Genomic DNA, 46916 nt, shown 5'->3' with positions numbered 1-46916 from the left:
GGTGTGTTACAACCCAGAACACCACACGACCCCCCACCCCCCGCCCAGGGTGAGGGTGGGATATGTGGGTTGGGGGGGGGCCCCCCCGGGGGGGGGGGGGCGCCCCTCTGCGTTGTCGGTCCCCCGCTGTACGATCACGCTCTTCGGACTCGCATTCGACATTCGTCCGAACTTCTGATCCCGAGGGGGGACTTCAGTGGGTACGCCCATGCCTGGAGCCGGTCGGCACAGACGCCGGACACGTTTCGCCCTGCCCGTCGCCGCGGCCGGTATCGCCGCCGCCGTGACCGCCGCGGTGCTGACGACGTCCGCCGGCGCGGCCACCGCGCTGCCGACTCCGACCGCGAAGCCCGTCGTCAGCCAGCCGTCGCTCGCCACGCTGAAGAAGCGCATCGCGGGCGCCGAGGCCAGTGACGACACTGCCGGCCGGACGACCAAGAAGTCGTCCCGCAGCGCGAGCACCACCGCCACGACCGCCAGCCCGAAGATCATCGGCGGCACGACCACCACCATCAGCACCGCGCCGTACATGGCGCAGCTCTGGTACTACGACGACAAGGGCACCACCGACGAGAGCGACGACCTCGGCTTCTTCTGCGGCGGCTCGGTCGTCTCGCCGACGAAGATCCTGACGGCCGCGCACTGCACCAAGGACGAGCACGGCAAGGCCTACAACTGGGCCAAGTACGGCGTCGTCGTCACGAGCGCCACCGTGCTGCCGACCACCGACGCGGACAACAACACCGACCTGCACGGCGGCCAGGCCACCGCGGTCCTGCGCCAGTGGACCCACCCGTCGTACAACACGGCGACGATCGACAACGACGTGGCGGTCCTCACCCTGGCGGCCCCCGTCAAGGCGACCCCGATCCGCCTGACGACGAACACCGACACGACGTCGTACACGGGCACGGCCGCCAAGACCGCCAAGGTCTACGGCTGGGGCCGTACCAGCTCCTCGTCGGAGGACATCTCCGAGACGCTGAAGACGGCCACGCTGCCGATCCAGTCGGACGCCACCTGCACGGGCGCCTACGGGAGCCTGTACATCAAGGGGCACAACGTCTGCGCGGGCGAGCCCGCCACCGGCAGTGACACCACCACGACGGCCATCTGCAACGGCGACTCCGGCGGCCCGCTGGTCGTCGCCGGCCGGATCGTCGGTGTCGTCTCCTGGAGCGCCGACGACGGCGACGCCACCACGGTCAACGACTGTGTCGTCGAAGGCACCTACGGTGTCTTCGCCAAGGTCAGCGCGTACGTCGGCGCGGCCTACGCGCAGATCGACGACGGCAACCTCAGCTACACCGACAACAAGGCCGACATCTACGCCCGCAAGTCCTCCACCAAGGTGGGCTACGAGCTGGACTCCAAGGGCACCTCGCTGGCCACCCGCCAGTCCCTGGGCGACTGGAGCGGCGTCAACCAGGTCCGCTCCGCCGACCTGAACCGGGACGGCTTCCAGGACTGGATCTACCGGACCACCGACGGCGCGGTCTACTGGGACCACTTCGTGCTCAACAGCGCGCGCGACGACGGCAGTTGGGCCAGCACGAAGATCTTCGCCAACTGGAAGACCCGCACCCGGATCATCGCCCCCGGCGATGTCACCGGCGACTACCTGCCCGACCTGATCTCGGTCGACAGCTCCGGTGTCCTGTGGATCTACCCGGGCAAGGGCAACGGCACCTTCAGCTCGCCCTCGCGGGTCGGCGGCGGCTGGAGCCAGTACAACGCGCTGGTCGGCCACGGCGACTTCAACGGTGACGGCAAGGCCGACCTGATCGCCCGCAACAAGAGCACCGGCGCCGTCTACCTGTACAAGGGCGCCGGCAAGTCCGGCACGGGCGCCTTCGCTGCCCGCGTCAAGGTGCGCAGCTGGCCCAGCTACAACGCGTTCGACGCGGTCGGCGACTTCACCGGCGACGGCAAGGCGGACCTCCTGATCCGCAACGCCAGCGGTTCGCTGTACGTCTACCCGGGAACCGGCAAGGCGACGAGCGAGATCTTCGGCACAGCGAAGTCACTGGGCACCGGTTTCCAGCAGTACGACATCTTCGGGTGAAACAGCAGGTGAGCGCGGTCTGACCCGCTCGCGCGACTACGCAGAGTGCCCATCGCCGTACGCGATGGGCACTCTGTGTTGTGCAACCCTTTGTCGAGTTTCCCCGTCTGACCAGGCGGACGAAAATGGAGCGGTACTGACCGCGCCTGACCCTGAAAGCAGGGGGTAACCGACCGGACGAGAGACCGAGGAGCCCATGTCCGCCGAGAGCACGCCGGAGCCCGGTATACCGGGCAAGGACGGCAACAGCGGCCCGCGCCACCGCGCCGGAGGCCGCAAGCAGAAGAACCGCAGTCCCCGCCACAGGGCCCTGATGATCACGGCCTGGGTCGCCGGAGGCGTCCTGGTGCTGGGCGGTACCGGCGCCGGCTACGTGTACTTCAAGCTCAACGGCAACATCAAGAGCGTCGACATCAACCAGGCCCTCGGCACCGACCGGCCGGTCAAGGTCGACAACGGCTCCGAGAACATCCTCGTCCTGGGCTCCGACTCCCGCTCCGGCACCAACAAGAAGCTGGGCGGCGGCACCGACGACGGCAGCGCCCGCTCCGACACCGCGATGATCATCCACGTCTACAAGGGCCACAAGAGGGCCAGTGTGGTGTCCATCCCGCGCGACACCCTCGTAGACCGGCCCGCGTGCACCGACACCAAGGGCGTCATGCACGACGCGGCCTCCGGCGTGATGTTCAACGAGGCGTACTCGACCGGCGGCGCCGCCTGCACGGTGAAGACCGTCGAGTCCATCTCCGGTCTGCGCATGGACCACTACCTCGAGGTCGACTTCGCGGGCTTCGAGAAGCTCATCAACGAGCTCGGCGGGGTCCAGATAACGACCACCAAGGACATCAAGGACTCGCAGAGCCACCTGAACCTCAAGGCCGGCAAGCACACGCTCAACGGCTCGCAGGCCCTCGGCCTCGTCCGCACCCGGCACGGCGTCGGCGACGGCTCCGACCTCGGGCGTATCCAGCTCCAGCAGGCGTTCATCAAGGCCCTGGTCAACCAGGTCAAGCACGTCGGCCTCCTGACCAGCCCGACCAAGCTCTTTGACCTCGCCAACACCGCCACCCAGGCCGTCACCACCGACTCCGACCTCGGCTCCGTGAACTCCCTCACGTCCTTCGCCAACGGCCTCAAGGGCATCAGCTCCGCCAACATGAACATGGTCACGATGCCGGTCGAGTACGACCCGGCCAATCCCAACCGCGTGATCATCGAGAAGTCGAAGGCCCAGCTGGTCTGGACGGCCCTGAAGAACGACCAGCCGATACCGGCGGCGGCGTCCAAGGGCACGGCGACGGGCGAGGCCAAGGGCGTCGTGACAAGTTCCTAGGGCGCAACCGCCCAGGGGCGCGGGGCTGTGTCGACAGGCGGTCCGCCGCGGCGCGCGCCCAGCCCCCGCGCACCCGCAGGGAATAGATCACCTGGGCCCCCGGTTTGGGAGGTTGGCTCCAGTCCTGGCAGACTGGACAGTCGGCCCCGGTTCACGCCCCGCAAACCCGCGGAGCGACCCGGTGCCCTCCCGAACCTAGGAGACACCTTGAAGCGCGAGATCCACCCCGAGTACGTCGAGACCCAGGTCAGCTGCACCTGTGGCGCGTCGTTCACCACCCGCAGCACGATCACGAGCGGCAACATCCGCGCCGAGGTCTGCTCCGAGTGCCACCCGTTCTACACGGGCAAGCAGAAGATCCTCGACACCGGTGGCCGCGTGGCCCGCTTCGAGGCCCGCTTCGGCAAGGCTGGCGCCGGCTCCAAGAAGTAGCGAGCTTCAATTTCGCCGGTCCACGGCCACGCCCCTGTTACAGGCGTGCCGGGACCGGCGTTTTTGGTCGCCCGCCTTCCCTTTCTTCACCGCATTTCAGGAGCCCAAGATGTTCGAGGCTGTCGAGGACCTCATCGGCGAGCACGCCGACCTTGAGAAGAAGCTCGCCGACCCGTCGGTCCACGCCGACCAGGCCAACGCGCGCAAGCTGAACAAGCGCTACGCCGAGCTCACCCCGATCGTCGCCACGTACCGCTCCTGGAAGCAGACCGGCGACGACATCGAGACCGCGCGTGAACTCGGCGCCGACGATCCGGAGTTCGCGGCCGAGGTCAAGGAGCTGGAGAAGCAGCGGGACGAGATCACGGAGAAGCTGCGGCTGCTGCTGGTGCCGCGCGACCCCAACGACGACAAGGACGTGATCCTCGAGGTCAAGGCGGGCGCGGGCGGCGACGAGTCGGCCCTGTTCGCCGGTGACCTGCTGCGCATGTACCTGCGGTACGCGGAGCGCGTCGGCTGGAAGACCGAGATCATCGACGCCACCGAGTCCGAGCTGGGCGGCTACAAGGACGTCCAGGTCGCCGTGAAGACCAAGGGCGGCAACGGCGCGACCGAGCCCGGCCAGGGCGTCTGGGCCCGGCTGAAGTACGAGGGCGGGGTGCACCGCGTGCAGCGGGTGCCCGCGACCGAGTCCGCGGGCCGTATCCACACCTCCGCGGCCGGTGTCCTCGTCACCCCCGAGGCGGAGGAGGTCGACGTCGAGATCAACCCGAACGACCTCCGCATCGACGTGTACCGCTCCTCCGGTCCCGGCGGCCAGTCCGTCAACACGACCGACTCCGCGGTGCGCATCACCCACATTCCCACCGGAGTCGTCGCGTCCTGCCAGAACGAGAAGAGCCAGCTGCAGAACAAGGAGCAGGCGATGCGTATCCTGCGCTCCAGGCTGCTCGCCGCGGCACAGGAGGAGGCGGAGAAGAATGCCGCCGACGCCCGCCGCAGCCAGGTCCGCACGGTCGACCGCTCCGAGAAGATCCGTACGTACAACTTCCCGGAGAACCGCATCTCCGACCACCGCGTCGGCTTCAAGGCGTACAACCTGGACCAGGTCCTGGACGGCGACCTCGACGCGATGATCCAGGCTTGCGTCGACGCGGACTCGGCCGCCAAGCTCGCGGCGGCGTAACACGAGGGCGTAACACGGCGGTACGCACGGCACGTTCGGCACGGACGAGTACGACACGGAGGACTTGCGTGAACCTGCTGCTAGCAGAGGTGGCCCAGGCCACCCAGCGGCTGGCCGACGCCGGCGTGCCCTCGCCGCGCAACGACGCGGAGGAGCTCGCCGCGTTCGTGCACGGTGTGAAGCGGGGCGAGCTGCACTCCGTGAAGGACGTGGACTTCGACGCCCGCTACTGGGAGACCATCGCCCGGCGCGAACAGCGGGAGCCGCTCCAGCACATCACCGGCCGCGCCTTCTTCCGCTACCTGGAACTCCAGGTCGGGCCAGGGGTGTTCGTGCCCCGCCCCGAGACGGAGTCGGTGGTCGGCTGGGCCATAGACGCGGTCCGCGCGATGGATGTCGTGGAGCCGCTGATCGTGGACCTCTGCACCGGATCCGGCGCCATCGCGCTCGCCCTCGCGCAGGAGGTCCCGCGCTCCCGGGTGCACGCCGTGGAGCTGTCCGAGGACGCCCTCCAGTGGACCCGCAAGAACATGGAGGGGTCCAGGGTCGACCTGCGGCAGGGCAACGCCCTGGACGCCTTCCCCGACCTCGACGGCCATGTCGACCTGGTCATCTCCAACCCGCCGTACATCCCGCTCACGGAGTGGGAGTACGTCGCTCCCGAGGCCCGGGACTACGACCCCGAACTCGCCCTGTTCTCAGGGGAGGACGGGCTCGACCTGATCCGCGGCATCGAACGCACCGCACACCGGCTCCTCCGCCCCGGCGGTGTCGTCGTCATCGAGCACGCCGACACCCAGGGCGGCCAGGTGCCGTGGATCTTCACCGAGGAACGTGGCTGGGCCGACGCGGCCGACCACCCCGACCTCAACAACCGCCCGCGCTTCGCGACCGCCCGCAGGGCGACGCCGTGACCGGCGCCCCGACTTTCGACCCGCAGCAGTACGTGTACGAGGAGGCCCGCTAGACATGGCACGGCGATACGACACCAATGACGCGACCGACCGCACGACGGGTCTGCGCGAGGCCGCGTCCGCCGTCCGCCGGGGCGAACTCGTGGTCCTGCCGACCGACACGGTCTACGGCATCGGGGCCGACGCGTTCACCTCGGAGGCCGTCGCCGATCTCCTGGACGCCAAGGGCCGGGGCCGCAACATGCCCACGCCCGTCCTCATCGGCTCCCCGAACACCCTGCACGGCCTCGTCACGGACTTCTCCGAGCTGGCCTGGGAACTCGTCGACGCGTTCTGGCCGGGCGCCCTCACGCTGGTCGCCAAGCACCAGCCGTCCCTGCAGTGGGACCTGGGGGACACCCGGGGCACGGTCGCCGTCCGCATGCCGCTGCACCCCGTCGCCATCGAGCTGCTGACGGAGGTCGGCCCGATGGCCGTCTCCTCCGCGAACCTCACCGGCCACCCCGCGCCGGAGGACTGTGACGCCGCCCAGGAGATGCTCGGCGACTCCGTCTCCGTGTACCTCGACGGAGGTCCGACCCCCGGCAACGTGCCGTCCTCGATCGTCGACGTCACGCGCGAGGTGCCCCTGCTGCTGCGCGCGGGCGCGATCTCGGCGGAGGAGCTGCGCAAGGTCGTACCCGACCTCGAGGTGGCGAATTGACAGCCCCTGACGCGGGGCGTGGCATAGGCAACGGGGAAGTGACGGGGACCTTCGGGCTTCCCATGGACAGCTTCCGCATCCTCCACGTCAGCACCGGCAACGTGTGCCGCTCGCCGATCACCGAGCGGCTGACCCGTCATGCCCTGGCGGACCGGCTCGGCGACCCGCTGTGGGGCGGGCTCATCGTGGAGAGCGCCGGCACCTGGGGCCATGAGGGCGCGCCCATGGAGACCAACGCGGCGACCGTCCTCACCGACTTCGGCGCGGACCCCTCCGGCTTCACCGGCCGCGAGCTGCTCGACGACCACGTGATCCGCGCCGACCTGGTGCTGACCGCCACGAGGGACCACCGCCAGCAGGTCATCTCCATGGGCCACTCGGCGGGCCTGCGCACCTTCACCCTCAAGGAGTTCACCCGCCTGGTGAAGGCGATCGACCCGGCCACCCTCCCACCCCTGGAGGACGGCATGGTGGCCCGCGCCCGCGCCCTGGTCCGCGCGGCAGCGGCCCTCCGAGGCTGGCTCCTGGCCCCCACAGCAGAAGCCGACGAGGTCTTCGACCCCTACGGCGCCCCCCTCCCGTTCTTCCGCTCCATCGGCGACGAGATAAACCAGGCGATCGATCCGGTGGTGACGGCGTTGACGGGTGTGCCCGCGCGGACGTGATCCGGCGAGAGCGGGGTCGGTGAGGGCCGCTGCGGAGCGGTTGATCCGGTGGGCCGAGTCGGTGACGTCCGCCGTGGAGCGGCCGGTGTGGCTGAGCCAGGCGATCGATCCGGTGGTGACGGCGTTGACGGGGGTTCCCGCGCGGACGTGACTTCAACGGGTGTGACGTTCACGGGTGTGCCCGCGAAGACCTGACAACGGCCGCGCGTCCCACCCGTCCCGGGCCTACATTGGACGTACGTCACCGTCGACGCCCCGGAGTCCACCATGTCGGTCACCCCTGTCCTTGAGGCCGATGTCCTGCGTCGGCAGGATCCCGAGCTGGCCGAGATCCTGCTCGGGGAGCTGACCCGGCAGTCGACGACGCTTCAGCTGGTCGCGGCCGAGAACTTCAGCTCGCCCGCCGTGCTGGCCGCGCTCGGCTCCCCGCTGGCCAACAAGTACGCCGAGGGCTACCCCGGCGCCCGTCACCATGGCGGCTGCGAGATCGTCGACGTCGCCGAGCGTGTCGCCGTGGACCGCGCGAAGGCCCTGTTCGGCGCCGAGCACGCCAACGTGCAGTCCCACTCCGGCTCTTCGGCCGTGCTGGCCGCGTACGCCGCGCTGCTGCGGCCCGGTGACACCGTCCTCGCGCTGGGGCTCCCGTACGGCGGTCATCTCACGCACGGGTCGCCCGCGAACTTCTCCGGGCGGTGGTTCGACTTCGTGGGGTACGGGGTGGACGCCGAGACCGGGCTCATCGACTACGACCAGGTGCGCACCCTCGCCCGTACGCACCGGCCCAAGGCGATCGTGTGCGGTTCCATCGCCTACCCGAGGCACATCGACTACGCATTCTTCCGCGAGGTGGCCGACGAGGTCGGCGCCTATCTCATCGCCGACGCCGCCCACCCCATCGGCCTCGTCGCCGGGGGAGCGGCGCCGAACCCGGTGCCGTACGCCGATGTCGTCTGCGCCACCACGCACAAGGTGCTGCGCGGGCCGCGCGGCGGGATGCTGCTGTGCGGGAGCGAGCTGGCCGAACGGGTGGACCGGGCCGTTTTTCCGTTCACCCAGGGCGGCGCGCAGATGAACACCATCGCGGCGAAGGCCGTCGCGTTCGGCGAGGCGGCGACGCCGGCCTTCACGGCGTACGCCCATCAGGTGGTCGCCAACGCCCGGGTGCTCGCGGCGGGGCTGGCGGCGGAGGGGCTGGTCGTCACCACGGGCGGCACCGACACCCATCTGATCACCGTCGACCCGATGCCGCTGGGCATCGACGGGCGCGTCGCCCGCAGTCAACTCGCCGCCGCCGGGATGGTGTTGGACTGCTGCGCGCTGCCGCACGGCGACACCCGCGGCCTCCGGCTCGGCACGGCGGCGATGACCACGCAGGGCATGGGGGAGGGCGAGATGGCGGGCATCGCGGCGCTGATCGCGGGTGTGCTGCGCGGACGGGTCGACGCCAGACGGGCCCGTGACGAAGTGCGGGATCTTGTGGGTGGATTCCCGCCGTATCCGGGCTGAACGGGGGTACCCGGACCCTGGCACACAGCCACACGTGCAACCATCTTCGCTACCCGGAAGTCCCCAACCATATGCGTCCCTCGCTAGGGTGTGGGGCTGTGATGGCCAGCGAGACCTGTGGGGAAGCCTGTGCGTGAATACCTGCTGACGCTCTGCGTGACGGCCGCGGTGACGTATCTGCTGACCGGGCCGGTGCGGAAGTTCGCGATCGTGGCCGGGGCGATGCCGGAGATCAGGGCCCGTGACGTGCACCGGGAACCGACTCCGCGGCTCGGCGGTATCGCCATGTTCTTCGGCCTGTGCGCCGGCCTGCTGGTCGCCGACCACCTGACCAACCTCAGCGAGGTCTTCCAGAACTCGAACGAGCCGCGGGCCCTGCTCTCCGGCGCCGCCCTGATCTGGCTGATCGGTGTCCTGGACGACAAGTTCGAGATCGACGCCCTGATCAAGCTGGGCGGCCAGATGATCGCCGCCGGCGTGATGGTCATGCAGGGTCTGACGATCCTGTGGCTGCCCATCCCGGGCGTCGGCAACGTGGCGCTGACCCAGTGGCAGGGCACCCTGCTCACGGTCGCCCTGGTCGTCATCACCATCAACGCGGTCAACTTCGTCGACGGCCTCGACGGCCTCGCCTCCGGCATGGTCTGCATCGCCGCCGCCGCGTTCTTCCTGTACGCGTACCGCATCTGGTACTCGTACGGCATCGAGGCCGCCGCCCCGGCCACGCTCTTCTCGGCGATCCTGATGGGCATGTGCATCGGCTTCCTGCCGCACAACATGCACCCCGCGCGGATCTTCATGGGCGACTCCGGCTCGATGCTGATCGGCCTGGTGCTGTCCGCGGGTGCGATCTCCATCACGGGACAGGTCGACCCGGACGCGCTGCAGCTGTTCCTGCACTCGGAGAAGGCGGCCGTGCACTCGACGGTGCCGGTCTACATCCCGCTGCTGCTGCCGCTGACGATCATCGCGGTGCCGGCCGCCGACCTGGTGCTGGCGATCGTCCGCCGCACCTGGCGGGGCCAGTCGCCATTTGCCGCGGACCGCGGCCATCTGCACCACCGGCTCCTGGAGATCGGCCACTCGCACAGCCGGGCCGTGCTGATCATGTACTTCTGGTCGGCGCTGATCGCCTTCGGCGCGCTCGGCTACTCGGTCAACTCGGCCTCCATGTGGATCGTCCTCGGGATCGTCTTCCTGAGCGCGATCGGTCTGGTGCTGCTCCTGCTGCCGCGCTTCACCCCGCGTGCGCCGCGTTGGGCCGAGCACCTGGTGCCGCCGCGTTATCGCCGTCGCAGGGCGGCAGTTGAGCCCGTCGTGGTGCTGGCGGAGGAGGACCGCGATCCGCGTCCGCCGGTTGTCGCCGGAGTGTCAGGAGTCAACGGGGCGACCGCTGTCGGCCCCCGTTCGCGCCTCCTGGACGGACGTAAAGCCGAGTCCTCGCGCTGACGCCAAGGTAAGAATCTGACTAAAGCGTTGCCATCTCGTGGGCAGACAAAGCATCCCCATACCAGACAAGTTGGCCGCTATTTTGCACAGACGCGCACTGTCACTCTCATGTGTGACAGCAAGCACACCTTCTAGGTAAAGACCGCATCAAATAGTTTGTGATACGGTTCACGAGAACCCGGGACAGAGCCGAAGGACCCTAGTGCGACGGTCCATTGGCGTGAGGTTCTCTCTCATCCCGGGACTACGCTCGTCCATGACGACACGCCCCCCTTAGCAAGCGGAGTTGCCGCCATGCCGTCCAATGACGCCCGGATTCTCCTTCAGGCCGCTGTGCCCACAGCTGCCGTCGGCGCGATTGCCGCCGTCGTCAGTGGTGTGGTCGCCGGTGGTGAAGGGGCTATCGGGGCAGCCGTTGGGACGCTGATCGTGATCCTCTTCATGGGAATCGGGCTCTACGTTCTGCAGCGCACTGCCAAATCGCTTCCGCACCTGTTCCAGGCGATGGGCCTCATGCTCTTCGCGGCGCAGATCCTGCTGCTGTTCATCTTCCTCGCCGCGTTCAAGCACACCACGCTGTTCAATCCCAAGGCCTTCGCGTTCACGCTGCTCGCCGGAACCATCGTCTGGACCGCCGCGCAGACCCGTGCCCACATGAAGGCCAAAATCCTCTACGTCGAGCCCGAGAAGTCGGGGCACTCGTCGTGAGAGGTAGGGCCGGGATAAGAGCACGTAAGCGACCCTGCTATCGTCCGGTGCCAACTGCGGCATCGCGGGCGCGGGCATCTGAGCTGACGCCTGCTCAATCGCGAGGCTCGATGCCCCACTGCCGCCCCCACATCCGTTACACCAGTCCAGTGCCGAACCGCGGCTGCGCGCCGCGCCGACACAACGAGGTTGCCGTACCTATGCGCCACGCTGAAGGAGCCCGCGGTGAGTGCTGACCCGACGCAGGTGCTCGCCTTCGAGACCGACTGCCACATCTTCGACGGCTGTGGCTTCCCGGCTCCCGGCCTGCACTCGTTCCTGTTCAAGCCCCTTCTGGGGGACGGCGACAGCAACGTGTACTTCAACAAGCCGATGCTGCTGGCGCTGATCGGCTCGGTCATCGTTGTCGGCTTCTTCTGGGCCGCCTTCCGCAAGCCGAAGGTCGTCCCCGGCAAGCTGCAGATGGTCGCCGAGACCGGCTACGACTTCATCCGCCGCGGTGTCGTCTACGAGACCATCGGAAAGAAGGAAGGCGAGAAGTACGTACCGCTGGTCGTCTCGCTCTTCTTCTTCATCTGGATGATGAACCTCTGGTCGATCGTCCCGGTCGCCCAGTTCCCGGTGACCTCGATCATCGCGTACCCGATCGTCCTCGCGGCGATCGTCTACATCACCTGGGTCTCGCTGACGTTCAAGCGGCACGGATTCGTCGGCGCCTTCAAGAACTTCTCCGGTTACGACAAGTCGCTCGGCGCGGTCCTCCCGCTGGCGATGGGCATCGAGCTCCTCTCGAACCTGATCGTCCGGCCGTTCACGCACGCCGTGCGACTCTTCGCGAACATGTTCGCGGGCCACACCCTGCTGCTGCTCTTCACGATCGCCAGCTGGTACCTGCTCAACGGCATCGGGATCGCCTACGCGGGTGTCTCGTTCGTCATGGTCATCGTGATGACGGCCTTCGAGCTCTTCATCCAGGCCCTGCAGGCGTACGTCTTCGTGCTGCTGACCTGCACCTTCATCCAGGGCGCGCTCGCCGAGCACCACTGAGCACCCCCCTCCAGAACCCCCTTAGCGTCCGGTGGCCAACCCCCGCCGGTCCGTACAGATAAGGAAGAATCAGCATGGCTGCCACTGAGACCCTCGCTGCCGTCTCCGGTTCGCTCGGCTCCATCGGCTACGGCCTCGCCGCCATCGGTCCCGGCGTCGGCGTCGGCATCATCTTCGGCAACGGCACCCAGGCTCTTGCCCGTCAGCCCGAAGCTGCCGGCCTGATCCGCGCCAACCAGATCCTCGGCTTCGCCTTCTGTGAGGCCCTTGCCCTCATCGGCCTGGTCATGCCGTTCGTCTACGGCACCTGATCTGTCGATCAGCAACAGCCCACTAGACGAAAGGCACTGACATGAGCCAGCTGCTCATTCTGGCGGCCGAGAAGGAGAACCCTCTCGTCCCGCCGATCCCCGAGCTCGTCATCGGCCTGATCGCCTTCGTCATCGTCTTCGGCTTCCTCGCCAAGAAGCTCCTCCCGAACATCAACAAGGTTCTGGACGAGCGGCGCGAGGCCATCGAGGGCGGTATCGAGAAGGCCGAGGCCGCCCAGACCGAGGCCCAGAGCGTGCTTGAGCAGTACAAGGCTCAGCTCGCCGAGGCCCGGCACGAGGCCGCGCGTCTGCGCCAGGAGGCACAGGAGCAGGGCGCCACGCTCATCGCCGAGATGCGCGCGGAAGGCCAGCGGCAGCGCGAGGAGATCGTCGCCGCCGGTCACACGCAGATCGAGGCAGACCGCAAGGCCGCTTCGCAGGCGCTGCGCCAGGACGTCGGCAAGCTCGCCACCGACCTGGCCGGCAAGCTCGTCGGCGAGTCCCTCGAGGACCACGCCCGGCAGAGCCGCGTCATCGACCGCTTCCTCGACGAGCTCGAAGAGAAGGCCGAGGCCGCGCGATGAACGGAGCGAGCCGCGAGGCCCTGGCGGCCGCACGCGAGCGTCTCGACGCGCTCACGGACTCCACGTCCGTGAACGCGGCGCAGCTCGCCGACGAACTGGCCGCCGTCACCGCGCTGCTCGGCCGTGAGGTGTCGTTGCGTCGGGTCCTCACCGACCCGGCGCAGGACGGCGAGGCCAAGGCCCAGCTTGCCGAGCGCCTGCTCGGCGGTCAGGTCGGCGGCTCCGCCCTCGACCTGGTGTCCGGCATGGTGCGCTCCCGCTGGTCGCAGTCCCGCGACCTGGTGGACGCGCTGGAGGAGCTGGCGGCCACCGCCGACCTCACTGCCGCCCAGCAGTCGGGCCAGCTCGACGACGTCGAGGACGAACTGTTCCGGTTCGGCCGGATCGTCGCCTCGGACACCGGGCTGCGTGCCGCGCTGACCAACCGCGCGGCGGGCACCGCGGCCAAGAGCGAGCTGCTGAGCAGCCTGCTCGGCGGCCGGGCCAAGCCCGCCACCGAACGACTGGTGACGCGCCTTGTGACCGCGCCCCGGGGACGTAGCCTGGAAGCGGGACTCGAGTCCCTGTCCAAGCTCGCCGCCGACCGCCGCAGTCGCCTGGTCGCGGTCGTCACCACGGCGGTCCCGCTGAGCGACCCGCAGAAGCAGCGCCTGGGCGCCGCCCTCGCGAAGCTCTACGGCCGTCACATGCACCTGAACATCGACGTGGACCCCGAGGTCCTCGGCGGTATCCGGGTGCAGGTCGGCGACGAGATCATCAACGGCTCCATCGCGGACCGCCTCGATGACGCCACCCGCCGTATGGCGAGCTAGCAGCACCACAACAAAGACGTAGTAAGGCGGCCCGAGTTGGGCCGTGCAGAGGATTCACCTCGTTCAGGGGGGAGTCCCCCCATCCCCCCAAGTGAAACTTCGGGCCCAACAAGGAGAGCAGGGAACCCAGATGGCGGAGCTCACGATCCGGCCGGAGGAGATCCGGGACGCGCTGGAGAACTTCGTCCAGTCGTACAAGCCGGACGCGGCCTCGCGCGAGGAGGTCGGTACGGTCACCCTTGCCGGCGACGGCATCGCGAAGGTCGAGGGCCTGCCCTCGGCCATGGCCAACGAACTGCTGAAGTTCGAGGACGGCACCCTCGGTCTCGCGCTCAACCTCGAAGAGCGTGAGATCGGTACCGTCATCCTCGGTGAGTTCAGCGGTGTCGAGGAGGGCCAGCCGGTCACCCGTACCGGAGAGGTCCTGTCCGTCGCCGTCGGCGAGGGCTACCTCGGCCGTGTCGTCGACCCGCTCGGCAACCCGATCGACGGCCTCGGCGAGATCGAGACCAGCGGTCGCCGCGCCCTCGAGCTGCAGGCCCCGGGCGTCATGGTCCGCAAGTCGGTGCACGAGCCGATGGAGACCGGCTACAAGGCCGTCGACGCGATGACCCCGATCGGCCGTGGCCAGCGTCAGCTGATCATCGGCGACCGCCAGACCGGCAAGACCGCCCTGGCCGTCGACACGATCATCAACCAGCGCGACAACTGGCGCTCGGGCGACGTGAACAAGCAGGTCCGCTGCATCTACGTCGCCATCGGTCAGAAGGGCTCCACCATCGCCTCCGTGCGTGGTGCGCTCGAAGAGGCCGGCGCCCTGGAGTACACGACCATCGTCGCCGCCCCGGCGTCCGACCCGGCCGGCTTCAAGTACCTGGCGCCGTACACCGGTTCGGCCATCGGCCAGCACTGGATGTACGACGGCAAGCACGTCCTCATCATCTTCGACGACCTCTCCAAGCAGGCCGACGCCTACCGCGCCGTCTCCCTGCTGCTGCGCCGTCCGCCGGGCCGCGAGGCCTACCCGGGTGACGTCTTCTACCTGCACTCCCGTCTGCTGGAGCGCTGCGCGAAGCTCTCCGACGAGATGGGCAAGGGCTCGATGACCGGTCTGCCGATCGTCGAGACCAAGGCCAACGACGTCTCGGCGTTCATCCCGACCAACGTCATCTCCATCACCGACGGCCAGTGCTTCCTGGAGTCGGACCTCTTCAACGCCGGTCAGCGCCCCGCGCTGAACGTCGGTATCTCCGTCTCCCGAGTCGGCGGTTCCGCGCAGCACAAGGCGATGAAGCAGGTCTCCGGCCGACTGCGCCTCGACCTCGCCCAGTACCGCGAGCTGGAGGCGTTCGCCGCCTTCGGTTCCGACCTGGACGCCGCGTCGAAGGCCCAGCTGGAGCGCGGTCAGCGTCTGGTCGAGCTGCTCAAGCAGCCGCAGTACCAGCCGATGCCCACCGAGGACCAGGTCGTCTCCGTGTGGTCCGCGACCACCGGCAAGATGGACGACGTACCGGTCGAGGACATCCGCCGCTTCGAGAAGGAGCTCCTGGAGTACCTGCACCGCAAGGAGCAGGGCCTCATGACCTCCATCAAGGAGGGCGGCAAGATGTCGGACGACACCCTCACCGCCGCCGCGGACGCGATCACCGAGTTCAAGAAGCAGTTCGAGACCTCGGACGGCAAGCTCCTCGGCGAGGACGCCCCGGCCGCGGCCAAGTGACGTAAGGAAGGGACCTGACTCATGGGAGCCCAGCTCCGGGTCTACAAGCGTCGCATCCGATCCGTCACCGCGACCAAGAAGATCACCAAGGCGATGGAGATGATCGCCGCCTCGCGTGTCGTCAAGGCGCACCGCAAGGTGCAGGCCTCGACGCCGTACGCGAAGGAACTGACGCGCGCGGTCACGGCGGTCGGCACGGGTTCGAACACCAGGCACCCGCTGACCACCGAGGCCGAGACGCCGACCCGTTCCGCTGTGCTGCTCCTCACGAGCGACCGCGGTCTGGCCGGCGCCTTCAACTCCAACGCCATCAAGGCCGCGGAGCAGCTGACCGCGCGTCTCGAGGCCGAGGGCAAGGAGGTCGACACGTACATCGTCGGCCGCCGCGGTGTCGCCCACTACAACTTCCGTGAGCGCAAGATCTCGGAGCAGTGGACGGGCTTCACCGACGAGCCCACCTACGCGGACGCGAAGAAGGTCGCGGGTCCGCTCATCGAGGCCATCGAGAAGGACACGGCGGAGGGCGGCGTGGACGAACTCCACATCGTCTACACCGAGTTCGTCTCGATGATGACGCAGACGCCGGTCGACAGCCGGCTGCTGCCCCTCAGCCTCGAAGAGGTCGCGGAAGAGGCGACGCCCCAGGGCGAGATCCTTCCGCTGTACGACTTCGAGCCGTCGGCGGAGGACGTCCTGGACGCCCTCCTGCCGCGGTACGTCGAGAGCCGTATCTACAACGCGCTGCTCCAGTCGGCTGCCTCCAAGCACGCCGCCACGCGCCGCGCGATGAAGTCGGCTACCGACAACGCGGGAGACCTGATCACCACGCTCTCCCGTCTTGCCAACGCGGCCCGCCAGGCCGAAATCACCCAGGAAATCAGCGAGATCGTCGGTGGCTCCGCAGCCCTGGCCGACGCGACCGCGGGGAGTGACAAGTAATGACGACGACAGTTGAGACGGCCGTTGCCACGGGCCGCGTCGCCCGGGTCATCGGCCCGGTCGTCGACGTGGAGTTCCCCGTCGACGCGATGCCGGAGATCTACAACGCTCTGCACGTCGAGGTGGCCGACCCGGCCCTGGACGGCGCGAAGAAGACGCTGACCCTGGAGGTCGCCCAGCACCTGGGTGACGGCCTGGTCCGCACCATCTCGATGCAGCCCACCGACGGTCTGGTCCGCCAGGCCCCGGTCACCGACACCGGCGACGGCATCACCGTCCCGGTCGGCGACTTCACCAAGGGCAAGGTGTTCAACACCCTCGGTGAGGTGCTGAACAGCGACGAGAAGTACACGGGCGAGCGCTGGTCCATCCACCGCAAGGCCCCGCGCTTCGACGAGCTCGAGTCGAAGACCGAGATGTTCGAGACCGGCGTCAAGGTCATCGACCTGCTCACCCCGTACGTCAAGGGCGGCAAGATCGGCCTGTTCGGCGGTGCCGGCGTCGGCAAGACGGTGCTCATCCAGGAGATGATCTACCGCGTCGCCAACAACCACGACGGTGTCTCCGTGTTCGCCGGTGTCGGCGAGCGCACCCGTGAGGGCAACGACCTCATCGAGGAGATGGCCGACTCGGGCGTCATCGACAAGACGGCCCTTGTCTTCGGCCAGATGGACGAGCCCCCGGGCACCCGTCTGCGCGTGGCCCTGGCCGGTCTGACCATGGCGGAGTACTTCCGCGATGTGCAGAACCAGGACGTGCTGTTCTTCATCGACAACATCTTCCGCTTCACGCAGGCCGGTTCCGAGGTCTCGACCCTGCTCGGCCGTATGCCCTCCGCGGTGGGCTACCAGCCGAACCTGGCCGACGAGATGGGTCTCCTCCAGGAGCGCATCACCTCGACCCGCGGTCACTCGATCACCTCGATGCAGGCGATCTACGTCCCCGCGGACGACCTGACCGACCCGGCCCCGGCCACCACCTTCGCCCACCTCGACGCGACGACGGTTCTCTCCCGTCCGATCTCCGAGAAGGGCATCTACCCGGCCGTGGACCCGCTGGACTCCACGTCCCGCATCCTGGACCCCCGCTACATCGCGGCGGACCACTACAACACCGCGATGCGCGTCAAGACGGTCCTGCAGAAGTACAAGGACCTTCAGGACATCATCGCGATCCTCGGTATCGACGAGCTGGGCGAGGAGGACAAGCTCACCGTCCACCGTGCCCGTCGCGTCGAGCGCTTCCTGTCCCAGAACACCCACGTCGCCAAGCAGTTCACCGGCGTCGACGGGTCGGACGTCCCGCTGGACGAGTCGATCACCGCGTTCAACTCGATCATCGACGGGGAGTACGACCACTTCCCGGAGCAGGCGTTCTTCCTCTGCGGCGGTATCGAGGACCTGAAGGCGAACGCGAAGGAGCTGGGCGTCTCCTGACCCCGTGCTTCACCTGAGGGGGTGGGGCGTGTCCCACCCCCTCTTCCACGCCCATTAGAATTGACCCAACACCCGGCACGACCGCCGGGTGGTGACCCGAGGAGCCCACCTTGGCTGCTGAGCTGCATGTCGAGCTCGTCGCCGCGGACCGCCAGGTCTGGTCCGGCGAGGCCACCCTGGTCGTCGCGCGCACCACGTCCGGCGACATCGGCGTCATGCCCGGTCACCAGCCGCTGCTCGGTGTGCTGGAGTCGGGCCCGGTGACCATTCGTACGAGCGATGGTGGAACGGTCGTCGCCGCGGTGCACGGCGGTTTCATCTCGTTCGCGGACAACAAGCTGTCGCTGCTCGCCGAGATCGCCGAGCTGTCGGACGAGATCGACGTCCAGCGCGTGGAGCGCGAGCTGGAGCGGGCGAAGGCGGAGGGCGACGAGTCCGCCGAGCGCCGCGCGGACGTCCGCCTGCGTGCGGTGGAGACGCGCTGAACCCAGCGTTGACGCGATGACGTGACTCAGCCGCGGCTGGGACCGGAGGAATCCGGCCCCAGCCGCGGCTGAGGCGAATGTGGGTGTTTTTTCCGTTCCGTTACCTGTTTTACCTAGGAGACGAGGAGGTCGGTGTCGATGGTCCTCGCTCTGACTGTGTGCGGAATTGTTGTGGCCCTGGTAGTGGTGGGGCTGTTCGTCTTCGGCCTGCGCCGCAGACTCATCCAGCGCTCCGGCGGCACCTTCGACTGTTCGCTCCGCTGGGACGTACCGGAGAAACCCGACACCAACGGCAAGGGCTGGAGCTACGGCGTCGCCCGCTACAACGGCGACCGCATCGAGTGGTACCGCGTCTTCTCCTACGCCTACCGCCCGCGCCGCACCCTGGAACGCTCCGCGATCGAGGTCGCCGGCCGCCGTCTCCCCGAGGGCGAGGAGGAACTCGCCCTCCTCTCCGACGCGATCATCCTGACCTGCCTGCACCGGGGCACGCGTCTCGAACTCGCCATGAGCGAGGACGCGTTGACCGGTTTCCTGGCCTGGCTGGAGGCGGCACCGCCCGGCCAGCGGGTCAACGTGGCCTGATCGGACACACCGGGTTGGGTACGTCGGCCTGGCTGACGACGACCGTGTGGGGCGCGGAGCCGAGAGTCACGGTGACGTCCACCGGACAGGCGGCCATGAGAGCCGCGGCAGTCGCCGTGGCGAGTGCGCCGGCCGGCGCGGCCCAGGAGTGGACGGACCTCTTGCTGGTACGGGACGTGGTGGTCCTGCGCTTCATGGTTTCCCCCGTAGTGCGATGTTCCGCTTGCTGTCGTAGGACCAAGATGCCCCAGGTCAGCAGCTTCCTACCGGCGCCAACCGGCCTCCGCCCCGGGCCGAATGGCCCTTCGGGGTGCACGCCGGGGGCGCGCGCCGCACACAACGCGCCGCGGACAGACCGGAGAGGTCTGCCCGCGGCGGTGTGCTGACCTGGGTGGGGCTCAGCTCAGCCCGTTGTTGATGGCCGTCACCAGCTCACCGTTGCTGGTGTCGCCGCTGAAGTCCCAGAAGAACGCGCCGCCCAGACCCTGGGTCTTGGCCCAGCTCATCTTTCCGGCGATCGTGCTCGGGGTGTCGTACGACCACCAGTTGTTGCCGCAGTAGGCGTATGCCGTGCCGGCGATCGTGCCGGTGGCCGGGCAGGTCGTCTTGAGGACCTTGTAGTCCTCGATGCCCTGCTCGTACGTGCCCGCCGCCGGGCCGGTGGCCGTGCCGCCGGGGGCGGCCTGGGTCACGCCGGTCCAGCCTCTGCCGTAGAAGCCGATGCCGATGAGCAGCTTGCTCGCGGCGACGCCCTTCGACTTGAACTTGGCGATCGCGTCGGCCGTGGTGAAGCCGGGGGTCGGGATGCCGGTGTAGGTGGTGAGCGGGGAGTGCGGGGCGGTGGGGCCGGTCGCGTTGAAGGCGCCGAAGAAGTCGTACGTCATCACGTTGTACCAGTTGACGTACTGGGCCGCGCCCGCGTAGTCGGCGGCGTCGATCTTGCCGCCGGAGGTGCCGTCCGCCGTGGTGGCGGCGGTGACCAGGTTGCCGGTGCCGAACTTGGCGCGCAGGGCCTGCATCAGGTTCTTGTAGGCCGCGGCTCCGCTGGTGTCGCAGGAGAGACCGCAGGCGTTCGGGTACTCCCAGTCGATGTCGATGCCGTCGAAGACGTCGGCCCAGCGCGGGTCCTCGACCAGGTTGTAGCAGGAGTTGGCGAACGCGGTCGGGTTGGCCGCGGCCTGGGCGAAGCCGCCGGACCAGGTCCAGCCGCCGAAGGACGAGAGGATCTTGATGTTCGGGTACTTGGCCTTCAGTTCGCGCAGCTGGTTGAAGTTGCCGGCGAGCGGCTGGTCCCAGGTGTCGGCGACACCGCTGACCGACTGGTCGGCGGTGAACGTCTTCTGGTAGTCGGCGTAGGCGTCGCCGATCGCGCACTGCCCGTTCGTCACGTTGCCGAACGCGTAGTTGATGTGCGTGATCTTCGCGGCCGAGCCGGACGTCACCAGGTTCTTGACCTGGTAGTTGCGCTGGTACGTGCCCCACTCGGTGAGGTAGCCGAGCTTGACCTTGCTGCCGGTGGTCGGGGGAGTGGTCGTACCGCCGGTGGTGTGCACGGCGACCGCGCCGCTGACCGGTCCGGTCTGGTCGGCGGTGTCGCGGGCCTGCACGGTGTACGAGTAGTCGGTGCCGGCGGTGAGACCGGTGTCGGTGTACGAGGTGGTCGTCACCGTGGCGACCTTCGTCCCGCCCCGCAGCACGTCGTAGTTCTTGACGCCCTTGTCGTCGGTGGCGGCCGACCAGGACAGGTTCACCGAGGTGTCGGTGATCGACGATGCGGTGGGGGTGCCGGGCGCGGAGGGGGCCGCGTCACCGGGGACCGTGGTGCCGCCGTCACAACTGCCGCCGTTCAGCAGACAGTTGGAGGGCACGCCGGAACCGGCTCCGTTGAAGCCGAAGGAGACGGAGGCGCCGGCGGCGATGGTGCCGTTGTAGGACTTGTTCTTCGCGGTCCAGTGGTTGCCGGAGCTGGTGACGTCCGCGTCCCAGGCCGAGGTGACGGACGTGCCGGAGGGGTAGTCCCACTCGACCGTCCATGAACTGATCGCGCTGGTACCGGTGTTCTTCACGGTCCACTGACCGCCGAAGCCGGTGCCCCAGTCGCTGGTCTTGGTGAAGGTGGCGGTCGCGGTCGAGGCGGCCTGGGCGGGGGCCGCCAGACCGACGAGAGCGGCGAGCGGGAGCAGCAGGGTCGCGAACCCGGCAACTGCTCTGGTTCTGAAGCGCATTGAGCGCCTCCTCGGGGGTAAGGGGGCGCGACTGAGCCTTCGCGCCCACAGTCCCGTGAGGATAGGAAGGTCTGGACCACCGGTCAATAGGTCTGGACCACTTGGGAGTTGGGGGTCAGCGCTCCCCGCCCGGTACCCAAAGGACGTCCCCCGCCGCCTTGTTGGCCGTACGGGCCAGGATGAACAACAGGTCCGACAATCGGTTGAGGTAGGTCGCCGTCAGGGGGTTCATCACCTCGGCGTGGGTCTCCAGGGCCGTCCAGGTCGAGCGTTCGGCGCGGCGGACGACCGTGCAGGCCTGGTGGAGGAGGGCCGCGCCCGGGGTGCCGCCGGGGAGGATGAAGGAGCGGAGTTTCTCCAGGCGGTCGTTGAAGTGGTCGCAGTCCGCCTCCAGCTTGTCGATGTAGAACTGCTCGACCCGGAGGGGCGGGAACTCGGGCTTCTCGACCACGGGTGTGGAGAGGTCGGCGCCCACGTCGAAGAGGTCGTTCTGGACGCGGGTGAGGACCTTGACGATGTCCTCGTCGAGGTTGCCGAGGGCGATGGCGGTGCCGATGGCCGCGTTGGCTTCGTTGGCGTCGGCGTACGCCGAGATGCGGACGTCCGTCTTGGCGACCCGGCTCATGTCGCCGAGGGCGGTCGTGCCCTGGTCGCCGGTCCTGGTGTAGATGCGCGTCAGATTGACCATGTGGCCAGCGTAGTCAGGGTCGGCCGCCGCTCAACTAGGCCGTACGGGCGGTCGAATGACCCGTGCCGGTGTGATGTCCGTCAGATGAGACGTGACGCGCGTTACTAACCGGTCACACAGCGCGGCAGCTTCGCTAGTGTCCGCCGTGAGGCATACGGATACACGCTGTAAGCGTTTCAAAGGGGAGTCGCACAGTGGCACGGAAGCTTGCCGTCATCGGCGCCGGACTCATGGGTTCCGGTATTGCCCAGGTCTCCGCGCAGGCGGGCTGGGACGTCGTCCTGCGCGATGTCACCGACGAGGCCCTGAAGCGTGGCACCGACGGCATCAAGGCCTCGTACGACAAGTTCGTGAGCAAGGGGAAGCTGGAGGCGCACGACGCCGACGCGGCCCTGGGCCGGATCACGGCGACCACCGATCTCGACGCGGTCGGCGACGCGGACATCGTCGTCGAGGCCGTCTTCGAGAAGCTCGAAGTCAAGCACGAGATCTTCCGCGCGCTGGACAAGATCGTGCGTGAGGACGCCGTCCTCGCCTCCAACACCTCCGCCATCCCGATCACGAAGATCGCGGCCGTGACGGAGCGTCCGGAGCGCGTCGTGGGCACGCACTTCTTCTCGCCGGTGCCGATGATGCAGCTGTGCGAACTCGTGCGCGGCTACAAGACGAGCGACGAAACCCTCGCCACCGCGCGGGAGTTCGCCGAATCCGTCGGCAAGACCTGCATCGTCGTCAACCGTGACGTGGCCGGCTTCGTGACGACCCGTCTCATCTCGGCGCTCGTCGTCGAGGCGGCGAAGCTGTACGAGTCGGGCGTCGCCACCGCCGAGGACATCGACCTCGCCTGCAAGCTGGGCTTCGGTCACGCGATGGGCCCGCTGGCCACCGCGGACCTCACCGGCGTCGACATCCTGCTGCACGCGACGAGCAACATCTACACCGAGTCACAGGACGAGAAGTTCGCCCCGCCGGAGCTGATGCGCCGAATGGTGGACGCCGGTGACATCGGCCGCAAGAGCGGGCAGGGCTTCTACAAGCACTGAAACCGCACAGGCCCCTGTGGCATCACACGCAGGGGTGAATTCGGTATCGGTTCGCTCACAGACGGCAACCTCCCGGCACTTCACGCAGTCAGAGGTTGCATCACTCACATCACGGAGTACGCCACCGCACTCACGGGGAGCGCATATGTACATCAGGGGCGACCACGTCGAGCTGGTCGTCGGGGGCCGCCTCGACGTCCGCAGCGCGGCGGACGCCCGTACGGTCCTGCACTCGGCCGTCGACGACGGAGTCGGCGATCTGGTGCTGAACCTGTCCGAGCTCGACTCCTGGGACGCCACCGGCCTCGGCGTCATCATGGGAGCCCATCGACGCGCCGGCCGCTGTGGCCGGCGCCTGGTGCTGCGCGGTGTACCGCCGCAGATGCAGCGCCTGCTCGTGGCCACCCGGCTGCACCGCATCCTCGCGATCGAGGGCGGCATCGGGGCGGAGTGCCTGCCCCGAGTGTGACCAGTTTTGAAAGTGTGTCACTTCCACCGAAAGTGGCACACTTTTTCAAAGAGGCCCGGTCGGCCGCCCGCGAAACACCCGACGCGCGCAATCCTCATGAGACTGTGACGTCTCGGACGGCGCGGTACCCCGGGCTGTCGTAGATACTGTGCGAAGGTTTAGGGTTCGGTCGCCCGCTGTGTGACAACCCTTCGAGCGGGCCCGGACCAGAAGCGACAGCGCGGTGTGCAGCAAGGCCGGGAGGGGCCTGGGTCCTGTCGACCCGCACACGACGCTTTTGGGGGGCTTGGACCTATGGACCCGATCAACCGGGAACCCGAGGAGTACGGCCAGGACGGCGACGACACGTCGTCGCGCCAGCGCCCGCCCCGGGAACCCCTCACACCCGACTTCGGCCAGCACACACCCGCGCTCGCCCGCACCGTGCAGCTGGTCACCGGTGACTTCCTGCTCACCGTCAACCCCGTCGACGGCAGCGAGATCGAGGCCTGCCCGCCCGGCCAGCGGCCCGGCCGGCCCGCCAAGCTCACCGCCGCCGAGCGCGCCGAGACCGCCCGCGCGGCCAAACCGCCCGTCCCGCCCGGCCTGAACCGGCCCGCACTCCCGCTCCTGGAACGCCAGGAGGAGCGCGAGCGGCTCGTACGACTGCTCGCCCGCGGCCGCTCCGTACGCCTCACCGGCCCCTCGGGCTCGGGCCGCACCAGCCTCCTCGACCTCGTCGCCGAGGACTGCCTCGACCTCGCCCCCGACGGCGTGATCCGCCTCACCGGCTTCCACCGCACCGCCACCGACCTCCTCTACGACCTCTTCTACGCCGTCTACGACGCACCCCTGCACCGGCCCGCCCGGGACGAACTGCTCACCCTGGTGCGGGAGATCGGCGCGGTCGTCGTCCTCGACGACATCGAGTTCGGCGGCGCCGCCCTGGAGGAACTCCTCGACGCGACCCCCGAGTGCGCCTTCCTGGTCGCCGCGACCCCCGAGATCCCCGCACCGGCCGCCGGCTCCGTCATCGAGGAGGTCTTCCTCGGCGGCCTGCAGCGGGCCGGTGCCGTGGAGGTCCTGGAGCACGGCGTGGGCCGCGTCCTCACCGAGGAGGAGGCGAACTGGGCGGGCGACCTCTACTTCGAGTCCGAGGGCCTGCCCCTGCGCTTCGTCCAGGCCGGCGCCCTGCTCCGGCAGCGCGACGAACAGCGCGTCGGCACCAGCGTGGTGGAGGAGTTCGGCGTCTTCCAGGACATGGTCCCGGCCGACGCGCCCCCCATCACGCCCCTCGACGCCGACGAGGATGACGCCGTACCTCTGCCGTCCCTCGGCGAGGCCGCCGCGCCCGCCCCGCTGCTCGCCTCCCGGCTCAGCTCCTCGGCCCGCGCCACCCTGCGCTTCGCCGTCGCGCTCGGCGGCGAGGTGCCGCACCAGGCCCACCTGCCCGCACTCGTCGGCGACACCCACGCGGACGCCGCCCTCGGCGAACTCGCGGCCTGCGGACTGGTCTCCCCGGTCGGCGGCCGCTACCGGCTCGCCGCCGGCGTCCAGACCCAGCTGGAGGCCGCCGGATACGGCGACGAGATCGAGGCCAGCGCCCTCATCGCCGGGCTGCACTACGCCTGGTGGGCCGGACACCCCTCGGTCACCCCCGAGCGGGTGTGCGCCGAGGCGGACGCGCTGCTCGCCGCCCTCACCGTCCTCGTACCGGCGACCACCCCGCCCGGCGAGGGCGAGGAGAGCGCCACCGTCGAACTGGCCCGCACAGCGGCCCCCGCGTTCGCCGCCGGACTCCACTGGAGCGCCTGGGAACGCGCGCTGCGCTCCGGCGCCGAGGCCGCCCAGCTAGCCGGCAACGCGAGCGAACAGGCCTACTTCCAGCACGAGTTGGGCGTCCTCGCGCTCTGTGAGGGCGACCTCGACCGGGCCCGGGCCGAACTGGAGTCCTCCATCGGCCTGCGCGACACCGCCGCCGACAAGCGCGGCACCGTCGCCGGCCGGCGCGCCCTCGCCCTGGTCGCCGACCGCTCCGGCATCACGATCGGCCTCGGCGCCACGGCCGGCGAGGAAGTGCCCGACGCCCGCTACGAGGAGTCCGCCTCGCCGCCCGGCGGGACACCGACTCCCTTCCCGCCGCTCCAGCCGCCCGGCGACACCTACACCCTCGTCGCCCACCAGGCCCCGGCCGGCAGCCCCACGCCCCACAACAAGGCGCGCGGCGGCCTGCGCGGCTACGCCCGGCGCAACCTCGTCGCGGCCGGCGCGGGCGCGCTGCTCGCCGCCGTCCTGGGCACCGTCGTGACCCTCGGCGCCACGTCCAACAACAACGCCGACAACCCGTCCGACAAGGTCGGCGTCAACCCGTCCGCCAGCCAGGGCAACTCCGACGACAGCCTGGGCGCCGACCCGGCGAAGAAGGGCGACAACGGCACGGCCAGCAGCAGCCCGACCAACCCCGGCCCCGACGGGACCTACGGCACGTCGGACGATCCGACCCCGCCGTCGAGCAGCGGCACGCCTTCGGACAAGCCGAGCGGGACGAGCGGCAGGCCCACGTCGCCGACACCGTCCAGGTCCACGTCGCATTCGCCGAGTTCGACTCCGTCGCATTCGGCGTCTCCTTCACAGACACCGTCGAGCACTCCGTCTGAGTCCGTGACACCTACCCCGACGCCCACGCCGTCGAGCACCCCGTCCACGGGAACCTCGGCGAGCGGCATCGTCTCCTCCAGCGCCCCCGCGGACACCACCAGTTCGGCCGCCCCCGCGAGCAGCATCGCCTCGGGCACCGTGATCTGACCCTCCGTACGACCCCGAAAGGGCCGGCTCCGATGATCGGAACCGGCCCTTTTCGTCGTAGGGGAATCGGAGTCGGTCAGAACAGGCGCAGCTTGTCGTCCTCGATGCCGCGCAGGGCGTCGTAGTCCAGGACCGCGCAGCCGATGCCGCGGTCGGTGGCGAGGACGCGGGCCTGCGGTTTGATCTCCTGGGCGGCGAAGATGCCGCGCACCGGGGCGAGATGCGGATCGCGGTTCAACAGGTCCAGATAGCGCGTGAGTTGCTCCACGCCGTCGATCTCGCCGCGCCGCTTGATCTCGACCGCGACGGTCTGGCCGTCGGCGTCCCGGCACAGGATGTCGACCGGTCCGATGGCCGTCATGTACTCGCGGCGGATGAGCGTGTAGCCGTCGCCGAGGGTGTCGATGCGGTCGGCCAGCAACTCCTGGAGGTGCGCTTCCACGCCGTCCTTGATCAGGCCGGGGTCCACGCCGAGCTCGTGCGAGGAGTCGTGGAGGATCTCCTCCATCGTGATGATGAGCTTCTCGCCCGCCTTGTTGATGACGGTCCAGACGCCCTCGTCGTCCCCGGAACCCTCCTTCAGCGTGCAGGGCGGCGACATCCAGTTGAGGGGCTTGTAGGCCCGGTCGTCCGCGTGGATCGAGACGCTGCCGTCCGCCTTCACCAGGATGAGACGGGGGGCGGAGGGGAGGTGGGCGGTGAGCCGGCCCGCGTAGTCCACGGAACACCGGGCAATGACGAGACGCATGGTCGGCAACGCTACTCGACGGGCGACAGTGAACGCGATTCGCCCTGGAAGACCCCTGACGCCCCTTGTTCATTCATGGCCGATTGTGGGCCTATTGAGAGTTCCCTATGTACGCATTCTCCTGGTGCCGCCTCCTTCAGTTGCCTACCGTATAAACGGGAGGTCGCGAGACGTGTACGCAGCGTGTTCGTAATCGCGGACTCCCTTATCTGTCCGGCAACCCCCGCGAGTTGGGGGTGCGAGAGGAGAACCCATGTCGCTCGACGTCTCACCGGCCCTACTCGAAAAGGCCGAGCGAGGCGAGGTCGACGAAGCTGAATTCGTCGACTGCGTCCGGACCTCCCTGCCTTACGCATGGGAGATGATCAGCTCCCTGGTGGCTCAGCTGAAGGTCGACGGCGGTGCGTTCGCCGACAACCAGACGCCGCCGCCGGACGAGCAGGCACGCGGTCAGTTGCTGCGTGCGCTCGCGAGTGACGCGATACGCGGCGCGCTGCAGCGGCACTTCGGTGTGCGGCTGGCCTTCCAGAACTGCCACCGGGTGGCGGTGTTCCCGTTGGACGGCTCGGTCGACGAGACGCTGGCTCGCTTCACCTCGGTGCGCAGCCAACTGCTGAACCAGTCCCCGGAGTTCAGGGACTGCTGACGAGGCGATGCGCATTGCTTGCCGCTCCGTACGCGGGAGGTGCTTTCTGTACTGGGGCGGCAAGCTCCCCGCACGTTGCTCAGCCGAGGTGCGGGAGCACCTCGGCACCCAGCCGCCGTACGTTCTCCTCGGTCGACGCCAGGTCCCCGGAGCCCTCGACGAGCAGCGCGAAGCGGGAGATGCCGGTCCGCTCCGAGGTGGCCGCGAGCCGGTCCACGCACAATCGCGGGGTGCCCACCGGGTGCAGTCCGCAGAGGAGTTCGGTGTACGCCAGCGGGTCGCGCATCCGGCGCTCGCGGTCGTCCACCGTCACATGGGCGTCCAGCCCCTGCTTCAGCCAGCCCGGCATCGCCTTCACGAGCGCCTCCACCGCGTCGGCCCGCTTGTCCGCGATCTGGCAGACCCCGGCCGACACATGGGCCGCGTCCCGGATCTCCTCCGCCGGCCGTCCGGCCGCCCGCGCCAACTGCCGCCACAGGGTGACCATCTCGGCCTTCTCCTCGTCCCCGACATGCATGCCGAGCAGCATCGGCAGGCCCCGCTCGGCCGCCAGCCGCACGCTCGCGGGGGAGGTGCAGGCGACGACGACCTCGGGGCCCGGCGCGTCCGAAAGCGCCTCCGACGGCCTTGGTACGACGGGGACTTCACGGAACGCGTAGCGGTCACCGGTGCCCGCGACCGAGGGCTCTCGCAGCCAGCTCATCAGCAGATCCAGTGATTCCGGGAACCCCTGTTCGTACGCCGAGAGGCCCGCGCCGAACACCTCCAGGTCGACCCACGGCCCGCCGCGCCCGACGCCCAGCGAGAAGCGCCCCCCGCTCGTCACATGCAGCAGCGCGGCCTGCTCGCCCAGGGCGACCGGATGGACGGTGGGCAGCACACTGACCGCGGTGCCGACGCGGATGCGCTCGGTGCGGCCCAGCAGTAAGGCGGCCAGGGTGACCGCGGACGGGCAGGTGCCGTAGGGCACGAAGTGGTGTTCGGCCAGCCAGGCCGTGTCGAGGCCGGCTTCTTCGGCGAGCTCCACCGAGCGGACCGCGCGGTGCAGCGCCTCCCCCTGGCCCTGCCCCGGGAACTGGGCCGCCAACACAAAACTTCCGACGCGCATGGTTCTTCCTGCTTCCTCGGCTCCGACACGGAGCTCCCCCACCGGGCATAACCGTCCGACACGTGCCTAGGACACGGCCTCGCGGAGAGATTTGCGGATTGTCTGCAGAATGTGCGGCCCTGAGGGGGACTTGTATGGGTTGATGCCCTTCGCGCACCCCTGTGTGGGGCACGTAGGCTGGACACAGCCCGTGCCTCCTGTATAGCCCCGTGAGGTGTTCTGTGTCCCCGCGTCGCAACCGACCCAAGGAGTCCGGTTCCCCCGGCCCCAGTGCCGACGACGACCGCTCCGGCCGCTACGGCGGCTGGCAGTCCACGGAGCACTGGCAGGGCGAGGAGTGGAGCGTGCGCCATGTCGCCGGGGCCAGCGCCGAGGGCAAGACGTACCGCTGCCCCGGCTGCGACCAGCAGATTCCCTCCGGCGTCCCGCATGTGGTGGCCTGGCCCGAGCACTCGGGCGTGGACGACCGACGGCACTGGCACAAGGCGTGCTGGAACGCGAAGGACCGCCGCACCACACGGGTGCAGCGGTCCAGGAACGCGCCGAAGTTCTAGTAGGTGTTCCTGCTCACACGTCCCGCTTCTCCAGCAGCGCGACGGCGCCCGCGAACGCGACGGCCGTCACCCCCACGATGATCCACAGCGGGTCCCAGCCCGAAGGTCCGGACTCGCTGAGGGAGTTGGAGTAGAAGACGCTCAGCTGGTTCGGGATCGAGTACTCGAACAGCGCCTGCCTTACGTTCTCCAGGGACTGCGAGAACATGAACAGGGCGACGACCAGCGGGGCGAGCACGGTGCCGATCATGATGGTGATCGCTCCCGCCGAGTGCCGGATGATCGAGCCGATGATCAGTGAGAGCAGCCCGAGCAGCGCGACGTAGAGGGAGACCCCGACGGTCCCCTTCAGCCACTCGCCGGCGGACGGGTCCTTGGCGCCGTTGTCCTTCAGCAGCGAGGCGTCCACGAAGGCGACGAACGACGTGGCCACCAGCGTCACCACGAACGCGACCGCGAAGAACACGATCGCCTTCGCCGCGAGCACGCGGGCCCGGCTCGGGCACGCCGTCATCGTCGTGCGGATCATGCCGGTGCCGTACTCGGAGGCCGTGGTCAGCACGCCGAGCGTGATGATGCACATGAGGCCGAGCAGCAGTCCGAAGAAGCCCAGGGAGAGCGGGTTCTCGCCGTTCATCTCGGACGAGGAGTTGCTGACCACGACGGCGGCGAGCAGCCCGATGCCGAGCACCAGGACCACGAACACCCCGAGCGTCCAGATCGTCGACCGCACCGACTTGATCTTCGTCCACTCGGAGGCCAGCGCATGCCCGAGATGCGTCCGCACGACGGGGATCGGCGAGGTGTACCCACCGTACGAAGGGCCGTTCGCCGCCTGCCAGTTGGGCGCGGCGGCCGGCGGCATCGGAAGCTGGGGCGTACTCATCGGGCGTCCTCGGGCTTGGTCAGGTCGGGAGTGGGGGCGGAGGCGGGAGCGGTCGGGGCGACGTCCGCGGCCGGAGGCGCGTCCTGGGGCGGCTGTGGCGGCGTCTGCGGGGCCACGGGGGTCGGAGGCCCGTACGGTCCCGGTGCGGCCCCGCCGGGCGCCGCAGGAGCGGCATACGGGTTCGGGGCGCCGTACGGATTCGCCGGCGGCTGCCCCATCGCGAACGGCTGTCCGCCCTGCGCCGGGGACGGCGGCGCGTACCAGCCCGGCTGGCCCTGCCCCGGCACCGGCATCGGCGGCTGCGCGCCCGGCGGCAGCGGCTGCATCAGACCGGCCTTCTGGTCGATCGTCGAGCGGTAGTCGACGGCCCCCTGCGTCATCCGCATGTACGCCTCCTCCAGCGAGGCCTGATGCGGGGACAGCTCCCACAGCCGTACGTCCGTCTCGTGCGCGATGTCGCTGATGCGGGGGAGCGGCAGTCCGGTCACGCGCAGCCCGCCGTCCTGCTCGGGGAGTACGTGGCCGCCCGCCTCGGTCAGCGCGGAGGTCAGCTTTTCGCGGAGCTGCGGCTCGGTGTCCGGGGTGCGCACGCGCGCGAAGTCGGCGGAGTTGGCCGAGATGAAGTCCCGCACGCTCATGTCGGAGAGGAGCTGCCCGCGTCCGATCACGATGAGGTGGTCCGCCGTCAGTGCCATCTCGCTCATCAGGTGGGAGGAGACGAAGACCGTACGGCCTTCCGCCGCGAGCGCCTTCATCAGGTTCCGCACCCAGAGGATGCCCTCGGGGTCGAGGCCGTTGACCGGCTCGTCGAAGAGCAGGACCTGGGGGTCGCCGAGGAGTGCGGCGGCGATGCCGAGCCGCTGGCCCATGCCGAGGGAGAAGCCCTTGGAGCGCTTTCTCGCCACGTCCTGGAGACCGACGACTCCGAGCACCTCGTCCACCCGCCGGGCCGGGATGCCCGAGAGCTGGGCCAGGCTCAGCAGGTGGCTGCGGGCGCTCCGGCCGCCGTGCACCGCCTTGGCGTCGAGCAGGGCGCCGACCTGGCGGGGGGCGTTGGGCAGCTTGCGGTAGGGGAAGCCGCCGATCGTCACCTGTCCAGACGTGGGGTTGTCCAGGCCGAGGATCATGCGCATCGTCGTCGACTTGCCCGAGCCGTTGGGCCCGAGGAAGCCGGTGACGGCACCGGGCCGCACCTGGAAGGAAAGGTTGTACACGGCGGTCTTGTCGCCGTAGCGCTTGGTCAGGCCGACAGCCTCGATCATGCTCCGCACCCATCGAAAGGATCAGGACAGCAGGGCGCACGCCCCCGTAAGGGTTAGGAGGATATCGGGGCGCTGACGGTTCCGCTCAAGAGAAAGTAAAGCCGTGGCCTTGGGTGGGGGCATGGCGGTACCCGGCGTTTTCGTCCCGGCACGGGCCGGTGGGGGTGTCGGGGTCGTGTCGGTACGACGAGCCCGCCGCGGGTTGCGCCCCTCTGTCGGTTGCCACAGTGGACGGCGTGGGGACCAGCTGAGCGGCGGGCTCGCCGTACCGCCACGACCCGCTCACGTACGTCGGCGAGTGCGGGTTCGTGGGGTGCGGGGGACCTGGGCGCGGGTGGTGGGGTGCGGAGTGCCTCGACAGCGGTGTCCTCTGGGGCCGTCTCCCACGCGCTCGGACGACTCCGCGCGGGATGCCTCCCGCCGCGTGGCCGACGGCGCTCGCTGATGTCGGCGCTGCCGCTGTCGTGCGGCCCCAGACGTCGGGCCTCGCTCGCGTGCCCTGCCGGGCGCTGCTGGCGTCCCAGATTCGTGTGGGCGGCTCCATCGCGCAGGCCGTGTCGGCCGTCGATGCCGGCGCTCAGGCCGTGGTGCGGTCGAAGGCATCGGATCCCAGTCGCGTGCCCTGCTCGGCGCCACCGATGGCCCGAGGCTCGTGTGGGCGGCCCGATCACGTAGTCCGCGTCCGCCCGCCGACGCCGAGGTCGGCGTCGCCGTCGTCGTGGGGCCGAAGGCATCGGGCCTTGCTCAGGCACCGTTCGCGGGCCCCGCCCGGGCGTCGCTGACGCTCCGCGAGCCGATCTCCCGGCGAAGCCCTACGCGTCCCGTCGCTTCAGCAGGACGTACGCGCCGATCAGTGCCGCGGCCACCCACAGGGCCATGATGCCGAAGCCGCCCCAGGGGCCGTACGGGGCGGAGTCGTCGACCGGGGTGACCACCTGCATGATCTTGCTGCCGGCCTGGTCGGGGAGGTACTGGCCGATCTTCTTCGTCGCGGAGACGTTGCCGAGGATGTTGGAGATCAGGAAGAAGAAGGGCATCAGGATGCCCAGGGACAGCATCGGTGAGCGCAGCATCGAGGCGACGCCCATGGAGAACACCGCGATCAGGGTCATGTAGAGGCCGCCGCCGATCACCGCGCGCAGCACACCGGAGTCGCCGATCTCCGCCTTGTGGGAGCCGAGCATCGCCTGGCCGAGGAAGAACGTGACGAAGCTGGTCACCAGGCCGACGACAAGGCAGAGCCCGGTGGCCACCGCGATCTTGCCGAACAGGAAGGTGCCGCGCTGCGGGACGGCCGCCAGGGACGTGCGGATCATGCCGGTGCTGTACTCGTTCGACACCACGAGCACCCCGAACACGATCATCGCGAGCTGCCCGAGGCTCATCCCGGCAAAGCTGATGAAGGTGGGGTCGAAGGAGAGTTTGTCCTTCTCGCTCATGTCGTTGAACTGGTTCTTCGACAGCGCCGAGATCAGCATGCCGAGCCCGATCGTCACCACCAGGGCGAGGGACAGTGTCCACACCGTCGAGGCCACGGAACGGATCTTCGTCCACTCCGACCGGATGACCTGGGTCGCCGCCATGTCAGTCCTTCTTCCAGCCGTCGCCCCAGCCCTGCCGCTGCTCGGCAGGTGCGACGGGGGGTGCCATCAGAGGTGCGTCGGAATGCGCGTGGTACTCCACCGACTCCGCGGTCAACTGCATGAACGCCTCCTCCAGGGAGGCCTGTTGGGGACTCAGCTCGTGCAGTACGAGCTGGTGCTGCGCGGCCAGTTCACCGATCTGCTCGGACTTGCCGCCGTCCACCTCGAGGGTTCCGTTGCCGGATTCGACGACGGTGACCCCGGCCTGGTGGAGTACGTCCAGCAGCCGCTCGCGGTTCGGGGTGCGGATCCGTACGTACGACCGCGAGTTCTGCTGGATGAAGTCGGCCATGGAGGTGTCCGCGAGGAGCCGGCCCTGGCCGATGACAACGAGGTGATCGGCCGTCAGCGCCATCTCGCTCATCAGGTGCGAGGAGACGAAGACCGTACGGCCTTGCGCGGCAAGGGACTTCATCAGGTTGCGGATCCAGTGGATGCCCTCGGGGTCGAGCCCGTTGACCGGCTCGTCGAACATGAGAATGCGTGGATCGCCCAGCAGTGCGCCCGCGATGCCGAGCCGCTGGCCCATGCCCAGGGAGAATCCCTTGGCCTTCTTCTTCGCCACGGAGGTGAGCCCGACGGTGTCGAGCACCTCGTGCACCCGGGCCTTCGAGATCCCGTTGCTCTGCGCCAGGCACAGCAGATGGTTGAAGGCGCTGCGTCCGCCGTGCATGGCCTTGGCGTCGAGGAGCGCGCCGATGTACTTCAGCGGGTCCTTGAGCTGGTCGTAGTGCTGGCCGTCGATGCGGACGTCACCTGAGGTCGGCCGGTCGAGCCCGAGCATCATGCGCATGGTCGTCGACTTGCCGGCGCCGTTCGGGCCGAGGAAGCCCGTGACGATTCCGGGCCGGACAGCGAAGGTGAGGTTGTTGACCGCCACCTTCTCGCCGTACCGCTTGGTCAGCCCCTCGAGCTCGATCATGCGGCCACGCTAAGACGGCAGTTCGGCGGATGCCACCCGAACGGGCAAACAGAGTCCGACGACGCAGGCAACAACCGTGAACGCCGTCGCCCAGGCGAACGCGTGAGGGAAAGCGGAGGGCACACGGCGGCGGGGTGCCGCCCTGGAGGCCGACATCCTGCACGCCGCCCGGGCCGAGCTGACGGCGGTCGGATACACCAGGCTCACCATGGAGGGCGTCGCCGCCCGGGCCCGTACCGGGAAGCAGGTCCTCTACCACCGCTGGCACAACTGCGCGGACCTCGTCATCGCCGCCATGCGCCACCACAGCGGGTCCAACGCCGACCGGGCCCCGGACACCGGTTCACTGCGCGAGGACGTCCTCGCCCTGCTGCGGCTGATGTCCGAGAGGAGCGGGCCGCCGAGCGCGGCGAGGTGCCCACCGCCGACCTCCCCGAGCGGATCGTCACCCTGCCCACGGACCTGCTGCGCCACGAGATCGTGCTGAGCGACCGGCCGGTCACGGACGCGGCGCTGGAGGAGATCGTGGACGACGTCCTCCTGCCGCTGGTGACCGGACGCGGCTGAGGCCCGCACCCCCGAAGGGAATGCGGGCCTCAGCCGTGTGACAGGTGCTTACCGGGACTGCTGAGCCGGAACCCCACGGGAGATGGGCTCGTCCTCGACCGGAGAGCTCGCGGCGGCCACCGCGGCGCCGGTGAGCGTGGCGAGCATCTCGCGCACGTTCGTCAGCTGAGCGTTGATGCTGTCGCGGCGGTTGGTGAGGGCGGCCAGCTCGCGCTCGGACTCCGAACGGATCCGGTCGGCCTTGGCGTTCGCGTCGGCCACGATGTCCTCGGCCTGGCGCTGAGCCGTCTCCACCGTCTGCCGGGCGCGGCGCTCCGCGTCCGTGCGCAGCTTCTCGGCCTCCAGCCGGAGCTGCTCCGCGCGGTGCTCGATCTCCGCGAGACGCTTCTCCGCCTTCTGCTGACGGGACGCCAGGTCGCGCTCGGACTGCTCGCGGCGCTTGGCGAGGTTCGTCTCGAAGTCGGCGGCGGCCTGCGCGGCCTTGGCGCGGGTCTCCTCGAAGAGGGCGTCGGCCTCCTCGCGCTTCGACTGGGCGTCCTTCTGGGCCTCGCCGCGCAGCTGGGAAGCGTCGCTCTTGGCCTTCTCGACGATCCGGACGCCCTCGTCCTCCGCCTTGGCCTTGCGCTCCGCAGCGAACGATTCTGCGTCGTTGCGGACCTGCTGAGCAGCGGACTCCGCGAGTTCGCGGTGCTGCTCGGCCGCGCGCCGGGCCTCCTCGCGCAGATCCTTGGCCTCTTCCTCGGCGAGGCGGAGGATCTTCTCGACCCGCGCGCCGAGACCGGCGTACGACGGCTCCGCGTCGCTGACCTGGGCCTGGGCGTTCTGCGTTTCGAGGTGGAGCTCCTCGATGCGCTTTTCAAGAGCAGTGATACGAGCCAGAGCGCTGTCACGGTCGGAGACGAGCTTCGAGATGCGTTCGTCCACCTGAGCGCGGTCGTACCCACGCCGCACAAGCTCGAAGCCGTAGGGGGAAGTGTCGCTCATGGGGTTCCTGTCGAATGAGACCGGTGAGGTGATAGGTGGAATCCTAGGGGCCGAAGCGGTGTGTCATCGAGCGGATGCGTGTTTGATCTGGAGAATGACACCCCTTTTGAGTGGCTAACCGTCCGAGCGCTTGCCAAAGACCGGGACAAAGGCACCAGAACGCCCGAACCTCATAGCAGGTTCTTAATCTTGAACCAGGGCCTGCCCGGTGGATCCTGTCGCAGACGCGGGGTGTGGCACGCACTCCCCCACTGCCTCAAAGGCGTGGGGGGACCCCCAGCGGCGTTGTCCTGGGCCGCCGATGCTCCGCGTCGGACTTCCTCCTCCGACTTGCAGCTGCACGCACCACACTCCGCTCACCGGCGCTCATGAGGCACCGTCACTTTCCTGCGACCTGATCCGCCGGACAGGCCCTAGCCTTCAACCGACTTGCCACCCGAACGAGTTGCGCCCGCGGCGGCGCCGGCCTTGACCGCGCCGTCCTTGGCCGCCGTCGGGGCCTCAAAAGACTCCAACGCCTCAAGGACGTCCTGGACACGGGAGATTTCGGCATTGATGTCCTCGCGGCGGCGGACCAGCACGTCGAGTTCGCGCTTGCCCTCCTCCACCGTGCGCCGGGCCTCGCGGATCGCCTCCGCCTTCAGCTCCTCGGCCTCACGGATCAGCGTGGACTTCTTCTGCTCGGCCTCCTTGAGGAGACCCTCCGCCTTCTTCACCGCGGCGATACGGACCTTGCCCGCCTCGGAGTTGGCCTCCGAGACCAGCTCCTTGGCCTTCATCTGCGCCTTGCCGAGCTGCTCCTCGGCCGCCTTGATGAGCGCGTCGCAGCGGTCGCCGGCCGACCTCATCGTCTCCGCGGACTCACGGCGGGCCCGTTCGTGCAGACTCTCGATCTCGTTCGTGATGCGGTCGCGCAGCTCCTCGGCCCGCTCCCTTATGGCGGTGGCGTCCCGGCGCGCGCCGACCAGCAGCTCGTCCGCGTCCGTACGGGCCTGCTCCACCCGGGAGTTGCCCTCGACGGTGGCCTCGGACACCAGCCGGTCCGCCTCCTTACGGGCCGCGCCCACCATGGAGTCGGCCTGCGCCTCGGCGTCCGCCGTGGTCTTCTGCGCCTGCTGCTGCGCCTCGCTGAGAAGCTTGTCGGCCTCGGCCGCGGTCTCCGTGATGAGCGTGTCGACCTGCTCGGCGACGTCCGAGCGGCGCTTGTTGGCCTCCTTGCGGGCCTCGTCCAGCGTCCGCTCCGACTCCTCGCGCGCCGCCGTGGTGACCCGCTCGGCCTCCGCCTCCGCGTCCGCCCGCAGCCGCGCGGCCTCGGCCCGGGTCCGCTCGGCGTGCAGCTGCGCGGCCCCGACCGTCTCGGCGGCCTCGGCACGCAGCCGCTCCGCGTCCCCGGTCGCGTCCGAGATCAGCTTCTCGGCCTTGGCCACGGCCTCCGCACGCACCCGCTCCGCCTCGTTGGCCGTCTCCGTCTGGAGCCGCTCCGCCTCCGCCGTCACCTCGGTGATGAGGGTGTCGGCCTGCGTCGCCGCGTCCGAACGGATCCGGTTGGCGTCCTCGCGGGCGTCCGCCCGGGCCCGCGCCGCGTCCTGGTCGGCCTGCGCGATCGCGTCCGCCGCCTCCGTGCGCCCCCGCTGGAGATGCTCGGCGGCCTCCGAACGCATCCGCTCGGCCTCCGCGATCGCCTCCGCGACCGTGCGCTCCGCGAGCGCCTTGGCGGCGTCCGTCTCCTCGCCGGCCACACGCCGGATGCGGTTGGCGTCCTCGGTGGCCCGCTCCCGCTCGCTGTAGGCGTCGGCGCGGACCCGGTCCGCCTCCTCCTGCGCCTCGCGCCTCACCCGGTCCGCGACGTGCTCGGCCGCCGACCGCAGTCCCTGGATCTCCTCCTGGGCCTGCTCGTGCAGCCCGGCGACGGACTCCCGCACCTGCTGGGCGTGCTGCTCGGCGCCCGACACCATCTCGGTGGCGCGCCGGTCGGCCTCCTCGACCAGCCGGACCGCCTCGGCCTGCGCCTCCTCCACCCGGTTGCGGGCGGAGGCGAGCAGCTCCTCGCTCTGCTCCCGGGCCCGCTCGCGCTCCTGCCCGGCCTCCTCACGGGCCGACCCGAGCAACTCCTCGGCCTCACGACGACGCCGTACGGCCTCCTCCTGGGCGGCGGCCAGCGTCTCCGACGCCTCGATGGCGAGGCGCTCGGCGGCGGCCTGCGCCTCCGCGCGGACCCGGTCGGCGGTGTCCTGCGCCTCGGTCTTGAGCCGCTCGGCCTCCGCGGACGCCTCGGACCGCAGCCGTACGGCGATGGACTCGCCCTCGGCGCGGGAGGCGGACGCGTCGGCGGCGGCCTCGTTGCGCAGCCGGTCGGCCTCCGCCTCGGCCTGCGCCTGGAGGGAACGGATGCGGTCGGCGGCCTCGCCGCGCAGGCGCTCCGTCTCCTCGGCGGCCTCGCGGCGGATCCGCTCGGCCTCCTCGCGGGCGTCGGTCAGGGCCTGTTCGGCCGCGGCGAGCCGCTCCTCGGTCTCGGTGTGCAGCCGCGCCAGGCCCTCGGCGGCCTCCTCGCGGCGCGCCTCTATGGCCCGCTCGGTCTCGTCGCGCAGATCGCGCGCGGCCTGCTCGGCGTCCGCCTTGATGCCCTCGGACTGCTCGATGACCTCCGCGCGGTGCCGCTCGGCCTCCTTGCGGGTGCGGTCGAGGGTCTCCTCGGCCTGCCGGCGCAGGGTGGTGGCGCGCTCGATGGCCTCGGTGCGGACCTTCTCGCTGTCCGTGGTGGCGGTCTGGCGCAGTTCGTCGGCGTCGGCCCGGGCCTTGGACAGCAGTTCCTCGGCGGTCCTGGCCGCCTCCTCGATCTGCTGGACGGCCTCGCGGCGGGCCTCGGCGCGGATGCGCTCGCCCTCGCCGACCGCGTCGGCGCGCAGCTGCTCGGCCTCGCCGCGCAGCCGGCGCGCCTCCTCCTGCAGCTCGACCGTCTTGGCGCGGTACTCCTTGGTGTCGTCCTTCGCCGCGCCCTTGAGTCCTTCGGCGATGTCGTGCGCCTGGGCGCGCAGCCGGTCGGCCTCGGCCTCCGCCTCGGAGCGGATCCGCTCGGCCTCCTCGGCGGCGGCCTTCGTGGTGTTCTTGGCGTCCTCGGACGCCTTGTCGAGAACGTCCTCGGCGGTCCGGGCGGCCTTGGCGAGCTGGGAGGCGGTCTCCTCGGCGGTGAGGCTGCGGGCGTTCTCCTCGGCCTCCGCGACGATCTTCTCGGCCTTGGCCTGGGCCTCGGCGACGACCTGATCGGCGTCCGCCTTGGTGGTCTCGGCCTCCTTGGTGGCCTCGGTGACCAGCCGGGCGACCTGTTCCTTCGCCGTACGCGTGCGCTGCTCGTTGGCCGACTCGGCGCTCGCGAGGGCCTTGGCCGCGGCCTCCTTGGCCTCGGTGAGGACCTTCTCGGCCTCCATGCGCGCTTCGCGCAGTGAGGTTTCGGCCTCCGCCATCCGCAACTCGGCGGCCCGGCTCAGCTCGGTGGCCTGCCGGCGGGCGGAGTCCGACTCGTTGACGGTGGAACTGCGCAGCTGCTCGGCGTGGTCAGTGGCTTCCTGGGCCTGGCTGGAGGCGGCGTTCAGCAGCCGTTCGGCGTCCGTGCGGGCGCGCCGCAGGAGTGCCTCGGCCTCCGAGCGGGCGGCCTCGGCGTCCATCTCCAGCCGCTGCCGGGCCTCGGCGGCGATCCGCTCGGCCTCGGCGCGGGCGGCGGCCAGCGCCTGCTCGGCCTCGGCGCGGGACTCCTCGACCAGCCGGCGGGCCTGTGCTTCGGAGCGGGCGCGCAGCTGCTCGGCCCACGCCACGTTCTCGTTGACGTGCGACTCGACGGTCTGCCGGCGCTCGCCCAGTTCCTGGTCGAGCTGCTGGCGCCGGGTCACGGCCTCCTGGTGCAGCTCCGCCTGGAGGCGGGCCGCGTTCTCCGCGTGTTCCTGGAGGATGCGCTGGGTCTGCGCGCGGGCCTGGCTGAGCTCCCGCTCGGCGTCCTGGCGCAGCTGGTCGGCCTGGATCTGGGCATTGCGGAGCATCTGTTCGGCCTGGTAGCCGATGTCGCCGCCCTCGTACGCGGGCCGGGACATGAGGGTGCGGCGCGCCTCGTGGAGCTTGGCGCGCAACACCTCGACCTGGTAGCCGAGGTCCTCGGCATGCTGGATCGCCTTTTCCCGCTCGGTCTTCAGCCGCTCCATCTCGGCCTCGAACCGAGAGAGGTGGTCGACGTCAGCCGCCGGCTCTCGCTCCTGGCGTTCGTAGCCCCGCACTGCGCGGTCCCATCCGTCCCCTGGTCGCGGTTTACTCCAACGAGCGCCGTCCATCCGCCGAACGGTGCTCCCGGGGAATGGTGTCAGATCAACGGCGGAGCACGGGCTGCTGCCCCGACGCTCGCCCCCCGAAACCGGACCCCGGCATGCCGTTGCCCTGGTTGCGAGCGACGACCGACCCCAACCCTACCGGCCCATATGTACGAGGGTCAGTGCTCAGGTGACTCAACAGGCGCCGAAGTGACCAGTTCTGTCAGTACGCCATGGCAATCCTTTGGATGCAGGAACGTGATCCGTGACCCCATGGAGCCGCGCCGGGGCTCGTCGTAGAGAACGCGTACGCCCTTCTCCCGGATGTCCTCGGAGTCCGTGTCGACGTCCGCCGTGCCGAAGGCGATGTGGTGGACCCCCTCCCCGTTCTTCGCCAGCCACTTTCCTACGGCCGAGTCCTCGCGGGTGGGTTCGAGGAGCTGGAGGTAGGAGGCGCCGCCGTCGTCCGTGTTGTTGATCTTCAACATGGCCTCGCGTACGCCCTGCTCCTCGTTGACCTCGGAGTGGAACACCTCGAAGCCGTACGTGGCCCGGTAGAACTCGACTGTCTTGTCGAGGTCGAAGCAGGCGATCCCGATGTGGTCGATTCGCGTCAGCATGTATGTAGTGCAGCGCTACCGGGATGGTTACGCAACGTGCGCGCGATCACACCGACGGCCCGATGACGGGGTGGTCTACCGGTCAGTACATTTCAAGTAAACCCTCGTTCACTCCTCAGCTGAAACACGCTGGAAGGGGATCGCACCTCATGTCTGGAACGAACAGCACGACCTCGGTGATCGTCGCGGGCGCCCGGACGCCCATGGGACGGTTGCTGGGCTCCCTGAAGTCCTTCTCCGGAGCCGACCTCGGCGGCTTCGCGATCAAGGCCGCCCTCGACCGTGCGGGTATCGGTGGCGACCAGGTGCAGTACGTGATCATGGGCCAGGTGCTCCAGGCCGGGGCAGGGCAGATCCCGGCACGCCAGGCCGCCGTCAAGGCGGGCATCCCCATGAGCGTCCCGGCGCTCACCATCAACAAGGTCTGTCTCTCCGGCCTCGACGCCATCGCGCTCGCCGACCAGCTCATCCGTGCAGGTGAGTTCGACGTGATCGTCGCGGGCGGCCAGGAGTCCATGACCAACGCCCCGCATCTGCTTCCCAAGTCCCGCGAGGGATACAAGTACGGCGCGATCGAGATGCTCGACGCGATGGCCCACGACGGCCTCACCGACGCCTTCGAGAACATCGCGATGGGCGAGTCCACGGAGAAGCACAACACGCGGCTGGGCATCGCCCGTCCCGAGCAGGACTCGGTGGCCGCCCTGTCCCACCAGCGGGCCGCGGCCGCGCAGCAGAACGGCGTCTTCGAGGCCGAGATCACCCCCATCGAGATCCCGCAGCGCAAGGGCGAGGCCGTCGTCTTCAGCAAGGACGAAGGCATCCGCGCGGAGACCACGGTCGAGTCGCTGGGCAAGCTGCGCCCCGCGTTCACCCGCGACGGCACGATCACCGCCGGCACCTCCTCGCAGATCTCGGACGGTGCCGCGGCCGTGGTCGTGATGAGCAAGACCAAGGCGCAGGAACTCGGTCTCCAGTGGATCGCCGAGATCGGCGCCCACGGCAATGTGGCGGGACCCGACAACTCCCTCCAGTCGCAGCCGTCCAACGCGATCCTGCACGCCCTGAAGAAGGAGGGCCTGGAGGTCGAGGACCTCGACCTGATCGAGATCAACGAGGCCTTCGCCGCCGTCGCGGTCCAGTCAATGAAGGACCTCGGGGTGTCCACGGAAAAGGTGAACGTCAACGGCGGAGCCATCGCCCTGGGCCACCCCATCGGCATGTCCGGCGCCCGTCTCGTCCTGCACCTCGCCCTGGAGCTCAAGCGGCGCGGCGGCGGGGTCGGCGCGGCGGCGCTGTGCGGCGGCGGCGGTCAGGGTGACGCGCTGATCGTGCGGGTACCCAAGGCCTGAGCTGTACTTTTCCGACGGAACGGAGCTGTGATGCAGGACGTCGCCTCGCTGGTGGCCCAGGCCAGGGAAGGCCGGCCGCGGGCCGTGGCCCGGCTGATCTCCCTGGTGGAGGGGGCGTCCCCCCAGCTCAGGGAGGTCATGGCGGCGCTCGCACCGCTGACTGGCGGGGCATACGTCGTGGGCCTCACGGGGTCGCCGGGCGTCGGCAAGTCGACGTCCACCTCCGCGCTCGTCACGGCGTACCGCAAGCAGGGCAGGAGGGTCGGCGTCCTGGCCGTCGACCCGTCCTCGCCGTTCTCGGGCGGCGCCCTGCTCGGCGACCGCGTCCGCATGTCGGACCACTCCTCCGACCCCGGCGTCTACATCCGCTCGATGGCCACCCGCGGCCACCTCGGCGGCCTCGCCTGGTCCGCTCCGCAAGCGATCCGCGTCCTCGACGCGGCGGGCTGCGACGTGATCCTGGTGGAGACGGTCGGGGTGGGCCAGTCGGAGGTGGAGATCGCCTCCCAGGCGGACACTTCTGTCGTGCTCCTGGCCCCGGGCATGGGCGACGGCATCCAGGCGGCCAAGGCCGGAATCCTGGAGATCGGCGACGTCTACGTCGTCAACAAGGCCGACCGCGACGGCGCCGACGCGACCGCCCGCGAGCTCAACCACATGCTCGGCCTCGGCGAGTCCCGCGGCCCCGGCGACTGGCGCCCCCCGATCGTCAAGACGGTCGCCTCCCGCGCGGAGGGCATCGACGAGGTCGTGGAAGCCCTCGAGAAGCACCGCGCATGGATGGAGGAACACGGCGTCCTCGCGGAACGCCGAGCGGCCCGCGCGTCCCGCGAGATCGAGACGATCGCGGTCACGGCCCTGCGCTCGCGGATCGGCGACCTGCACGGGGACCGGCGGGTCGGGGCTCTCGCGGAACGGGTGGTGGCGGGGGAGTTGGATGTGTACCGGGCGGCGGACGAGCTGATCGCGGGGATCACGGAGGGCTGAGTCGATGGTCAACGCGCTTGTGCCGCTGCTACGTTGACCCACATGTTCCTCCTCATGGCATAGGGCGCGCCGAACACACCGGCGTCCCTTTCCCATGCCTCCAGTTGAGGAACATTCGCATGCCCGCGCCTTCTCGCACGCCGACTCCGGCGTGCCCTTCGTACGCCGCCGTGCTCCAACTCCCGTACGCGCGCCGCACGTTCACCGCCGCCCTCGTCGGCCGCCTCTCCTACGGAACGGTGTCCCCGGCCGTGCTGCTCGCGGTAGTCCACTCCACCGGCTCGTACGCGACAGCCGGCACGGTCATGGCCGTCCTCGGAGCCACGGCCGTCCTCCTGATGCCCCTCCGCGCGGCCCTGGTCGACCGCCACGGCCCACGCCGGGCCCTGCTGCCCATGGCGATGCTCTACGGCGGCCTTCTGTGCGTTCTCGCGGCGGTGACCTGGCGCCCCGGAACACCGGAGGTGGTGCTCGGCGCGGTTGCTGCGCTAACAGGCATGTGCGCGCCCCCACTTGGCCCCACCATGCGCTCCGTGTGGGCCGAACTGGTTGGTGATCGCGGCCTGTTGCAGCGCGCGTACAGCCTCGACGGCGTCGCGGAGGAACTCCTGTACGTCATCGGTCCGTTGGTGGTCGGCGCGGTACTGGCCTTCGCCCCGCCGGCCACCGCGATCCTGCTCAGCGCGGCGTTGATCGGCTTGGGGACCCTCGCCTTCGTCACGTCACCCGCACTGGCCGGGGTACGCGTTCCGGCAGGCGCCGTGCGGGGATTGAAGCTCTCCAGGGTCCGAGGGCTGCTCGGCCCGGTCGTCGTGGCCGCCGGAATGGGGCTCGCGCTGAGTGCCGTCTACCTGCTGGTGATGGCGTTCGCCGAACAGCGGGGGTACGGCGACGCCGTCGTGCCCTGGATGCTGGCAGCCGTGTCGGCGGGCAGCGCGGTCGGCGGCCTGCTGAACGGCGCCGTGAACTGGCGTACGGCCGCGAGGGTGCGGCTGGCGTGCTCGGCGCTGGGGCTCGGGCTGGCGCTGGTGGCGGCCGGGGTCGCCCCGGGGCTGTGGTCACTCACCGTGGCGGTGGCGTGCGCGGGCTTCTTCGTCGCACCAGCTCTGACCACCGCGTATCTGCTCGCCGACGAGGTGGCGGCGCCGGAGGCGCGGACGCAGGCGGGAGCGTGGGTCAACACTGCGGTGAACGCGGGGAGTTCGGGCGGCTCGGTGGTGACGGGGCTGCTCATAGGACGGTTGCCGGTGGGGGTGTGCTTCGTGATCTCCGGGGTGGTGGCGGTCGTTGCGGGGGCCGGATCGGTGGTTCGTCCACCGCGCCGTGGTGGCTGGTCGCGCCCACGCGGCGGAGCCGCACATTGACACAGCCGCGCGCCCCTGAGAACGACGAATGCGGGCGGGGTCCATACCCGCCCGCATTCGATCAGCTGCCGTTACGGACGCCCCCGCTGCCCCCGCAGATGCTCCGCGATCGGCTTCAGCGTCTTGTCGAGTTCCGACAGTCCCTCAGGCGTCACGAGGTCGATGAAATGCCGTCGTACGGACGCCACATGATGGGGCGCGACCTTCTTCATCGTTTCCAGGCCGTGTTCGGTGAGTACCGCGTACAGGCCCCGGCGGTCCGACTCGCAGTTCTCCCGGCGTACCAGGTCCGCGTTCTCCATGCGGGTGATCTGGTGCGAGAGGCGGCTCTTGGACTGGAGCGTGGCGGCGGCGAGGTCGCTCATCCGCAGCCGTTTGTCCTCCGCCTCGGAGAGGTTCACCAGGATCTCGTAGTCGTTCATCGTCAGGCCGAACGGCTGCAGGTCCTTTTCGAGCTGGTACGTCAGCAGCCTGTTGACCTCCAGGTGGGTGCGCCAGGCGCACTGCTCCTCATCGGTCAGCCAGCGCGTGGCCGTCTCGGTCTCCATGAATGAAGTCTACCTAAAATGTTGAAAGGCGAACTAGTGAGGGTGGTGTGACGGCGCGCACACGTTCGACGTCACACTCCGCAGACTACCGCTCACAGCCCGAAGCGACGCTGGAGATCCCCCAGCTGTCCGGGAAGGCGCGGTGCGCCCGCTTGCTGTGAGGGGCCTGTGCGCACCCCGCCCCCACCCGGTACCCCCGGCTCGTGCGGCACAACCCCTGTGGCCTGCTCGGGCATGAGGTTCTCGGAGGACTGGAGCAGTACCGTACCCGCCCCTACGAACTCGAACTGGTGCTCCTCGCCGGAGGCCCCGCCGATCCCCGTCATCGCACGTAGACCCCCCATCAGACCGGTCATGTACGCGTGGTCGTAGTGATGGCACGGGGAGGGGCAGTCGGCCCAGCCGACGAGCGCCTGCGGGTCGACCCGGATCGGGGGTTCCATGAACACCACCGGCCCGCTGGAGGCGGCCACGATCTTTCCGGTTCCGATGAGTGTCAGAAAGCCGGGAACAATCGACTGCTTGAGAGCGAGACTTGGCTGAAAAGCGAGCAGGTTGCCCGAGCGAATGGTCATGTTGGCGTCTTCGAGGTCGTACGCGTTGACGTCGAAGGCCCGGTCGGCGAGCAGCATCTTGCCCGAGCCGTCCGCCACGACCCAGTCGCTCGCGTGCAGAGGCGAATGGAAGGACGTACGGACAAGCCGGTCGAGTCGCCCGTGCCCGATGCCGTTGAACTCCATCGAGCCGTAGTAGGCGATCATCTTCCCCTTCTGCAGGAACCACTGGCTCCCCTTGAGCTCCACGCAGAAGGTGTACTTGTTGACGTTGTCGTCGACCGGCAGGGTCATGGGGTCGAAGACCGTGGGGCCGGACCCCGCGTACTGGCTCACAGTTTCTCCTCCGACGCCTGGACGTACACCGCGCCGCTGCCGCTCAGCTCCAGCTGGAACGCCTCGCCGGAGCCCCGGCCCACCATGTCGCGCCAACCGAGCGCCGTGGACAGCTTGTTGCGGACGTCGCCGTGGTGGGCGACGTAGGCCTGCGGGTCGACGTGGACGGGTCTGCCGGGGGTGATCGGCACCTCGAAGACACCGCCGTGGGCCATCACGGCGACCGCGCCCCGCCCCTGGAGGGTGGTCGTGAACAGTCCCTGGCCGGTGACCTGGCCGCGGACCATGCCCATGACGCCGCCCTGGGAGCCCATGAACATCGTGCCCTGCTGGAGGGTGCCCTCGAAGGCGAGGAGACGGTCGGCCTCCACGTAGAGGGTGTCTCCGGTGAGCTCGATGATCTGGATGTGGTGGCCGCCGTGACCGAACATCACGGTGCCGCTGCCCTCGACGGTCATCAGGGGAGTGGATTCGTTGGCGACGCGGCGGCCGAGCATCGACATGACGCCGCCCTGGCCGCCCTGGATGTTCGGGGTGAAGGAGACGTCGCCCTTGTAGGCGAGCATCGCGCCCCGCTGGCTGTACAGCCGCTGGCCCGGCATCACCGTGGCCTGGATCATCTTCGAGTTGATCTCCGTGAACGGCATGTCACACGTCCCCCGCGATCGTGTTCCGCTCGCTGGGCTGGACGTAGACGAGCCCGTCCCCCTCGAAGCGGATCTGGAAGGCCTCGCCGCCGCCCTCCCCGAAGAAGGTGCGGAAGGTCACACCGGACTGGAAGGACTGGTGCAGGTTCCCCTGGTGCGCGATGTACGCGCCGGGGTCGACGGTCAGCGGGTACTGCCGGCTCACCCGCAGCACCACCGCCGGGCCGTCCGACATGATCGCCGCCTGGCCGTGGCCCTCGACGGTCGTGGTGAACAGCCCGTTGCCCTGCGAGGCGCCGCGCAGACCGGTGAAGGTCGTGCCGGTACGCAGCCCGGCGTCGGTCGCGAGCAGGTTGCTCGACTCGACGTACAGCTTGTCCCCCTGGAGATTCACGAGGTTGATCTCGGAGGCCCGGTCCGCGAACCAGCAGGTGCCCTGCCCCCTCACCTCCATCACCGTCATCTGCTCACCGGTGAGCCGCCGGGTGACCATCCCCCGGATGCCCTCCCCGCCGCCCGTCATCTTCTTGAAGGCCATCTGCCCGTCGTACGCGACCATCGAGCCGTTCTTCGCCTTCACGGCGTCCCCGGTCATGTCGACGGCGAGCACCTTGCTGCCCTGGAGTCGAAACATCGCCACGGTGCGAAGGTAGCCGTAGGGTGCGAAAGCCGACAGGGCCCGTGGGTGGAGAACAACCCTGAGCTGCCCCCTAGAAGGCTGATGAAGATCTTGTTGAGGGGCTGTCCGGCCGGAGGCCGGATGGCCCTTCTTTGTTATGTGGTGGCTGGGGCGAGGTGCCAGGC

General features: G+C 69.4%; 45 protein-coding genes. 29 read left to right on the top strand and 16 right to left on the bottom strand.

The genetic code is table 11. The features are described from left to right. Positions 1-208: 208 nt before the first annotated feature. The 20 genes from ACFXC1_RS15070 (at position 209) to ACFXC1_RS14975 (ending at position 18883) form a co-directional block, all read left to right on the top strand. A complete protein-coding gene (locus ACFXC1_RS15070) occupies positions 209-2065 on the top strand; it encodes a trypsin-like serine protease (RefSeq protein WP_381242775.1) in 1857 nt (618 codons plus the stop codon). A 196-nt stretch (positions 2066-2261) separates the two neighbouring features. Beyond that, positions 2262-3401: an LCP family protein gene (locus tag ACFXC1_RS15065; RefSeq protein ID WP_381242773.1), complete on the top strand. Its 1140-nt coding sequence runs from the start codon at positions 2262-2264 to the stop codon at positions 3399-3401. 207 nt (positions 3402-3608) lie between these two features. Next, positions 3609-3833, top strand: coding sequence for a 50S ribosomal protein L31 (rpmE, locus tag ACFXC1_RS15060; protein ID WP_019073185.1), 225 nt, complete (start codon positions 3609-3611; stop codon positions 3831-3833). A gap of 109 nt (positions 3834-3942) precedes the next feature. Further along, complete coding sequence (prfA, locus tag ACFXC1_RS15055; RefSeq protein ID WP_093629136.1) at positions 3943-5019, top strand: peptide chain release factor 1; 1077 nt, start codon at positions 3943-3945, stop codon at positions 5017-5019. 68 nt (positions 5020-5087) lie between these two features. Beyond that, positions 5088-5933 (top strand): peptide chain release factor N(5)-glutamine methyltransferase, encoded by an 846-nt coding sequence (gene prmC / locus ACFXC1_RS15050; protein WP_019073183.1) that lies wholly within the window; start codon positions 5088-5090, stop codon positions 5931-5933. 55 nt (positions 5934-5988) lie between these two features. Further along, entirely contained in the window at positions 5989-6636 is a 648-nt protein-coding gene (locus tag ACFXC1_RS15045; RefSeq protein WP_381242770.1) for an L-threonylcarbamoyladenylate synthase, read from the top strand. After that, complete coding sequence (locus tag ACFXC1_RS15040) at positions 6633-7301, top strand: arsenate reductase/protein-tyrosine-phosphatase family protein (protein ID WP_026179237.1); 669 nt, start codon at positions 6633-6635, stop codon at positions 7299-7301. Before ACFXC1_RS15045 ends, ACFXC1_RS15040 begins: the two co-directional genes overlap by 4 nt. Before the next feature lie 19 nt (positions 7302-7320). After that, complete coding sequence (locus ACFXC1_RS15035; RefSeq protein ID WP_381242768.1) at positions 7321-7452, top strand: hypothetical protein; 132 nt, start codon at positions 7321-7323, stop codon at positions 7450-7452. 116 nt (positions 7453-7568) lie between these two features. Beyond that, on the top strand, positions 7569-8807 hold the full coding sequence (locus ACFXC1_RS15030; protein WP_381242766.1) for a serine hydroxymethyltransferase: 1239 nt from the start codon (positions 7569-7571) through the stop codon (positions 8805-8807). Positions 8808-8936: 129 nt separating this feature from the next. After that, positions 8937-10256, top strand: coding sequence for an MraY family glycosyltransferase (locus ACFXC1_RS15025; RefSeq protein ID WP_381242764.1), 1320 nt, complete (start codon positions 8937-8939; stop codon positions 10254-10256). Between the two features lie 294 nt (positions 10257-10550). Beyond that, positions 10551-10964: a hypothetical protein gene (locus tag ACFXC1_RS15020; protein WP_381242762.1), complete on the top strand. Its 414-nt coding sequence runs from the start codon at positions 10551-10553 to the stop codon at positions 10962-10964. A gap of 210 nt (positions 10965-11174) precedes the next feature. Then, a complete protein-coding gene (gene atpB / locus ACFXC1_RS15015) occupies positions 11175-12011 on the top strand; it encodes a F0F1 ATP synthase subunit A (RefSeq protein WP_200711013.1) in 837 nt (278 codons plus the stop codon). A gap of 74 nt (positions 12012-12085) precedes the next feature. Next, positions 12086-12322 carry an ATP synthase subunit c family protein gene (locus tag ACFXC1_RS15010; RefSeq protein ID WP_043683105.1) on the top strand — a complete coding sequence of 79 codons (237 nt, stop codon included), beginning with the start codon at positions 12086-12088 and terminating at the stop codon, positions 12320-12322. Between the two features lie 41 nt (positions 12323-12363). Continuing rightward, positions 12364-12906 carry a F0F1 ATP synthase subunit B gene (locus ACFXC1_RS15005; RefSeq protein ID WP_093629142.1) on the top strand — a complete coding sequence of 181 codons (543 nt, stop codon included), beginning with the start codon at positions 12364-12366 and terminating at the stop codon, positions 12904-12906. Then, entirely contained in the window at positions 12903-13718 is an 816-nt protein-coding gene (locus ACFXC1_RS15000; protein ID WP_381242759.1) for a F0F1 ATP synthase subunit delta, read from the top strand. Before ACFXC1_RS15005 ends, ACFXC1_RS15000 begins: the two co-directional genes overlap by 4 nt. 130 nt (positions 13719-13848) lie before the next feature. Next, positions 13849-15438 carry a F0F1 ATP synthase subunit alpha gene (gene atpA / locus ACFXC1_RS14995; protein ID WP_381242757.1) on the top strand — a complete coding sequence of 530 codons (1590 nt, stop codon included), beginning with the start codon at positions 13849-13851 and terminating at the stop codon, positions 15436-15438. A 21-nt stretch (positions 15439-15459) separates the two neighbouring features. Continuing rightward, positions 15460-16377: a F0F1 ATP synthase subunit gamma gene (locus ACFXC1_RS14990; protein ID WP_381242755.1), complete on the top strand. Its 918-nt coding sequence runs from the start codon at positions 15460-15462 to the stop codon at positions 16375-16377. Continuing rightward, the gene (gene atpD / locus ACFXC1_RS14985) at positions 16377-17813 is read left to right on the top strand and encodes a F0F1 ATP synthase subunit beta (protein WP_019073172.1); all 1437 of its coding nucleotides are present in this window, start codon (positions 16377-16379) and stop codon (positions 17811-17813) included. The genes ACFXC1_RS14990 and atpD overlap by 1 nt, the downstream gene beginning before the upstream one ends. A 110-nt stretch (positions 17814-17923) precedes the next feature. Continuing rightward, on the top strand, positions 17924-18298 hold the full coding sequence (locus ACFXC1_RS14980; protein ID WP_266772606.1) for a F0F1 ATP synthase subunit epsilon: 375 nt from the start codon (positions 17924-17926) through the stop codon (positions 18296-18298). 138 nt (positions 18299-18436) lie between these two features. Beyond that, a complete protein-coding gene (locus tag ACFXC1_RS14975; RefSeq protein ID WP_026179234.1) occupies positions 18437-18883 on the top strand; it encodes a DUF2550 domain-containing protein in 447 nt (148 codons plus the stop codon). On the opposite strand, the gene ACFXC1_RS14970 is transcribed toward ACFXC1_RS14975, so the two are convergent. From ACFXC1_RS14970 to ACFXC1_RS14960, 3 genes are all read right to left on the bottom strand, one after another. After that, the gene (locus ACFXC1_RS14970) at positions 18870-19079 is read right to left on the bottom strand and encodes a hypothetical protein (protein ID WP_381242751.1); all 210 of its coding nucleotides are present in this window, start codon (positions 19077-19079) and stop codon (positions 18870-18872) included. The two genes, ACFXC1_RS14975 and ACFXC1_RS14970, sit on opposite strands and share 14 nt — an antisense overlap. A gap of 202 nt (positions 19080-19281) precedes the next feature. Next, complete coding sequence (locus ACFXC1_RS14965) at positions 19282-21108, bottom strand: glycosyl hydrolase family 18 protein (protein WP_381242749.1); 1827 nt, start codon at positions 21106-21108, stop codon at positions 19282-19284. Positions 21109-21223: 115 nt separating this feature from the next. Then, entirely contained in the window at positions 21224-21796 is a 573-nt protein-coding gene (locus tag ACFXC1_RS14960) for a cob(I)yrinic acid a,c-diamide adenosyltransferase (RefSeq protein WP_381242747.1), read from the bottom strand. A gap of 194 nt (positions 21797-21990) precedes the next feature. Here ACFXC1_RS14960 and ACFXC1_RS14955 point away from each other — a divergent pair, with 194 nt between their 5' ends. The 3 genes from ACFXC1_RS14955 (at position 21991) to ACFXC1_RS14945 (ending at position 26092) form a co-directional block, all read left to right on the top strand. Next, a complete protein-coding gene (locus tag ACFXC1_RS14955) occupies positions 21991-22839 on the top strand; it encodes a 3-hydroxyacyl-CoA dehydrogenase family protein (protein ID WP_019073166.1) in 849 nt (282 codons plus the stop codon). Positions 22840-22984: 145 nt separating this feature from the next. Beyond that, complete coding sequence (locus ACFXC1_RS14950) at positions 22985-23308, top strand: STAS domain-containing protein (protein WP_019073165.1); 324 nt, start codon at positions 22985-22987, stop codon at positions 23306-23308. Between the two features lie 294 nt (positions 23309-23602). Beyond that, positions 23603-26092 carry an ATP-binding protein gene (locus ACFXC1_RS14945; protein ID WP_381242740.1) on the top strand — a complete coding sequence of 830 codons (2490 nt, stop codon included), beginning with the start codon at positions 23603-23605 and terminating at the stop codon, positions 26090-26092. A gap of 76 nt (positions 26093-26168) precedes the next feature. Here the strand turns inward: ACFXC1_RS14945 and nucS are convergent, their stop codons facing one another. After that, positions 26169-26840 carry an endonuclease NucS gene (gene nucS, locus ACFXC1_RS14940; RefSeq protein WP_026179233.1) on the bottom strand — a complete coding sequence of 224 codons (672 nt, stop codon included), beginning with the start codon at positions 26838-26840 and terminating at the stop codon, positions 26169-26171. A 253-nt stretch (positions 26841-27093) separates the two neighbouring features. Between nucS and ACFXC1_RS14935 the strand changes: the two genes are divergently transcribed. After that, entirely contained in the window at positions 27094-27486 is a 393-nt protein-coding gene (locus ACFXC1_RS14935; RefSeq protein ID WP_019060740.1) for an SCO5389 family protein, read from the top strand. A gap of 79 nt (positions 27487-27565) precedes the next feature. Here ACFXC1_RS14935 and ACFXC1_RS14930 read toward each other — a convergent pair whose 3' ends face one another. Then, positions 27566-28594 carry an LLM class flavin-dependent oxidoreductase gene (locus ACFXC1_RS14930; RefSeq protein ID WP_381242737.1) on the bottom strand — a complete coding sequence of 343 codons (1029 nt, stop codon included), beginning with the start codon at positions 28592-28594 and terminating at the stop codon, positions 27566-27568. A 221-nt stretch (positions 28595-28815) separates the two neighbouring features. Here ACFXC1_RS14930 and ACFXC1_RS14925 point away from each other — a divergent pair, with 221 nt between their 5' ends. Beyond that, positions 28816-29148, top strand: coding sequence for a hypothetical protein (locus tag ACFXC1_RS14925; RefSeq protein WP_019073161.1), 333 nt, complete (start codon positions 28816-28818; stop codon positions 29146-29148). A 13-nt stretch (positions 29149-29161) separates the two neighbouring features. On the opposite strand, the gene ACFXC1_RS14920 is transcribed toward ACFXC1_RS14925, so the two are convergent. From ACFXC1_RS14920 to ACFXC1_RS14905, 4 genes are all read right to left on the bottom strand, one after another. Further along, positions 29162-30034, bottom strand: a complete 873-nt coding sequence (locus tag ACFXC1_RS14920; RefSeq protein WP_381242734.1) for an ABC transporter permease — start codon at positions 30032-30034, stop codon at positions 29162-29164. Next, positions 30031-31296, bottom strand: coding sequence for an ABC transporter ATP-binding protein (locus tag ACFXC1_RS14915; RefSeq protein WP_381242732.1), 1266 nt, complete (start codon positions 31294-31296; stop codon positions 30031-30033). Before ACFXC1_RS14915 ends, ACFXC1_RS14920 begins: the two co-directional genes overlap by 4 nt. Positions 31297-32108: 812 nt before the next feature. Continuing rightward, positions 32109-32879: an ABC transporter permease gene (locus ACFXC1_RS14910; RefSeq protein WP_381242730.1), complete on the bottom strand. Its 771-nt coding sequence runs from the start codon at positions 32877-32879 to the stop codon at positions 32109-32111. 1 nt (position 32880) lies between these two features. Then, positions 32881-33861 carry an ABC transporter ATP-binding protein gene (locus ACFXC1_RS14905; RefSeq protein WP_381242728.1) on the bottom strand — a complete coding sequence of 327 codons (981 nt, stop codon included), beginning with the start codon at positions 33859-33861 and terminating at the stop codon, positions 32881-32883. 261 nt (positions 33862-34122) lie between these two features. Between ACFXC1_RS14905 and ACFXC1_RS14900 the strand changes: the two genes are divergently transcribed. Then, positions 34123-34428: a TetR-like C-terminal domain-containing protein gene (locus ACFXC1_RS14900; protein ID WP_381243530.1), complete on the top strand. Its 306-nt coding sequence runs from the start codon at positions 34123-34125 to the stop codon at positions 34426-34428. A gap of 48 nt (positions 34429-34476) precedes the next feature. Here the strand turns inward: ACFXC1_RS14900 and ACFXC1_RS14895 are convergent, their stop codons facing one another. From ACFXC1_RS14895 to mce, 3 genes are all read right to left on the bottom strand, one after another. Next, positions 34477-35412, bottom strand: coding sequence for a coiled-coil domain-containing protein (locus ACFXC1_RS14895; protein WP_019073154.1), 936 nt, complete (start codon positions 35410-35412; stop codon positions 34477-34479). Positions 35413-35825: 413 nt separating this feature from the next. Then, on the bottom strand, positions 35826-39674 hold the full coding sequence (gene scy, locus ACFXC1_RS14890; protein ID WP_381242726.1) for a polarized growth protein Scy: 3849 nt from the start codon (positions 39672-39674) through the stop codon (positions 35826-35828). Between the two features lie 209 nt (positions 39675-39883). Beyond that, on the bottom strand, positions 39884-40324 hold the full coding sequence (gene mce, locus ACFXC1_RS14885; RefSeq protein ID WP_381242724.1) for a methylmalonyl-CoA epimerase: 441 nt from the start codon (positions 40322-40324) through the stop codon (positions 39884-39886). A 149-nt stretch (positions 40325-40473) separates the two neighbouring features. Here mce and ACFXC1_RS14880 point away from each other — a divergent pair, with 149 nt between their 5' ends. The 3 genes from ACFXC1_RS14880 (at position 40474) to ACFXC1_RS14870 (ending at position 44027) form a co-directional block, all read left to right on the top strand. Then, positions 40474-41676 (top strand): acetyl-CoA C-acetyltransferase, encoded by a 1203-nt coding sequence (locus tag ACFXC1_RS14880; RefSeq protein ID WP_381242722.1) that lies wholly within the window; start codon positions 40474-40476, stop codon positions 41674-41676. 30 nt (positions 41677-41706) lie between these two features. Further along, entirely contained in the window at positions 41707-42663 is a 957-nt protein-coding gene (gene meaB, locus ACFXC1_RS14875) for a methylmalonyl Co-A mutase-associated GTPase MeaB (protein ID WP_381242720.1), read from the top strand. A 119-nt stretch (positions 42664-42782) separates the two neighbouring features. Then, positions 42783-44027, top strand: a complete 1245-nt coding sequence (locus ACFXC1_RS14870; protein WP_381242719.1) for an MFS transporter — start codon at positions 42783-42785, stop codon at positions 44025-44027. A gap of 71 nt (positions 44028-44098) precedes the next feature. Here the strand turns inward: ACFXC1_RS14870 and ACFXC1_RS14865 are convergent, their stop codons facing one another. The 4 genes from ACFXC1_RS14865 to ACFXC1_RS14850 all read right to left on the bottom strand — a co-directional run bounded on the left by ACFXC1_RS14865 (position 44099) and on the right by ACFXC1_RS14850 (position 46746). After that, on the bottom strand, positions 44099-44575 hold the full coding sequence (locus ACFXC1_RS14865) for a MarR family winged helix-turn-helix transcriptional regulator (protein WP_362981864.1): 477 nt from the start codon (positions 44573-44575) through the stop codon (positions 44099-44101). Between the two features lie 92 nt (positions 44576-44667). Next, the gene (locus ACFXC1_RS14860) at positions 44668-45465 is read right to left on the bottom strand and encodes an AIM24 family protein (RefSeq protein WP_019073148.1); all 798 of its coding nucleotides are present in this window, start codon (positions 45463-45465) and stop codon (positions 44668-44670) included. Continuing rightward, positions 45462-46112 carry an AIM24 family protein gene (locus ACFXC1_RS14855; protein WP_381242718.1) on the bottom strand — a complete coding sequence of 217 codons (651 nt, stop codon included), beginning with the start codon at positions 46110-46112 and terminating at the stop codon, positions 45462-45464. Before ACFXC1_RS14855 ends, ACFXC1_RS14860 begins: the two co-directional genes overlap by 4 nt. 1 nt (position 46113) lies before the next feature. Continuing rightward, the gene (locus ACFXC1_RS14850; protein WP_019073146.1) at positions 46114-46746 is read right to left on the bottom strand and encodes an AIM24 family protein; all 633 of its coding nucleotides are present in this window, start codon (positions 46744-46746) and stop codon (positions 46114-46116) included. Positions 46747-46916: the final 170 nt, after the last annotated feature.

It is taken from the genome of Streptomyces hokutonensis (assembly GCF_042751305.1).
In the GTDB taxonomy this organism is placed as follows: domain Bacteria; phylum Actinomycetota; class Actinomycetes; order Streptomycetales; family Streptomycetaceae; genus Streptomyces; species Streptomyces hokutonensis_A.
Note: the sequence above shows the minus strand (reverse complement) of the source record. Positions and strands in the feature narration are given on the sequence as shown.

What these genes read in the sequence shown, in the direction of transcription:
- ACFXC1_RS15000 (WP_381242759.1), top strand. Translation starts at nt 12,903, where the DNA reads ATGAACGGAGCGAGCCGCGAGGCCCTGGCGGCCGCACGCGAGCGTCTC.
- meaB (WP_381242720.1), top strand. Translation starts at nt 41,707, where the DNA reads ATGCAGGACGTCGCCTCGCTGGTGGCCCAGGCCAGGGAAGGCCGGCCG.
- ACFXC1_RS14915 (WP_381242732.1), bottom strand. Translation starts at nt 31,296, where the DNA reads ATGATCGAGGCTGTCGGCCTGACCAAGCGCTACGGCGACAAGACCGCC.
- ACFXC1_RS14920 (WP_381242734.1), bottom strand. Translation starts at nt 30,034, where the DNA reads ATGAGTACGCCCCAGCTTCCGATGCCGCCGGCCGCCGCGCCCAACTGG.
- ACFXC1_RS14965 (WP_381242749.1), bottom strand. Translation starts at nt 21,108, where the DNA reads ATGCGCTTCAGAACCAGAGCAGTTGCCGGGTTCGCGACCCTGCTGCTC.
- ACFXC1_RS14975 (WP_026179234.1), top strand. Translation starts at nt 18,437, where the DNA reads ATGGTCCTCGCTCTGACTGTGTGCGGAATTGTTGTGGCCCTGGTAGTG.
- nucS (WP_026179233.1), bottom strand. Translation starts at nt 26,840, where the DNA reads ATGCGTCTCGTCATTGCCCGGTGTTCCGTGGACTACGCGGGCCGGCTC.
- ACFXC1_RS14880 (WP_381242722.1), top strand. Translation starts at nt 40,474, where the DNA reads ATGTCTGGAACGAACAGCACGACCTCGGTGATCGTCGCGGGCGCCCGG.
- ACFXC1_RS15010 (WP_043683105.1), top strand. Translation starts at nt 12,086, where the DNA reads ATGGCTGCCACTGAGACCCTCGCTGCCGTCTCCGGTTCGCTCGGCTCC.
- ACFXC1_RS14960 (WP_381242747.1), bottom strand. Translation starts at nt 21,796, where the DNA reads ATGGTCAATCTGACGCGCATCTACACCAGGACCGGCGACCAGGGCACG.
- ACFXC1_RS15045 (WP_381242770.1), top strand. Translation starts at nt 5,989, where the DNA reads ATGGCACGGCGATACGACACCAATGACGCGACCGACCGCACGACGGGT.
- prfA (WP_093629136.1), top strand. Translation starts at nt 3,943, where the DNA reads ATGTTCGAGGCTGTCGAGGACCTCATCGGCGAGCACGCCGACCTTGAG.
- mce (WP_381242724.1), bottom strand. Translation starts at nt 40,324, where the DNA reads ATGCTGACGCGAATCGACCACATCGGGATCGCCTGCTTCGACCTCGAC.
- ACFXC1_RS14970 (WP_381242751.1), bottom strand. Translation starts at nt 19,079, where the DNA reads ATGAAGCGCAGGACCACCACGTCCCGTACCAGCAAGAGGTCCGTCCAC.
- ACFXC1_RS15005 (WP_093629142.1), top strand. Translation starts at nt 12,364, where the DNA reads ATGAGCCAGCTGCTCATTCTGGCGGCCGAGAAGGAGAACCCTCTCGTC.
- ACFXC1_RS14870 (WP_381242719.1), top strand. Translation starts at nt 42,783, where the DNA reads ATGCCCGCGCCTTCTCGCACGCCGACTCCGGCGTGCCCTTCGTACGCC.
- ACFXC1_RS14930 (WP_381242737.1), bottom strand. Translation starts at nt 28,594, where the DNA reads ATGCGCGTCGGAAGTTTTGTGTTGGCGGCCCAGTTCCCGGGGCAGGGC.
- ACFXC1_RS14990 (WP_381242755.1), top strand. Translation starts at nt 15,460, where the DNA reads ATGGGAGCCCAGCTCCGGGTCTACAAGCGTCGCATCCGATCCGTCACC.
- ACFXC1_RS14910 (WP_381242730.1), bottom strand. Translation starts at nt 32,879, where the DNA reads ATGGCGGCGACCCAGGTCATCCGGTCGGAGTGGACGAAGATCCGTTCC.
- ACFXC1_RS14950 (WP_019073165.1), top strand. Translation starts at nt 22,985, where the DNA reads ATGTACATCAGGGGCGACCACGTCGAGCTGGTCGTCGGGGGCCGCCTC.
- atpA (WP_381242757.1), top strand. Translation starts at nt 13,849, where the DNA reads ATGGCGGAGCTCACGATCCGGCCGGAGGAGATCCGGGACGCGCTGGAG.
- ACFXC1_RS14855 (WP_381242718.1), bottom strand. Translation starts at nt 46,112, where the DNA reads ATGCCGTTCACGGAGATCAACTCGAAGATGATCCAGGCCACGGTGATG.
- ACFXC1_RS14945 (WP_381242740.1), top strand. Translation starts at nt 23,603, where the DNA reads ATGGACCCGATCAACCGGGAACCCGAGGAGTACGGCCAGGACGGCGAC.
- ACFXC1_RS14895 (WP_019073154.1), bottom strand. Translation starts at nt 35,412, where the DNA reads ATGAGCGACACTTCCCCCTACGGCTTCGAGCTTGTGCGGCGTGGGTAC.
- ACFXC1_RS14865 (WP_362981864.1), bottom strand. Translation starts at nt 44,575, where the DNA reads ATGGAGACCGAGACGGCCACGCGCTGGCTGACCGATGAGGAGCAGTGC.
- ACFXC1_RS15020 (WP_381242762.1), top strand. Translation starts at nt 10,551, where the DNA reads ATGCCGTCCAATGACGCCCGGATTCTCCTTCAGGCCGCTGTGCCCACA.
- ACFXC1_RS15030 (WP_381242766.1), top strand. Translation starts at nt 7,569, where the DNA reads ATGTCGGTCACCCCTGTCCTTGAGGCCGATGTCCTGCGTCGGCAGGAT.
- ACFXC1_RS15065 (WP_381242773.1), top strand. Translation starts at nt 2,262, where the DNA reads ATGTCCGCCGAGAGCACGCCGGAGCCCGGTATACCGGGCAAGGACGGC.
- ACFXC1_RS14905 (WP_381242728.1), bottom strand. Translation starts at nt 33,861, where the DNA reads ATGATCGAGCTCGAGGGGCTGACCAAGCGGTACGGCGAGAAGGTGGCG.
- ACFXC1_RS14850 (WP_019073146.1), bottom strand. Translation starts at nt 46,746, where the DNA reads ATGTTTCGACTCCAGGGCAGCAAGGTGCTCGCCGTCGACATGACCGGG.
- ACFXC1_RS15070 (WP_381242775.1), top strand. Translation starts at nt 209, where the DNA reads ATGCCTGGAGCCGGTCGGCACAGACGCCGGACACGTTTCGCCCTGCCC.
- atpD (WP_019073172.1), top strand. Translation starts at nt 16,377, where the DNA reads ATGACGACGACAGTTGAGACGGCCGTTGCCACGGGCCGCGTCGCCCGG.
- ACFXC1_RS14935 (WP_019060740.1), top strand. Translation starts at nt 27,094, where the DNA reads ATGTCGCTCGACGTCTCACCGGCCCTACTCGAAAAGGCCGAGCGAGGC.